This is a genomic window from Pseudomonas sp. LJDD11 (assembly GCF_024584215.1).
In the GTDB taxonomy this organism is placed as follows: domain Bacteria; phylum Pseudomonadota; class Gammaproteobacteria; order Pseudomonadales; family Pseudomonadaceae; genus Aquipseudomonas.
Genome location: NZ_JANJFL010000025.1, coordinates 1 through 56,178 on the forward strand (window position 1 = coordinate 1; position 56,178 = coordinate 56,178).

A 56,178-nucleotide genomic window follows, 5' to 3' on the forward strand; every position below is an offset into this window, starting at 1 on the left:
ACTCCCAACCAGGACGCCTGCGGCGTCCGCGCTCTCGACCTCGGGCTAAACCCCGAGGCTTCTCGCGCATATGGTGACGGGGCGACAGTCATTGCTTCGAACAGCTTCGTGGGCAAGCCGACTCCCACCGGATGAGAGTCGTGCTTGCTAATCGCGTTACACACAAACTCTGTGGGAGGCTCTGCTGGCGAACAGCATTCAACGCCGATACGTGCTTTACGGCCCCGCCTTGAGTATCACCGTACACGTCATCCCCGCCGCCAGCACAAAATCCTCCGGCCACGGATCAAGCCGGATGCGTACCGGCACCCGCTGGGCCAGGCGTACCCAGTTGAAGGTCGGGTTGACATCGGCCAGCAGCTCACGGCTTTGCGGGTTGTCGCGGTCGTAGATGCCGCGGGCGATGCTGTCGACCCGGCCGGTCAGGCGCTCGCCGCTCATCATCTCCAGTTCTGCCATATCGCCGACCTGCACATGGGGCAATTTGGTTTCTTCGAAATAGCCGTAAACCCAGAATGAATGCCGGTCGATCAGCGCCAGCTTGGCCTCGCCGGCATGGGCATAGTCGCCGCGATGCACGTTGAGGTTGGTGATGTAGCCGTCCACTGAAGCGCGCACCTGGGTGCGTTGCAGGTTCAGTTCGGCGATTTCCAGACGGGCCTGGGCCTGCCGGTAATCGGCTTCGGCGCTCAAGGCCAGATGCCCTGTATCATCGCGGTTTTCGGCAGAGATCACCCGTGTATCCATGTCGGCGCGGCGCTTGGCATTGCTGGCGCGCATCTGCCAGGCGGCCTTGCGCGCAGCCACTTCGGCGCGAGCCTGCTTGACCGCCAATTGGTAATGCTCGGGGTCGATCTGCAGCAGCAGGTCGCCCTTTTTCACCGTCTGGTTATCGCGCACCGCAACATCAACTACTCGCCCGGAGACCTCCGGTGCCACGTTGATGATGTCGGCCCGCACCCGGCCATCGCGGGTCCAGGGGGTTTGCATGTAATGCACCCATACCGCACGCCCCAGAGCGATCGCCACGGCCAGGATCAACAAGGTAGCGGCGACACTGAACAGCTTTTTCATCCCAGATTCTCTCACCAGGCATCAACGATAGAGGCCCAGCGCCAGGGCGCCGAACACACAGGCAAACAGGCTCAGGCGCAACAATGCCGGATGCCAGAACAGGCGGTACAAGTCCAGGCTTGCCAGCAACCGGTCCAACAGCCAGGCAAACAGCATGGCCAGCACAAACAGCAAGCCCATGCCGGGCATGTACAGGTCGAACACAGCGATCTCACGCGGCATCTGGCCCCCCCGCAACAGGCAGTGGCTGACCGAACCCCGCCAGCGGCGATTGCGGATCGAGCAGGCAGGTGCGAATAAAGTGCAGATAACTCTCGACCCGGCGCAGTGGCGAGGTTTCGAAATGCGAGGCAAACGGCTCTTCGGTGTGCCTGACCCTGGCAATCGCCCGGTCCACGGCTGCCAGGCTGCGTCCCAGGTTGCGTGCATCGGGCTGGATGAACAGGCGGATCAGCGCACGGCCCATGACCCGGATCGACAGCCGCCACGAGCGATGCTGCGCATAGCTGGGATGGACCGGCAGCAGCGCCTGTTCGCGGCGCAGCTCGATGATCGCGTGGCCGATCTCCAGCACCACGAACATCCAGCGCAACAACTCGCGCTGCACCTGCGGCTTACCAGCGGCCAAGGCGTCAGCCTGGTGCATCACGTCGCGGGTCTGGCTTTCGAAACTCGACCCCAGACGCTTGAGCGGCGCGCTGATGGCAAACACCACCTGGCGGCGCAGGTCGTCCTCCAGATGGCGCCACATCCAGCGGCTGTTGGGCGGCAGGATCACTGCGCCGGCCGCTGCGCAAACCAGCATGGCCACCAGCATGGCGAGGTAATCATTGATAAACGCCGACGGGTCGTAATGGGCCAGATTGCCCGGCAGTGAACCCATGCAGAAAAACAGCAACAGGCCCAGACCATAGCCGCTCCACTGCGCCCGTGAGGACAGAAAGGTCCCGACCACAAACACTGGCGCCAGCACCATGCATAGCAGCGCGAAACCGTCGATATGCGCAAATACCACAAAGGTCTCGACAAAGCCCAGCAGCGCCGCCAGTGCCGTACCGCAGCCGATCTGCAGCGACAGACGCCAGGGGTTGGCGTTCATCGAGGACAGCGCCACGGTCACCGCCGCGACCACGATCATGGTCGCGCCACTGGGCCAGGCGGTCAGCACCCACCCGGCACTGAGCAGGCCGACCACCAGGCTGGCGCGAACCCCGGCGCCCCATGCCGCCATGGCGTTGGTGCGATTGACGAAGGGTTCTTGCCACTGTTCACGCACGTGGTTGTGGTCGGCCAGCGAGGCGTGGGTCTGCGCATAGTTGTGCAGGTCGCAGACCAGCCGGTACAGCAGTTCGAACGCCGTGTGAAAGTCCAACCGCTCGGCTTCACTGGGGCTATCGGCCTCCAGTTCGCGGCGCATCTGCCGTACCCGTGGCGGCAGCTCTTGTTTCCAGTATTCCAGGCCAATCACCAGCCGCGCCGCCGCTTCCAGAGTCAGGGCATGGTCGGCGCAACTTTCCAGCAAACTCGCCAGGCTGAGCACGCCCGGTTCGATGCGTTTGAGCACCCTCGTCAGTTGCTGGCTGCGCAGGCGCTCCAGCAACTGATGCAGAGCATTGAAGCGCGTGGTGACGGCCATGAACTCGCTGTTAAGGCGGTTGATCCGGCCATTGCGCCGCCGCATGTACGGGTCTTCGAACAGGGTCACACTGCGCAGCCCTTCCAGGCCGATAGCCTCTGCAACGAAGCGCAGATTGCCGGCCTCGAAGGCGTCTGGCGGATGGCCCTCACGCAATCCGTCCACGGCAAAGCGGGCAAAGCGGCCAAAGCGCTGGAACAGGCTGTTGCGCAGCGCGGCGCCAGCGCTCTGCGGCAGGATCGCAGCGCTGACCAGAGTGGAGCAGATGATGCCGAGAAAAATCTCCAGCACGCGCCAGACTGCCGCCATGAACGCGGCCTCCGGATGCGCCAGGCTCGGCAGGCCGATCAACGCGGCGGTGTAGCCGGCCAGTACGAAGGCGTAGGCGCGAAAGTTGCGAAAGCGCGCAGCCCCCGCCGCACACAGCCCCACCCACAAGGCCAGGCAACCGAGAAACGGCACTGAGTCCTGCCCGAATAGCGCCATGAGCAGCACCATCATGCTCGACCCCACCAGGGTGCCGAGCAGCCGATAGAAGCTCTTGGCAAACACCTGACCACTTTGCGGCTGCATGACCAGAACCACCGTGATTACCGCGATGCGCGGCTGCGGCAACTCCAGACGCAAGGCCAGCCAGTAAGTCAGATACACCGCCAGCAAGACCTTGGCGATATACACCCAGGTAACGCCGTCGCTGCGCAACCACACATCAAATTCCCGGCGCCAGGGCAAGGCAGCTTCGGGCACGCTAACGCTCATCAGGTCTATGTCCAGAGGTGATTTCTAGTTGTGGTTTGTCGCCAGGCCGGCAGGTATCTGCGGGGCCTTTAACTGCGGTTCGGCAGGAGAATCCTGGCCGGCCTGCAGGCCCCCACCCAAAGCGATCGACAAGTCTGCATAAGCGCTTAACCGCGCGGCCTCGACCTGTTGCTCAATACCCTGCAGGCGCCACAGGCGGGTCTGGCTGTGCAGCACACTCAGGTAGTCGACCAGCCCGCGCTGCCAGGCCAGGCGCGCCAGGGCGCACAGCTCATTGGCCTTGGCCACTGACTCGGCAGCCAGACGTTGTTGCTGCTCAAGGGAGTGACGCCGCACCAGTTGGTCAGCGATGCCTTGCAGGGCGCTGACCAGGGTCTGCCGGTAATGCGCCACCGCCAGGTCGTAAGCGGCGCTGGCCTGACCCAACTCGCCGCGCAGACGCCCGCCGTCGAAGATCGGCAGGCTGATGGCAGGGCCTGCGTTGTACGCCAGCTTACTGGCGGTCAAGAACTCCAGCATGCCGCCACCGGTGGCCATATAGCCGAGGCTGGCAGTCAAATCGACATTGGGATAGAAGCCCGCTTGCGCCACGGCGATGCCCCGCGCCTGGGCGGCGACCTGCCAGCGGCTGGCAACCACATCGGGGCGCTGACCCAGAAGTTGCGCAGGCACAGCAGTGGGCAATGGCAACGGCTGGTGGAGTGTCAGTAACGGCCGCTTGAGGCTCGCCGCGTGCTCCGGCCCAAGCCCGGCCAGCGCGGCCAGTTGGTGGCGGCTCAGCTCAATGGCTTCATGCACGCCGTCGATCTGCCGATGAGTCTCCGGCAGCAATGCTTCGGCCTGGCTCACCTCCAGCTGGGTGCCGATACCGGCTTGCAGACGCTGCCGGGCCAGCTCGGCAATCTGCACCTGCTGGGCCAGCGTCGCCTCAAGAATTTCGAGCTGCGCATATTGCAAGGCCAACTGGATATAGGCGTGGATGACATTGCCCTGCAATTGCAGTTGCGCCTGACGCTGCTCGGCGGCGCGTTGCTGCGCGATATCCAGTGCCCGCTCGCTGGCGTTGCGCTCACGCCCCCAGAGATCAAGATCCAGGCTCAGGTTCAGGCCGGCATTGTTGTCCCAAGTGTGGGAGTCAGCCAGATTGCCAGGGCCATAAAAGCCATCCTCGGGCCAGCCTCTACGGGCTAGGCGGCCACCGCTAGTGAGCTGCGCAGCCTCACGGGACTGGGCAACACCGGCCATGGCCTGAGCCTCGCGAACCCGCGCAGTTGCCGCTTGCAGGCTCGGGCTGCCACGGCTGGCGCGTGCGATCCAGGTGTCTAACTGCGGGTCGCCATAGGCACGCCACCACTGCGTCACCGGCCAGTGGGCGTCACGGTTGGCCAGGTCAATGGCCAGTTCGGCGGTGGGTAGCAGGTCGGTGTGCGGCTGGATGCCTTGGGTGGAAATGCAGCCGTTGAGTAACACGGATACTGCCAGGACATTGAACGTTTCAAGCGCTCTGATGAGGCAACGCGGCAAGGCTGCAAATTCCCGGAGAAATAACGCGACTGTCTGAATGACGGCGATTCTAGGGCGGGCTCAGGAAAGCGATAAGCAGGGTAAAAAGGGAATCTTTGTTACCGAAACGGAAATAATCGCCAAAGGAGGATGGACAGAGGCTGGTTACTTCGTGTCACAATTTGCTACAACCGTGATTGACGTTGCTTCCGAGAAGTTCCATGGACACCCTGCAAAACATGCGCGCCTTCAGTTGTGTGGCGCAAGCGGGCAGCTTTACTGCGGCCGCTGCACAACTGGACACTACCACTGCGAATATTTCCCGTGCGGTCTCCAATCTCGAAGCGCACCTGCAGACCCGCCTGCTGAACCGCACCACGCGGCGCATCGCGTTGACCGAAGCCGGCAAGCGCTACCTGCAACGCTGCGAGCAGATTCTGGCGTATGTCGAACAAGCCGAAGCCGAGGCCAGTGATGCCCATGCGCGACCGGCCGGGTTGCTCAAGGTGCATTCGATGCCTGGTATTGGCCAGCACTACGTGATCGACGCCATCGCCCGCTACCGCAGTGACCATCAGGATGTGGCGTTTGACCTGACCCTGACCAATCGGGTGCCGGATCTGCTGGAAGATGGCTACGACGTGTCGATCGTGCTGGCCAGTGAATTGCCGGACTCGGGCTTTGTATCGCAGCGTCTGGGCATCACTTACAGCATCGTCTGTGCCTCACCTGCGTACATCAGGGCGCGGGGCATGGCGCATAAGCCCGCAGACTTGCTGGGGCATGACTGCCTGCGGCTGGTGAGCCCGGTGTTTCCGCTGGACAAGTGGCCGTTTACCGGCCCGGATGGCCAGGAGATGGTCACGCTGAAGAGTTCACCGTTTCTGGTCAATTCGGCCGAAGCGATGAAGACAGCGATTGCCAGCGGCATGGGGGTGGGGATTCTGCCAATCTACTCGGCCATCGACGGCCTGCGTGACGGCACGCTGGTAAGGGTGTTGCCGCGCTATCGCTTCCAGGAGCTGAACCTGTATGCGGTGTATCCATCGCGGCAGTATCTGGATGCCAAGATCAAGACCTGGGTGGAGTATCTGCGCAGCACCTTGCCGGAGATTCTGGCGGCCGATGAGGCGGATTTGCAGGTGCATACGCTGGATTGAGGTATCCATCGACGGGCTTCATGTTGTGGTAATGGCAATGTAGAATCGCGCGCCCTCCTTATCATCCTGGCGAAATGGACTTTACCTATGCGTATCGCGTCTAAATTGGCACTGATGCTGTTTATCGGTGCACTTCACGGTTGTGCCTTTACCACTGAGACCATTGATATCAATTACCTGCCCGAACCGGGTGTGAGCAAGGTTGCAGGCGCAGAGTCGGTCGCCGTTGCTGTAGAAGTGACAGATAGTCGCCAGGATCGAAGCCGGGTGAGCAGCAAAAAAAATGGTTATGGCATGGAAACAGCGCCGATCCTGGCCAATGAAGACGTTGCAGCCACAGTCCGTCGCGCCCTGACCGAAGAGATCAGGGCCAGGGGTTATCAATCCGCGACAGCGCAGGCCGATGTACAGGTCAACGCGTTGGTGACTCGATTTTACAACGATCACAAATTGGGCTTCTTCTCCGGCGACGCCGTTGCGGACTTCAACATGACGGTCAAGGTTGTTGGCGATGCGAATCGTGAATTGTTCTCCCGCACCATCGCCTCCGAAGGCAAAGAGGCCAACACCCAACTGGCCACAGGTGCCAATGCCAAGCGCGCGCTGGACAAGGCTCTGGCAAACGGTATGCGCACGCTCTTCGCCGATCCGGCATTCATTGCCGCCCTGTCGTCGCATGCCAAGGCAACGGTATCCACAGACAAGACGGGGCATCTGCTTGAAGAACTGGCTGCCGACAAGACCTTGAGCCCGGAAGAATACAAGCGCCGCTACGAAATCATTCGCAGAAACCAAAACTGATTACGGCTCAATCATTCCCAGCAGGAAGCTTTTTACATGCAATTGAAGTCCGCGAGACCATTTTTTCTCGCATTAACCCTCATCAGCCTCTGCGGATGCGCCAGCATTGTCAGCGAGTCAAGAACCCCCGTCTCGATCAACTCCTCTCCTGCGGGCGCCTCGTATCAGATCACCAATGAAGATGGAGCCTTGGTGCATTCAGGCGTGACACCTGAGCAGGTGACGCTCAAGGCTGGTGCCGGCTATTTCGATGGCGAGACTTACAAGGTCATTTTTCGCAAGGATGGCTATGCGGAAAATTCCGCGATCATCAATTCCAGAATGAACGGCTGGTACTGGGGAAACATCGTGTTCGGCGGCCTGATAGGCATGTTGATTGTCGATCCGCTCACCGGGGCGATGTACAAACTGCCAGAAAGCAGCTTTGCCCGTCTGGATAATCTCCCTGCAGCGGTTCAGCCAGATCAGATATCAAGCACTTCGTTTAGCCAGGGCAAGAGCAAGGAACAACTGTTGAATGAGCTGGCGGCCGACAAAAGCCTGACCTATGACGAGTACCTGCGCCGGCACAAAATCATCACGCAGGGCGACTGATAAAAAATCAGATATAAAGCTAATGCCGATCCGTTAAGGGCTGCACGGTCTGTGTGGGAACGAGCTCGCTCGTGAAGGCGGCTTTATATCCCACAGCAGATGGAGTGTTTTTACTGGCCTCTTCGTCGGAATGCAGCCCAGACCAAGGTTTCCCACCGAGGGCATACAGTACCTAAGTGAGCAGCATTGATTCTGAGCCTGCTGCCCAGATGAGCTGGTGAAACCTGCTCAACTTTCGGCCACTCATCGGTTGTACGACAAGAAAACGGCTGACCTGTGCGCGGGGGAATGTTAGCGTGCTACTCATTCATCCGCTCAAGAGTGAACGCACAATGAAAAAAACCGTACTCGCCTTCAGCCGTGTCAATCAGGAGATGGCCGAACGCCTGGCGCAGGACTTCAACGTGATTATTCCCGACCCGAAGAAGGGCGATATCAATGCGCAGTTCAACGAGGCATTGCCCGAGGTGCACGGGTTGATCGGTTCGGGGCGCAAGCTGGGGCGTGAGCAGCTGGCGACGGCTGAGCGTCTGGAAGTGGTGTCGAGCATTTCGGTGGGTTACGACAATTATGATGTCGAGTACCTCACTGAGCGCGGTATTGCGCTGACCAACACCCCGGACGTGTTGACCGAAAGCACCGCCGACCTTGGTTTTTCGCTGATCATGAGCAGCGCCCGCCGCGTTGCGGAGCTCGATGCCTACACCAAGGCCGGTAACTGGAAGCGCAGTATCGAGCCGCCGCATTTCGGCACTGATGTATACGGGAAAACCCTGGGTATCGTCGGCATGGGCAACATCGGCGCAGCCATCGCCCGACGCGGTCGGCTGGGTTTCAACATGCCCATCCTGTACAGCGGCAACAGCCGTAAAAGCGCACTGGAACAAGAGCTGGGCGCGCAGTTCCGTAGCCTGGATCAACTGCTGGCCGAGGCTGATTTCGTCTGCCTGGTGGTGCCGTTAAGCGACAAGACTCACCACTTGATCGGCAAGCGTGAGCTGGGGTTGATGAAGAAAAGCGCCATTCTGGTGAATATCGCCCGTGGACCGGTCGTAGACGAGCCGGCGCTGATCGAAGCCTTGCACAACGGCACTATTCGCGGCGCAGGTCTGGACGTCTACGAGAAGGAGCCGCTGTCGGAGTCGCCGCTGTTCAAGCTCAGCAATGCGGTGACCCTGCCGCACATTGGCTCGGCCACCACCGAGACCCGCCAGGCCATGGCTGACCTGGCCTACCAGAATCTGCGCAGCGCCCTGCTCGGTGAGCGGCCGCAGAATCTGGTCAATCCGCAGGTGTGGAAGGGCTGATCACGCCAGCTTGCCCGCCGCCGTGCCCGGCACGGCGCGCGGCTTGCTGAACACCAGCACGTTACCGGCCATCACCAACACCAGCCCGAACAGCGCCGGCAGGGTCCACTGGTAGCCTTCGACAAACACCGAGATATTCAGCGCCACCACCGGAAACAGCACGGTGCAGTAGGCCGCGCGCTCCGGGCCCATGCGGCCGACCAGGGTCAGGTAAGTGGTGAAGGCAACCACCGAGCCTGGGATGACCAGATACAGCAGTGAGCCGACATAGCGTACGTTCCATTCGAAGTGCAATGGCACACCGCTGACCAGGCAATACAGGCTCAGCAGCAACGCGCCATAGAGCATGCCCCAGGCATTGGTCGTCAGCGGCTTGAAACCAGCCTTCTGCTGCAGGCTGGAGAGCATGTTGCCGGCCGAAAAACACAAGGTGCCCAGCAAGGCCAGGCCCAGGCCGATCAGGGTCTCGCGGCTGGCCGTATGCCCGACCAGCTCAGGCCAGAACAGACACGCCAGACCACTGAGGCCCAGCAGCGCGCCCAGCAGCACATTACGGGCAATGCGCTGGCCGAAGAACAGCCGTGCATTGAGCGCGTTCCACAGCGTGGAGGTGGAGAACACCACGGCAATCAGGCCGCTGGGGATCCACTGGCTGGCCGTGTAGAAGCACAGGAAGTTCAGGCAGAACAGACAAAGACCTTGAGCCATGCAAATGCCTTGTCCGCGACGGTTCAGTGGTTGCAAGCGGCCGCTGAGCAGCAAAAAGGCGAACAGCACCAGCGCGGCCAGTGCAAAGCGATAGGCGATCGACAGGGCAATTGCCACTTCGCCCAGTTGCAGCTTCAAGGCGATCCAGGTGGTGCCCCAGATCAGTACGGTGGCCAGATAAAGCGAGAGGTTCATGACGCAGACTCCTGAATGAGCCTTGAGTCTGCGTAGCGGCGAGCTGACCCGCTTGCACAATCTTGCGCATTTGTACGAAGGCCCGATGGCAAGCACCCACGTGCGGCGTAGGATAGCGTCATAGAGGAGTCATCATGTCCGCGCTCGACACCATTCAGGTCTTCCAGTCATTGAACAGTTCACCCCACGCCCGCCTGGAGCGCAGTGCGTGGCTGGGCGACGGTTTGATTGCGGCGCAATGGAACAACCACCATGACCTGCGCGAATACCACTCGCCAAGCCACCACACCCTGTCGTGCTATATCGCCGATGGGACTGGCACCTTTCGCCGGGATCAGCCCGACCAGAAGGGTGCACCGGGCAAATTATGTGTGCTGCCGGCTGGCCACGAATCAGCGTGGGTCATCAACGGCCAGATCCGCCTGGCGCATCTGTATGTCAGCCCTGAGCAATTGGCGCTGGGCTGCGTCACCCTGCTGGACCGCGAACCTCGGGAACTGCAACTGCAGGAAAACACCTTTCTCGATGACGCCCGGCAGACCGCGCACTTTCAACAGTTGATCAGCCTCAACTGGCAAGAACCGGGCGAACGTCTGCTGACCAGCAGCCTGGCTCATGAAATGCTCAGCCATGCGGTACTGACCCAGGTCGGCCTGCGTGCAGGGCTGCAACTCAAAGGCGGTCTGGCTCCGCACCTGCGCCGACGTGTACGCGAGTTCATTGAAACGCAACTGGACCAGCCCCTGAGCCTGGGGCAACTGGCCGGGCTGTGCGCCCTGTCGGAGTATCACTTTGCGCGAATGTTTCGCGAGAGCTTCGGCACGCCACCGCATCGCTATGTATTGCAGCGTCGTTTGCAGCGAGCTTGCCGGTTATTGCGCGAGACCACCCAGCCGCTGGGTGAGGTGGCGCTGGCCTGCGGATTTGCCAGTGCCAGCCACTTCACCAACCGGTTTCGTCAAACGCTGGAGGCAACACCGGGTGAGTATCGCCAGGTCTTTCGCACGTCCTGCGAAAGGACCTTGCAGACGCACACAGACGGCGCTCCGCTCTAGCCGCGAAGAGGCCAGTAAAGTCACAACATCTGCTACCAATGCAGTGTTCTTACTGGCCTCTTCGTCGGAATGCCGCCCAGACCAAGGTCGCTCCCACCGACGACATGAAGCACTTAAGTGACCAGTATTGCGGCTAAAGCCGCTGCTACCAGCAATCCGGCGCTCGCCAGCGGCAGGATCCAGCGCGGTTTGTAGGGCATCAGAAACACCAACAGCACTGCGCTGCCCATCAACGCTGCCGTCCATTCGACCAGCCCCATCGCCCAGCCACGGGTAGCGACTGCCAGCCAGCCGGCCACGACCAGCAACAGCCAGCCGGTGATTTTCAGGCCACGGCGGCGCTGCATTGAAGGTTTGCCAGCCAGCAGGTCGCTGTAATGGCGCTCCATGGACAGGCACAGCGCCGTAAAGCCCGAGTAACACAGCAAGGCAGGCAGCAGCATCAGTTGGCCTCCTTGATCACGGCACCGGTCATGTCCGTCGGCTCCGGTAACGCAGCCGCCGGGCGTGGGGCCTTGCGCACCTTGGCCGCAGCTTCAGGGCGGTTCCTGAATTTCAGCGCCGCCCAGCCGAGCAGCAGGCCGGTGGCCAAGGCCGTCAGGTCGAAGCCGATCAGCACCCAGCTGCCGCCCTTGAGCGAGGTCAGCAGGTACTGGCTGCTGGTCACAATATCCAATAGCGGCAACGCGCCAAACAGCAACGCGCCCAGCCCCAACTGCTCACGCCAGGCGGTTTGCCCATTGCGTAATGCGGCGTGCAGCACTGACAGCGCCCAGATGATGAAAAATGCATTGACCTCCCAGTCTTCGCGCCATGGCATGCCCACCGGCAATAGCCGATTGGCCCAGAACACCGCGACCACGGCAAGCATCAGCCCGGCCATGCTGGAGATATTGAGGATCTGCACCAGCCGCAACTCGAACGGCAGCACACCGGTCTTGGCATGTTTAAGCACCCGCTTGCCGAGCCACATCACCAGCCCCGTGCCGATCATCGCGGTGCCGGCGATGCCGAATACGAAGTACAGCCAGCGCACCACGATATTGGCGAATTGCCCCATGTGCAGATCCCAGAAGCCTTCGGTAATCAGCGATGGTGCGGCTTTGGCCGGGAGGCTGTCAGACAACAGCGCACCGCTGGTGGCATCGAAGACCAGGGTATCGCCTTGCTGGCGGGTCACTCGGTCATGGCCGTTACGGTAGAGAGTCGCTCTGGCATTGGCATCACCCGGATTGTCGATGGTCACCCGGGAAATCATGTTCTCGCCCCAGCGCTCGTCGGCCATGCTCAGCAACGAATCCAGGCGAATCAGCGGTGCCGCCACACCTTGCGCCTTGGGGGCCGCCGAGGCCGGGTACAACTCGTCATAGAAGGCTCTGGTGTTGTCACCGTAGGTGGTAATGATGCTCGCCGGCATCACCAGCGAGGCGAAGAACAACAGGCTGCTGTAGGTGATCATCAGGTGGAACGGCAGCACCAGAACGCCTAACGCATTATGGCCGTCCAGCCAGGAGCGCTGGCCCTTGCCGGGCCTGAAGGTGAAGAACTCCTTGAAGACTTTCTTGTGCACGATGATGCCGGTGATCAAGGCGATGAACATCACCATGGCCGCGATCGTGGTCAGCCAGCGGCCCCATGGGTAAGGCATTTCCAGTTGGTAATGGAAACGGTAGAAGAAATCACCGCCACGGGTTTCGCGTGCCTGTATTTCAGTGCCGGTCAGCGGGTCGAGGGTCACCCGCTCGAACTTGCCACGCTCACCCGGCTTGGCGGGCTTGCCGACCGCGACCACATTCATCGTCGGATCGCGTTGTTCGGGCAGGTTGATGAACCAGCGCACGGCGCCCGGCGATTTCTCCTGCAGATAATCCTGGGCCACGCGGACACTTTGCGCGGAATCCAGCGCCCGCACCTCAAGCTCCGGGGTCATCCAGTGAGTGATCTCGGCACGAAAGTACGACAGCGTTCCGGTCAGGAAAATCGCAAACAGCAGCCAGCCAAAGATCAGCCCGAGCCAGGTGTGCAACCAGGCCATGGCCTGACGCAAGCCCTCTTTCATGACAACCACCGCGTCGCAGCCCAGGCCGCCCCCAGCAATGCGCAAGGCAGCAGCGTGCCGACCCAGGCATGCCAGGCGCTGCGGCACGAGAAGCACCAGATGAACGCGCCCAGATACGCGAGAAACGACAACATCATCCCGGCCAGTACCGCCTCGGCACGTGGCAACGGCAGCCAAAGGGTCAGGCAGATGCTCGACAGCGAGGCCAGCAGGTAGCCACCGAATGTAGCGACAATAAAGCGTGAAGCCACGGCCAGCCGGTAGGCGACCGAGACGCTGGCCTGTTTCGGCCGGGGCGCGCGGGCTGCGGCCTTGGGCGCAGGGTTGGTAACGGTGCCGTCCATCTAAGGGGCTCGCGACAGAGATGAATAAGGATCCAGAACAGCATTCACAAGTGCCTGTTACTGGCCGATCAAACACACCGCACCGATAAAGAATGCGGAAAAAACCCGGCAATAGTAATGATAAATATTCTCACAAGCAAAAGAGTCTGACAGAATCGCCACCCTTTCTCGCTCGTCGTGGATTGTCTACGCCATGCCCATCGCCCAGCCCAGCGTAAACCAGACTGTCGCAGGCCTGTATCAGGAGCATCACGGCTGGCTGACCGGCTGGCTGCGGCGCCGCCTGGGGTGCCCGGACAATGCCGCCGACCTGGCCCAGGACACCTTCGTCAAGGTGCTGCTGGCCCGCGACACAGCGCAGTTGGTAGAACCCCGGGCGTTCCTGACCACCATTGCCAAACGGGTGTTGAGCAATCACTACCGCCGTCAGGATCTGGAACAGGCCTGGTATCAGGCGCTGGCCGACTTACCCGAATGCTACGCGCCGTCTGAAGAAGAGCGGGCAGTCATCTTCGAGACCCTGGTTGAGCTTGATCGTCTGCTCGACGGTCTGGCCATGCCTGTCAGGCGCGCGTTCCTGCTGTCGCAGGTCGACGGCCTGAGCCATGGTGAAATTGCTGCCCAGCTGGGCATCTCTATTGCCACGGTCAAACGCCACCTGAACAAAGCGGCGCTACGCTGTTATTTCGCGCTCTGAACATGAACGGCGAATCGCTCAATCGCTCGGACATCTCCCCCGCCGTGGCGCACCAGGCGGTCGGCTGGCTGATTGAAATGCAGGACGGCGCGCTCAGCCCGGCGCGTCAGCTAGCCTGGCAACAATGGCTCAATGGCCATCCCGAGCATCAGCGTGCCTGGGCGCATATTCAGCGCGTCAATCAGCGCCTGGGCGGGCTGTCGTCGCCACTGGCCCATGCCACCCTCGGGGCGCCGAAGTCCGCCGGGCGGCGCCAGGCGCTGAAACTATTGATACTGCTGGGCGGCGGCAGTGCGCTGGGCTGGAGCCTGCGTGATGAGTTGCCCGTGCAGGCGTTGCTGGCTGACTATTCCAGCCGCGTGGGTGAGCAACGCAAAATCGCCCTGGACGACGGCAGCCAGTTGCAGTTGAACACCGCCAGTGCCGTGGATGTGCACTTTGATACGCAAGCGCGGCTGATTCGCCTGCGCCAGGGCGAACTGCTGATCAGCACCGTCGCCGATCATCGCCCGCTGAATCTATTGACTGCCGAAGGCCGCATCGAGGCTGGCAACAGCGCCAACCGCTTCAACCTGCGCCAGCTCAATGGCCGTACGCACCTGGCGTTGCTGGCCGGCAGCGTGCAGATCATCCCGCATGAGCATCCGGGGGCGCCGCTGCTGCTCAAGGCCCGTCAGCAAGTAAGTTTCGAAGCGAACGGCTGGGGCAAGGTGCAACCGGTGGATGCTGGCAACGGCGCCTGGGCCGACGGCATGCTGGTCGCTTCGCGCATGCGGCTGGCCGACTTTCTGCTGGAGCTGGGGCGTTACCGCCATGGCCGCCTCAAGTGCGACGAGCGTATCGCCGACCTGCTGATTTCCGGCAGTTACCCGCTGGCCGACAGTGAACGCATTCTCGACATGCTCGAAGTAGCACTACCGGTGAAGGTGCGGCGTTACACCCGTTATTGGGTGAGTGTGCAGGCCAACGTTTGAAGGCCGAAAAATAAATGAAAAAACCTGAGCCGTTTTGCCCGGCTCGCGTGACAGACAGGGAAAGCACCACTCAATCCTCATCAAAAGGACACCCCGAATGTCTGCCCGCCCTGCCCCTTTGCACCCATTGGTACGCACCCTGCGCCACGTCATCTTTGGTGCCAGTCTGGCGCTGACCGGTGTGTTGCCGGCCTACGCCGAAGCACCCGCCAAGACTTACCACATCGCCGCCAGCGAACTGGAAAGTGCGCTGAATCAGTTTGGCCGTGAGTCCGGCGTGCTGATTTCCTATGGCTCGCAATTGACCAATGGCCTGCGCAGTCAGGGCCTGCAAGGCCAGTACACACCGCAACAGGGGCTGGCCGCGTTGCTGCAAGGCACCGGCCTGCAAGCCCAGGCCGATGGCCAGGGCGGTTTCACCCTGCAAGCGGCCAGCCCGGCAGTCAGCGGCCCGATCGAACTGGGCGCGTCGAGCATCGTCGGCGACTGGTTGGGCGAAGCCAAACAAGACAACGTTTTCGAGCATGCCGGGGCCCGTGATGTGATCCGCCGTGAGGAGTTTGAGCGCAGCGGTGCCAGCAGTGCCCGCGAAGTGCTCAACCGCATTCCCGGCGTCAACGCCCCGGAGAACAATGGCACCGGCAGCCACGATATGGCGCTGAACTTCGGCATTCGTGGTCTCAACCCGCGCCTGGCGGCACGCTCCACGGTATTGATGGATGGCATCCCGGTGCCGTTCGCGCCCTATGGCCAGCCGCAGTTGTCGCTGGCACCGGTCAGCCTCGGCAACATGGACGCGGTGGACGTGGTGCGTGGCGGCGGCGCGGTGCGCTATGGCCCGCAGAACGTCGGCGGGATCGTCAACTTTGTGACCCGTGCGATCCCCGATGAGCCGACCGTCAAAGCCAGCGTGCAGACCCAGGTCAGCCCGTCGTCCAGCCAGGACGGCTTGAAAACCACCGGCAACCTGCTGGCCGGTGGCACCGCTGAAAACGGCCTGGGGGGCGCGATTCTGTACTCCGGCGTGCGCGGCAGCGACTGGCGCGAGCACAGCGATACGCAGATCGACGACCTGATCCTCAAGGGCAAGTACCAGATCGATGAGGCCAACAGCCTCAACGCCATGGCCCAGTACTACGAAGGTGAAGCCGACATGCCCGGTGGCCTGAGCACGGCGGCCTACAAGGAAGATCCGTACCAGTCGACACGCCTGAAAGACAAGTTCTGGGGCCGCCGTACGCTGGTGAACTTCGGTTACCGCTATGAGCAGGACGCCCGGGTATTCACTGCCAATACGTTCTTCACCAAGACCCTGCGCAGTGGCTATCTCGACCAGGCTTCGTTCGTCTCGCTGTCGCCGCGCGAGTATTGGGTGCGCGGCCTGGAAACCCGCTTCTCACAAGGTTTCGCACTGGGCGAAAGCTGGCATGAAGTCGGTGTGGGCTATCGCTATGTCAACGAAGCTGGCCATGAGTTGCGCTTTCGCGAACCGGTGACCGGCGCCCTGCCGACCACCGCCAGCCGCAACGACCGTGATACCCGCGGCGCCACCGAAGCCAATGCGTTCTACATCGACGACCGTATCGACATCGGCAAATGGACCATCACGCCGGGCATCCGCTACGAGATGATCGACACCGCGCAGACGAACAAGCTGACCAGCGTCAAATACCAGGGCGATTACAATACCGCGCTGCCGGCCCTGAACGTGGTGTATCACGTCACTGACGAGTGGAACCTGTATGCCAACACCGAAGGCTCGTTCGGCAGCGTGCAGTACAGCCAGATGCCCAACCGGGTCGCCGGTGGCGAAGTCAAACCCGAGAAAGCCCGCACCTGGGAGCTGGGCACGCGTTACGACAATGGCCCGCTGCGTGCCGAGATCGGCGTGTTCCTGATCAACTTCGACAACCAGTACGAGAGCAACCAGACCAACGACAGCGTGATCGCCCGCGGCGAAACCCGTCATCAAGGTATCGAGACCAGCGTCAACTACGCGCTCGACGCGCTCAACCCGGCGCTGGCCGGCTTCGACGTCTACGCCAGCTACGCCTATGTTGACGCGACCATCCGCGAAGACGGGCCGAACAAGGGCAATCGTGTGCCGTTCTCGTCGAAGCACAAAGGTACGCTGGGCCTGAGCTACACCGAAGGTCCATGGAAGCTCAATCTCGACAGCGCGTTCCAGAGCGACCAATTCGCTGACAACGCCAATACCTCAGCCGAAAGCGCCGACGGCAGCACCGGACGGATTCCGGGTTACATGCTGTTCAGCACCCGCGCCGCCTATGATTTTGGCCCGAAACTGTCTGACCTGAACGTGGCAGTGGGAGTGAAGAATATCTTCAACCGCGAGTACTACACCCGCTCGTTCGACGACAACAACAAGGGCAAATACGTGGGCGAACCACGCACGATTTACCTGCAGACTTCAGTGGCATTCTGACGCAGCTCGCCTCCAGGCGCAGGAGCGGCTTTAGCCGCGAATTTAGGGTTTTTTGCCGAATTTAGCGGCTGAATCCGCTCCTGTGGAGACAGATCTGAAGCCATATGAATTTTTTGCAGCGAAATATTTCTTCCACACAGGGGCTTGAAATATGAATCGATTAGCGCCAACACTGTGATTGAGCGCGGCCGAAATGTGACTGATTGCTCAGGAGCAAACGTGCCGCCTCGCTCAAGCACGAGTTAGCCCTAGTAAGGATCGACTATGCAAATCCAGGTCAATAGCGACAACCACATCGAAAGCAGTGTCCGACTGGAGAGTTGGGTTCGTTCTACCCTTGAAAGCACGCTCGAACGCTACGACGATTACCTCACTCGCGTTGAAGTTCATCTGCGCGATGAAAACGGCGACAAATCCGGCCCTGATGACATTCGCTGCCAGATCGAAGCTCGCCCCAAAGGCCATCAGCCTATTTCCGTGACCAGCAAAGCCGGCTCTGTCGATCAGGCCGTTGAAAGTGCTGCGACCAAACTCGACAGTGCCCTGGAGCATCTGATCGGCAAATTGCGTGACAAACACCGTAGCGCCGCGCAAAACGGATTCCCGCTGGCATCTGAAAACACCGATGCCCTGTTGCAGGAAGAATTCCTCGAAAAAGAACAGGAAAAAGAAGTCGAAAAACTGGTCTGATCAATTCACCGAGCAGCCAGAAGCGGGCCCGCAAGGCCCGCTTTTTTGTGCCTGCGATTTACCGGCACCGTTGGTCGCAACTGGCTTGATGCATGCATGCTGTTACGTCGTCTGCGGCATCAAACCGGTCGCTCATGTGCCACTGCATCATGAACATTACCGCTACCTTGCCATGACAGCCGATTGCTGACCGCTTATCCGTCGCTGAGAACCAAAGGATATGAGCCCGGTCAACTTATGCAGAATCCATGAGCAGGTACCGATGATGGACACCCCCGACAATCCCTTTCAGTTGATCACTGACACGTTTGCCCCGCAGTACCGGGTGAACCTCAGCATTCAAGGGCTGGATGGCAGCATCATGCTGACCCTGTCGAACGAGTCTGGCGTGGTCGCCAAGCGGCTGATCAGCCCGCAGCAGCGCAATGAACCCAAGCGCCTGCAGCGGCTGATAGAAAGCGTGCAATTCGGCATTGCCATCGAACAGGGCCACAGCGCCGTGACCCTCCTTGAAGCCATGACCGACCAGGACCGCCTCAAGCAACTTGCCGCCCCGGCTCCACAGCGCAACTGGCTGAGCAACCGCCCAAGCCTAGCGGTCGGCATCTGAAACCATGCGCCATAACAAAGCCCGCTGCTCCAACAGCGGGCTTTTTCTAACGGCGATCGTGCCTCACTTCTCCGTCACGTTATCGCCCACCTCTTCACCCGAGGCATCGATCGCCTTGCTCGACGGGAATTGATAGGACGCATAACGCACCGCCAGCACCGACAGCGCCAGGAAGAAAATACCGCCACACAGGTACAACAGACCGATGTCCGGCGCCTTGTGGTGGGACACGTCGCCAATCAGGTAGCGGGTCAGCGCGGTGATGGCGATGTACAGCAGAAAGCGGATTGGCAGGTGGTTGGTCTTGAAGTAAATCCCGACCATCGCCCCCAGCTCCAGGTAGATGAACAGCAGCAGGATGTCATCGACACTGGCGTGGCGTTTGTCGACCATGTCCATGAACGCCATGATCGAAGCCCATGCCGTCACGGCGCCAATGGCAAACAGACCGAGATAGTGAAACCCCTCCACCAGCAGGTTGCCGATGGAGTTGGCACCATCGTGCATACGTTTACGGCTGTTGTTCGCCCATTTCATGCTCTGTTTCCTTAAAAACCAATCACAGTGTTGGCGCGGGCTTTGTAAAGCAGGAACAAGGCCATATCCAGTCCTTTGGGCGCGGTCAGTTGTCGCAAGGCAAAGCTTTGCCTATAAAAAGTGGTGTCTGGAAAAGAATGCACGGGCCACTTTCCACAAACGCAAAGATGGCTTATTCTTACCACTGTATAAAAATACAGTTAACCCATATCTGTCTGGAAGGCTTGTGAGGTGGTGAATGGCCGTCGAAGTGGTATACCGCAGCAGCCGAGATCTGGAGCGCCTGTTCATGGATAAAGCCGAAGCTGATCGTCATGACAAGATGCTCGAACTCGCCGAGTTGCTGGCAACAGTGTTGAGCAAAGCCGTACCTTCGCTGAGCGAAGATCAGGTAGAAGAGGCCGGTATCTACATGGCCAAGAACCGTGATGTATTCGCCCGCGCCTTCAAGAGCCAGCCGGACGCCTTGAACGAGCTGTTCAATGATGCCGAAGCCGAGTGACGGTTTGGCGACACGGTTGATCCGTCAGCGTCACACTGGCTGACGAATCAACTGGCCATGGCCGTTACTCAGGCTGCTCCAGAGCCTGCACCAGCGCTTTGAAGAACCGCGCGGCCTCGCCGCCAGTCACTGCCCGGTGATCGAAAGACAGCGATAACGGCAGGATTGGATGAATCACCACAGCCCCGTCAACCGCCACCGGTTCATCGCGAATGCCACCGGCGCCGAGTATCGCCACCTGTGGCGGCACCACGACCGGGTTGGCGTAGCGGCCGAACAAGGTGCCGAAGTTCGACAGGGTGATGGTCGCGCCCATCATTTCCTGAGGCGGAATAGAGCGCGCCTTGACGTCTGCACGCAACCGGCTCAGCCCCTCCTTAAGGTCATCCGCCTGGCGATTGCCCACATCTCGCAACACCGGCACGAACAAACCATCCGGCGTGTCCACGGCAATGCCCAGGTCCAGATGCTCGTGCTGGCGAATCGACAATGACTTGCCATCGAACCAACTGTTGAGCACCGGCTCGACCTTGCACGCCTCAGCCATGGCCTTGCCCAGCCGCATCAACGGGTCACGGGCCTTGCCCCAGCGATGCAGGTCAGCATCGGCATACAGGGTCACTGGCACCACTTCAGCATGCGAGCGAGCCATATTGATCGCCATGCTGCGCCGTACGCCGCGCAGCTTCTGGCCACCAAAGCGGTCACGCTCGGCCTGGGCGGCGCGCTCGACATCGGCGCGGCTGATCAGCCCGTCGCCACCAGTACCTGTCAGGCTGGCCAGTTCTACCCCCAATTGCCGGGCCAGTTGGCGGACTGCCGGCGTGGCACGGGTGGCCAGGTGTTCACGGGTAGAGGGCGCCGCGCCGACAAAGAATTGATCCTCATGGCTGCCACCGGCTTCAAGCTTGCCCACCACCGTGCCGTTATCGCCCTCGCCTTCAAAGCCGATCAATGGCTCGCCCACATGCAGAATGTCGCCATCGCCACCAAACAGTTTGCCTACCACGCCGTCATAGGGCGCCGGAATGTCCACCAGCGCCTTGGCAGTTTCAACCGATACCAGCAACTGGTCAGCCTTGACGCTATCGCCCACCTTGACGTGCCACTGCACCACTTCGGCTTCTTGCAAGCCTTCGCCCAGATCGGGCAGTTTGAAAAATTTCATCGCAAACCTCCTCGGGTCTCAGGCGTATTCCAGCGCGGTGTCACAGGCGTGAAGAATGTCCTCGACACCAGGCATGTACAGCTGTTCCAGCCGGTACAGCGGCGGCGGGATGTCCGGGGCGGTAACGCGCTGGATCGGCGCATGCAGGTCGAGCAAGGCCCGTTCGTAAAGGCTGGCGGCGATCTCGGCGCCGACCCCGCAGGAACGCGGCGCCTCGTGAACAATCACACAGCGGCCAGTCTTGCGCACCGATGCTTCCAGAGTGTCGAGGTCCAGTGGCTTGATGCACGCCACATCAATGACTTCCGCCGACACCCCGCGCTCGGCCAGCGCCTGGGCGGCCTGCAGGGTCTCATGCACACTGGCGCCCCAACTCACCAGGGTGATATCGCTGCCCTCACGCAGGGTGAAGCAAGTGTCCAGAGGCAGGCGTTTGCCGTCATCGACCAGTGCTTGCGGGTTCATGCGATAGAGCCGGGTCGGCTCCAGAAAAATTACCGGGTCCGGGTCGTCGATAGCGGCCAGCAGCAGCCCGTAAGCGCGAGCCGGCGAAGAAGGAATCACCACGCGTAGACCGGGAATGTGCGCAAACAGCGCCTCGGTGCTTTCACTATGGTGTTCCGGGGCACGAATACCCGCGCCCATTGGCGCACGCAGCACCATCGGGCAGGTCAGCCGGCCACGGGTACGGTTGCGCAGCCGGCTGGCATGGGACACCAGATGTTCCATGGCCGCATAGATAAAGCCCAGAAACTGGATTTCCAGCACCGGCTTGAGGCCCTGCGCCGCCATGCCCACGGCCAGACCGCCAAGCATGGTTTCGGCCAGCGGCGAGTCGATCACGCGCTTGAAGCCAAAGCTCTCGCGCAGCCCTTGTGTGGCACGGAACACCCCGCCATTGACCCCGACATCTTCGCCCAGCACCACAATGTTTTCGTCTTCTGACATGGCCCGGTGCAAGGCCAGGTTGACCGCTTCGAGCAAGGTGATTTTTTCATTACTCATGGTGTTCGCCTCCGCCACGCCGTGCGACCCGCTCCAGGAACCACTCACGCTGCTCGGCCAAGGCTGCCGGCCAGCGGGCATAGACGTGGTCCATCGCCGAAATGGCAGGTTGCAGCTCATGCGCCTCATAAGCATTGACCGCCTCCTGGATCAGCGCCTGGCACTCGCTGACCAGCGCCTGCTCACGGCCTTCGTCCCAGATGCCCTGGACGGCCATGAAACTCTGCAGACGCTTGATCGGCTCTTCGTTCCAGGCCTGGCGCACTTCATCAGCCGAACGGTAACGGGTGGCATCGTCGGCCGTGGTGTGGTCACCCAACCGATAACTCAGGCATTCCAGCACCACCGGGCCCTTGCCCTTGCGCGCCCGGTCGAGCGCCACCTGCATACGGTCGTAGACCGCGAGGATGTCGTTGCCATCGACCTGTTCACCCTGAAAGCCGGCGCCTATGGCCTTTTGCGCCAGGGTCGGTGCGCCGCACTGAATGCGCCGCGGCACAGAGATCGCCCACTGGTTGTTATTGATCACGAACACCACCGGCAACTGCCAGGCGCCAGCCACATTAAGCGCTTCTAGAAAGTCGCCCTTGCTGGTCGCGCCGTCACCACAGGTGGTGACCGCCACTCGATGCTCGCCACGCACCTTGAAGGCGCTGGCCACGCCACAGGCATGCAGCGCCTGGGTCGCAATCGGCACGCACAGCGGAAAGTCCTGGGCGACGCTGGGCTCGGCGTAGGCGCTACCGCGCTCGTCACCGCCCCAATACAGCAAAATCTCATCCATGCGCACCCCGCGCATCAGTTGCACGGCGGTGTCGCGGTAGTAAGGCACCAGCACGTCTTCGCCGCGCATCAGGCTGCCAATGGCCACGCCGATGGCTTCCTGACCAAGACACGGGGCAAAGGTGCCGATCCGGCCAGTGCGTTGCAAAGCGATGGTTTTCTGATCGAACAGCCGGGTCAGGACCATCTGCCGATGGAGGCGGGTCAGCAGATTGAAGTCGTCAGCCCAGGCGGGTAAAGGGGCAGTCAGTTGGCCGTCGGGGGCCAGGTAGCGGGTGTACGCCAGCTCACTCTTGTTATTGGACATTGCCTACTCCAGACACGCAGGTCATGCGTGATAGTCGTGGTTCGCGGCTTGTGGCTGCATGGAACCGTCGACAGCACCGGGTAATGGCGCCAGCCGACACTCATAAGGTGTTATGCCAAGGCCTGAGTGCTGCGCGCTTGGGAATCGGCATAGACCTATGTCAATCGTAGTCCGGTTCGGAAAATATGCGCGCTGGTGCTTGCGTCGAGATCCGCACGAGGCCTGATTCAGCGCACAACTTTTGAAAGCATTTAAACGCCGTGCTGAATGCATCTGGCGCTGGACGAATATTGACCAGAGGACTAAAACAGAGGCGTGTCTGCAAACAATCACTGGGGGAACGGTCATGACGCCACGCCAACACTGCCTGAGGTGTTTGCAACGGACCCCGCCTGCGGTGTTCGAAGCCGCGCTATGGATCGGCGCCGAACACGACCCGGCGTTTCTCCCCGCCCATATCAATGACGATATGGATCATCTGCTGCACGACATCAGCGTTGCATTGCCGGCGTTGCCGGCGGCAGAACTTGCCCAGCCACTGCTGCGTGAAATGAGCCATCTGGGCTTTCAGCGTGACGAATGGAACCCGCCCAAAGCCGAGTCTGCCCTGCTGCACCGGATCATCCAGCGGCGTCGCGGTCAGCCCTTGGGTATCGCCCTGATCGCAATGGAAATCGCACGACGCTTGAACATCGAGCTCGAAGGGGTGAATTTTCCCGGACACTTCCTGCTGCGCGTGCCGGGTGCCGATCATGTACTCGACCCATGCAATGGCCGACGCCTGTATCCCAAAGATTGCCGTGAGCTGCTGGTCCGCCAGTTCGGCCCGGACATGCCGCTGCGCGCCGAACACATGATGCGCGCCAGCCCTTTGAGCCTGTTACAGCGCATGTCACGCAACCTGCGTCACCTGCATCAGATCAACGACGACTTTCTGGCCTCGCTGATGGATGCCAACCGGATCATGGAACTGGGCCAGGCGACCAGCAGCGACCACATGGCCCGCGCCAGCCTGTACCAGACCCTCGACTGCCCGCAGGCCGAACGCTTCGACCTGGAACACGCCCTGCTGCTCAGCGAAGACCCGTTGCAACGCCTGCGGCTGACCGAGCGTCTGAGCCAGCTGCCGGCCAGCCGCTTGCATTAAGGCGCCTTGGCATTGCGCGTCACCGGCCTCGTGCCGTTGCGCTCCTGTGCCTTGATCTTGACCATCTCCGGGCTATCGCCGGACTCGGCAAACACCCGCAGGTTCTGGACGATGTGAATGGTGCGGATGTAATCGGGCAACAGCGCCTCGGCATAGCGATCACCCCAGAGTGTTTTCTCCTTCATCTCGACGATGCGCTGGGCCAGAAACTCCAGAGCATTGATCGGCTGATCGGCATTGATCACCTTGCCATTCTTGTCGAACTCCGCCCCGGCGCGGCTCATCAGGTCGGCAGTCAGGTTGTCGATCAGCCCGAACTTGTACAACACCATGCCGGCTTTGCTGAGCTCTTTGGGAGTGATCTGTTCAGGATTGAAGTCCTTGAACAGCGGCTTCATTCGTTGCCGCTCCATGGCCGGGGTATTGAGTGCAATCGCGTTTTCACCGATTTCACGTAGTACCTGTTGGGCCTGTTCAGAAGAAACAACAGGGGCCGTTTCACGTGCCTTGGGCGTTCTGATCTCGACTTGCGGCATTTCACCCCATATGGAACTCACCATGAGAGCACTCCTGATCGCTAAAAGGATTCTCCTGTACTATCGACGCTTAGTACTTTTCGTGAACGCCACTTTTAAAATCAAGACCGTACGTACAGCCCCGCCAGAAACTTCCCACGCAAAAACCCAGCCCACAATAAAAACCACCTGAACACGAAGCATGCCAAGTCTTTTGATAAGCACTGCACAACATCTAAAATCGAAGAATATTCCTACTAAATCTTCAGAGAGCGGACTACAACATTTTTTCGGAGAATATGTTTAAAGATAAATTATCTCTCGACGCAAATAATTGCGTTGATCTATGCCCCGCCCACTGATGGGCCTACAGCGCGAATAAAAAACAAGGCATAAAAATGAAAAAAGCACTGTTCATCACATTGATTCTCGCATCGACTTACGGCCACGCCGCCCAAGACCGCATTGAAAAAGTCGCCAATCCCGGACAAATCAACATTGTAAAGGACGGTAGTAGCGTCTCTCTCTTTTACATTCGGGTTTCAGACTTCCCGAAAGGAGTCGGAAGCAAGCCCAAAAAACTGAGCAAGATCGAGTGGCACACAACTCATTACCCGGAAAACCTGAATGAAAAGGTCGAGATTTGCTATTACCCACACGGCAGTACAACGGTAGAACTCTGTGAAAATATTAGCCCCAATGCCTCTGACCATACCGAAATCTTCAACCAGCATGTCTTTGACTACTACTCTCGAGCAATGATCAGACACAAGATAAAGGGAGGAAAAAAACCTGGGCGACCTGCCGGACAAGACAAAATTGTTTTCCATTATACCTATTGACTCACCCCGAGGCCCGGTAGCTTTACCGGGCTTCATTCACAAGTAGTGCCACCAAAAATCTCACAAGGGTGCTCCCTTCATCAATGAGTAATCACAATGATAAGAATCAATGGCGATACCTCATCCGTCACCCGAACAACATCGCAGCCAGTGCCCACAAGCTCTGATACCGGAAATATAGAGAAATTCGAACGCTCGCCCCATGAATCAAATACTTTCTCAAGTCTCGCCCAACAACTGAGTGCAGCGGCCACGCACGCTTTAAACCGAGAGAGCCGCCTCACAAACGATGAGGTAAAAGCCGAATCTCATCGTTTAGTTTTACAACTAACTGACCGTAATGACCCAGGCCACCAAACCAGATCAGTGGACGGGATGACTGCCACACTATCGGAGCAAGCGCGTCGAGCAGTAAATTTTCTTGCCGGCAAAGGCAGTAATCCGTTTCAGGGTCTACCCAACAGCAGCCTGACACTGATTATCTGGGACGACAGCCAGACGTTCAGCCTGAGTGAGCGCAAGGCTGCCTGGCAAGAATACAAAGCGTTGCAAGGTGCGCAGCAGCAAACGTTCGTGCGCGCGGCACAAATGGAACTGAGCGTACACGGCCGGATTGGTGACACGACACGCCAGGCGCAGAATCACTTCAGACAACTGTCGGCCATGGCGCAAGCACAATACCCGGAAGATTATGCCCAGCGTCTGGAGTCGATTGGCAGTCAGAAGAACCTTTCAGATAAGCTTGAGCACGATAAGACGGACACTGGCCGCTTAATCGAGCAGATGTTCACATCAGACCGTTCTGAGCCAAAAACAACTGAAATCTCAGCGACCGTGGATACATCTGGAAAGTCAGCTAATGCGCAGCAAAAAACTGGCTATCAAACGTTGATATTGCGTCTGTATGGCAATTTTGAACATCCATTGATCGAGCCCGGCCAGCGCAGAAGCGAAGTCAATATGCGGCGTGGCACCTATGACTTTCTGACCAAAGAAGATCGTACCCTAGTAGCCGATATGTATGAGTACAGTCAGCGACAAGGCGTCGATCTAAAGTTTGTCGATGACTTGGCCTATGACCTCGCGGAGTATCGACAGTTGGACAATGGCCGGGTTTTGATCAACCAGAATCACATTAACAAATTTGATCGTGATGGGTATCGGATTTCATTCAGCCACAACAAAGAAAATGCTCTGACAATCAAAAACATCCTGAACAGCACTCATTTCAAAAGCACTCGTCTTGATAAGGGTTTTCTAAAATTCGCATTTGATCCCGGCTTCCAGCCTTACAGCAACGGCAGTGATCTGCAGTTCATGGCACAGATGATCAACCACTTTTCAGCGCAAGGCACTGAACATGACCAGCTCGATCGCCGTTTCGAGAAATATGATCGGGATCCGCGTATCAAAGACAAGATCGTACACAGGTCCAGCACCGTTCAGCGCCAACCGTTACCGGAGCCCGACTACGCCCATAACAACGGCGTCTGGACCATCACGCCCAAAGGCAAAGCCGCCGGCTACGTCATGGATCCGCTGACCGGCACTCCCATGCTGGCCAAGCCGAGTGCCAACGCTGAAAGCAAGCCCGGCCATGTTCTAGACGGCTTTTTCGACACTGCAAGCAACAAGCGCAGCCTGCTGACCCCCTTCAACCTGTGGTTCATGAAATACAAACTGCAGGGCCGGGTACGCAGGCCCTGAGTCTGGAGCAGGCCCGCCGTCAGGCGAGTTTGCCAATCAGCTCAGCCAGCCAAGGCTCGGCGTCGGTGTCCGGGGTGACGCTCTCACTGGCATCCAGGCGCAGCATAGGCTGCACCTCATTGACGCCCAACTCGCCAAACAACTCGCGCAGTTGTTCGCCACCGCCACAGAACGTGTCGTCGTAGGCGCTGTCACCCAGCGCGATCACTGCGCCCGGCAGGCCGCGCAGGCTGGCGGGCAGTTCATCGCGCAGCTGGTAGTACAGATCCTGGATATTGTCGGGCAGTTCACCCATGCCGGTGGTGGAGGTCACCGCTAACAACGCCTGAGGGGCAAAGCCCAGCAGTTCGGCCTGGGTCAGGCGCGAATTGAGCAGCACTTCGTGGCCGGCACTGCGCAGCAGGCCGCTGGCATGCCGGGCAACGTCTTCTGCTGCGCCGAAGACAGAACCGCAAAGGATGGCAATTTTCATAAGTAGTCCCATGACCCGGTAAAAATTCAGGCATTATGCACCATCACGTCGGCCTGTTTGTTCAGCCAGGATGCAAAGCATGACTTGCCGACTTTAATGATGAGCACCGGGCCTGCGTTCTGACGTACGGTCAGCCCCCTCAAAACCATGTGATCCGGGCCTGAGCCAGAATCGCCGGTGCTTTACGACCAACGGTATGAACATTACCGGGAATCAATGGTCTCCTTACACAATTGCGGACTCGTCCGAGCTTCGATATGAACCCTGACGCCTTACTGACGCAGGATGAACTGGATTTCATCCTGGACATGCAGCACAACCCGAAACTCAATGTGCGTGACAACACGCGCAATTTGATGATGAACGGTGGTGCCCAGATTCAGGAACTGTTGGCGCGCTTGGCGGCGAGCGAGCAGGTGACCATTCAGGCGCAGTTCAATAACCAGCAGATGACCTTCCCGCTTCATCTTGTGGAGGACGAGTTCCATGCCTTGCACCTTGAGCTGGGCACGCCGAGTATCTACGAAGAAGGCCCGCAGATTCGCCCATGGCGTCTGATATTGCCCAAACCACAGCCGCTGGAAACCGAGGATGGTGCGCTGACGGCCCTGTGGATACACGAAATATCCTTTAAAGGCGTACTACTGGAGCAGCGCCGCCCCGGTGATTTCCCCCAGCGTTTTTCAGCCTGGTTCGCCCCTGATGATTACGAGCCGATACCACTGCGCGGCCGTTTCGAACGCCTGACCGAAAATGGCATGGCAGCCTATCGGCTGAGCCAGAGCAATCCGTTGCATGCCGAGCGCCTGCGCCAGTACATGCTTCATGAGCATCGCAAGGCCAATCCCGACCTGCACGCCTGAACATACCTTGGGCGCGAACTCAGCCGACCCAAACTCCCTCTGGATTGTTTTGCAAATTCAGGAATAATCCTTGCTTGCTTTCAAGCGAAGCCGTCGCGGTTCCACCACCCCGGAGCCATGACTTGTGCGCGTCCCTACCCGGGAGGCTCATGCATCTATTGGAGATACACAATGTCTACTGCTCCCGTCACCTTGATGGTGGCCCGCCGTGTGACCCACGGTCGCTATCAGGAGTTAATCGCCTGGCTGCATGAAGGCGAACGCCTGGCCACTGATTTTCCCGGTTACCTCGGCTCTGGGGTGTTGGCACCGCCACCGGGCGATGATCAATTTCAGATGATATTCCGCTTCACCGACGCGCAGACCATGCACGCCTGGGAGCATTCGGCGTCACGACGCGCCTGGTTGGTGCGCGGCAGCGGCCTGTTCGACAGTCCATCGGAGCAGCGCGCCAACGGTATCGCCGGCTGGTTTGGCAGCGCCGGTACACGCCCGCCGCGCTGGAAACAGGCCGTGGCCATCTGGCTGGCATTTTTCCCAGTGTCGCTGCTGTTCAATTATGTTCTCGGACCGCTGCTGAGCCAGCTTGAACTGATGCCACGCATCATGCTCAGCACCCTGATCCTTACACCGTTAATGGTCTATCTGTTCATTCCACTGTCGACCCGCCTGCTGTCCAGCTGGCTCAATGACAGCCCGCAGCGCAGCAATCGCGCCGGATCGACGGCTCCGCACTGAGAGACCACCCACCACGCCTGGAGGCGGCACAGCCCTCCAGGACGTGCAAGCCTGCCCCGCAGGTTGTACAGCGCACGGCATTGGTATAACTTCGCTCGTTACACCAGTTTCCAACCTGTACGCAGATGTGATCCTTGTATCTCATCCTGCTGCGCAGATCTGACTCCGTGAGCTGTCCATGGCCTCCACTGCACCGATACTGATCACCGGCGCCAGCCAGCGCGTCGGCCTGCACTGTGCGCAGCGCCTGCTCGAAGAAGGTCAGGCGGTGATCATCAGTTACAGAACGCCACGACCTGCAGTCGAGCAGTTGCGTGCGGCAGGGGCTGTTACCCTGCACGCCGATTTTTCGTCGCAGACCGGCATCATGGCGTTTATCGACACCCTGAAGCAGCACACCGACTGCCTGCGGGCCATTGTGCATAACGCTTCAGAGTGGCTGGCCGAAACACCGGGGGACGAGGCCGAGGTCTTCACCCGGATGTTCAACATTCACATGCTCGCGCCCTACCTGATCAACCTGCATGGAGCCAGGCTTTTGCAACGCAGTGCGGTCGCCGACATCGTGCATATCAGCGATGACGTGACCCGCAAAGGCAGCAGCAAGCACACTGCTTACTGCGCCAGCAAGGCTGGCCTGGAAAGCCTGACCCTGTCGTTCGCCGCGCGCCTGGCGCCGCAGATCAAGGTCAACGGCATTGCCCCGGCGCTGCTGATGTTCCAACCCGATGACGACGCGGCATACCGCGCCCAGACCCTGGCCAAGTCGGCCCTGGGCATCGAGCCTGGCCCGGAGGTGATCTATCAGAGCCTGCGCTACCTGCTCGACACGCCCTACGTGACCGGCACCACCCTGACCGTAAACGGCGGACGGCATCTCAAGTAAGCCGCCCCGAGGACCCTGAAATGAGCGAACCCCTGTCACAGCAGTACCGAGACATTCTCGTGGGCCTGGGCGAAGATCCACAGCGTGAAGGCCTGCTCGATACCCCCAAGCGGGCCGCCAAGGCCATGCAGTACCTCTGCCACGGCTACAATCAGAGCCTGGACGAAATCATCAATGGCGCGCTGTTTGCCTCGGACAACGACGAGATGGTGATCGTCAAGGACATCGAGCTGTACTCGTTGTGTGAACACCACCTGCTGCCCTTCATCGGCAAAGCTCATGTGGCCTATATTCCCACCGGCAAGGTCCTGGGCCTGTCGAAGATCGCCCGGGTGGTGGATATGTTCGCCCGCCGCCTGCAGATCCAGGAAAACCTGACCCGACAAATCGCCGAAGCCATCCAGAGCGTCACCCAGGCCGCCGGTGTGGCGGTGGTGGTCGAAGCGCAGCACATGTGCATGATGATGCGCGGTGTCGAGAAACAGAATTCACTGATGAACACTTCAGTCATGCTCGGTGCATTCCGTGAGTCGAGCACCACGCGCATGGAGTTTCTGCAACTGATCGGACGGAGCAAGGGCTGATGGCGAAACTGGAACCAGGCACCGCGCGCATCCGGGTCAAGGACCTGCGCCTGCGCACATTCATCGGCATCAACGAAGACGAGATTCTCAACAAGCAGGACGTGCTGATCAACCTGACGATCTGCTACCCGGCCCAGCAGGCGGTGCGCGACAACGACATCGATCACGCGCTGAATTACCGCACCATCACCAAGGCAATCATCCAGCACGTCGAAGGCAATCGCTTCGCCCTGCTCGAACGCCTGACCCAGGAAGTCCTGGATCTGGTGATGAGTAATGAAGCGGTGACCTACGCCGAGGTTGAAGTCGACAAACCTCACGCCCTGCGTTTTGCCGAGTCGGTGTCGATCACCCTCTCTGGCCAGCGCTGATATCATCGCGCGCTTCAACGGAGCCCATCATGACCGAGCCACAATTGACCGAACAGCAACGCCTGGAACTCGAAGCGGCCGCCTTTCGCCGCCTGGTTGCCCATCTGGACAGCCGCAAGGACGTGCAGAACATCGACCTGATGAACCTCTCGGGTTTTTGCCGCAACTGCCTGTCGAAGTGGTACAAGGCCGCCGCTGACGAGCGCAGCATCGAGGTCAGCCTCGACGACGCCCGCGAGGTGGTCTACGGCATGCCGTACAACGAGTGGAAATCGCTTTACCAGAAACAAGCCAGTGCCGAGCAACTTGCGGCCTTCAAGGAACCCAAGCATGACTGATCTGAACACCCTGCGCGCCAGCCTGCGCAGCGGCCAACACGCATTCGCAGAGACCCTGGCATTCATTGCCGAAGGCTACGACTACCAGCCACAGGCCTTCCGCAACGGCGAGGTGGAAAACGCTGCCGGGCAGAACGAGGGTTCGTGCAAGACCCTGGGCCTGGCCCTGCTTGAAGGGCTGAGCGACGAAGAAGCCCTGCTGGCCTTCGGCGAACACTATCGCTCGGTACAGGCCACTCCTGAAGGCAGCGACCACGGCAATATTCGCGCCCTGATTGCCCATGGCCTGGCCGGCGTGAAGTTCGAAGCCCAACCGCTCAAGCGCAAAGCCTGATCTGCGCCGCTAAAGCGGCTCTTACGGGCGCGCAAGGCACAAAAAAACCGGCTATCGAAGCCGGTTTTTTTGTGGGTCAGACGCAATCAGAACGAGGCGTTGGCCAGGCCGTCCAGGTAGCGTTCGACGTCCAGGGCCGCCATGCAGCCGGCACCGGCCGAGGTGATCGCCTGACGGTACACGTGGTCAGCCACGTCGCCCGCCGCGAACACACCCTCGACACTGGTCGCCGTGGCATTGCCTTCACGGCCGCCATTGACCACCATGTAGCCGTCCTTGAGCGCCAGTTGGCCTTCGAACAGCGAGGTGTTCGGTGTGTGGCCGATGGCGATGAACACACCGTCAACCTTCACATCTTCCTGACTGCCGTCGTTGTTCTTCAAGCGCGCACCGGTCACGCCCATGTTGTCGCCCAGCACTTCGTCCAGGGTCGCGTTGAGCTTGAGTTCGATCTTGCCCTCGGCGACGCGGGCGTGCAGCTTGTCGATCAGAATCTTCTCGGCGCGGAAGGTGTCGCGGCGGTGTACCAGCGTGACCTTGCTGGCGATGTTGGCCAGGTACAGGGCTTCTTCCACAGCGGTATTGCCACCGCCGACCACCGCCACTGGCTTGTTGCGGTAGAAGAAACCATCACAGGTCGCACAGGCCGAAACGCCCTTGCCCATGAATGCTTCTTCGGACGGCAGGCCCAGGTAGCGGGCGCTGGCACCGGTGGCGATGATCAGCGCGTCGCAGGTATAGGTGCCGCTGTCGCCCTTGAGGCTGAACGGTTTGCCGGCCAGGTCCACAGAGTTGATGTGGTCGAAGACGATCTCGGTCTCGAAGCGCTCGGCGTGCTCACGCATACGCTCCATCAGCGCCGGGCCGGTCAGGCCGTGGGGGTCGCCCGGCCAGTTGTCGACTTCAGTGGTGGTGGTCAGCTGACCGCCTGCCTGCATGCCGGTGATCAGCAGCGGCTTGAGGTTGGCACGGGCGGCGTAGACCGCAGCACTGTAACCGGCAGGGCCGGAGCCGAGGATAATCACTCGGGAATGACGGACATCGGACATGACACACTCCTGTCGACCGGCCACTAACGCCGGAGTTGCAACGATTGAACGGGTGGGGCCCCGCAACGCATGCGCTGCCCCTGAATTCGGTTGGCCGCAACCGGGGTCACGGCCAGAGGGCCTTACAGGCCTTTGGCGTTCGAAGCCAGGTAATCAGCAACGCCCTGGGCGTCTGCTTTCATGCCTTTCTGGCCTGGGCGCCAGCCGGCCGGGCAAACTTCGCCGTGCTCTTCGGTGAACTGCAGGGCTTCGACCAGACGGACCATTTCGTCGACGTCACGGCCCAGTGGCAGGTTGTTGACCACCTGGTGCTGAACCACACCGGACTTGTCGATCAGGAACGAAGCGCGCAGGGCCACGCCAGCGTCGTGCTCGATGCCGTAGGCGCGAGTGATCTCGTGCTTGACGTCAGCGACCATCGTGAACTCGACTTCGCCAATGCCGCCCTTCTCGACCGGCGTGCTGCGCCAGGCGTGGTGAGTGAACTGCGAGTCGATGGAAACGCCGACCACTTCAACACCCAGCTCGCGAAAGCGCGCAATGCGGTTGTTGTGGGCAATGATTTCCGAAGGGCAAACGAAGGTGAAGTCCAGCGGCCAGAAGAACAGCACCACGTATTTGCCACGCAGCGAAGACAGCTTGAAGCTGTCGACGATCGAACCGTCGCCCAGCACTGCTGCGGCATCGAAATCAGGGGCTTGCTTGTTTACCAGTACGCTCATGGATGACTCCAGTCAGAAATGGAAAAGGATAGGTGAGGAAATTGGTCATCAGCCTATCGGGGTGGCGAAGATTAAGGAAATTTCGTTTCACAATCCACCTCATAGACTTCTCCTATTCAGAAAAGTACCGAGGCCATTACTTTAACCCCTGCTACGTCGTGGCGGCGAATCCGGGCCATGCCGGACACACAGGCTGGCCAGCCTCTTTAACCACTGCCACAAAGCCGGTAAGGTCGCCGCAGACCCTGATTCGGAGGCTGTCATGCCCGCACCCGCCCTCACCGGCCCGCAATACCTCGCCGAAGGCCTGAAACTGATACTCAGTCCTGGCCTGCGCCTGTTTGTCCTGCTGCCCTTGAGCATCAACCTGCTGCTGTTCGGGGGCCTGGTGTACCTGGCGGTGCATCAGTTCGGCATGTGGGTGGACACCTTCATGCCGACCCTGCCGGACTGGCTGAGCTTTCTGAGCTACATCCTGTGGCCGCTGTTCGTGTTGCTGGTGCTATTGATGGTGTTCTTCACCTTCACCATGCTGGCCAACATCATTGCCGCACCGTTCAACGGTTTTCTGTCGGAAAAGGTCGAGGCCGTGGTGCGCGGTGAAGACACCTCACCACCGTTCAGTTGGGGTGAACTGGCCGCCATGATTCCCCGCACTCTGGCTCGTGAAGCTCGCAAGCTGGGTTACATGTTGCCGCGGGTTATAGGGCTGTTCATCCTGTCGTTCATTCCGGTGGTCAACCTGATCGCGACCCCGCTGTGGCTGTTGTTCGGTGTATGGATGATGGCAATCCAATACATCGACTATCCCGCCGACAACAACAAAATGAGCTGGCAGGACATGCTCGCCTGGCTGCGCAGCAAACGCTGGGCCTGTTTGAGTTTTGGCGGCACGGTGTATGCCGCGTTGCTGATCCCGTTCGTCAATATTTTCATGATGCCGGCAGCGGTGGCCGGGGCGACGTTGTTCTGGGTCCGGGAGCGGGCCGAGGCAGGTTTGTCACAGGCTAATACTGGCCGTTAAAGGCAGATTGTTGCCGGGCAGCACAGGGGTGATCACCCGCTGCCCGGCAGCTTTACAGGGCCCCAGCCCTCTTACGCCACTATGGCATCGGTCTTGCTCAAGGGATCCGGCGCAGGGAACCAGATTGCCACGGCGGCGTTACGTGCTGTCATCGTCAGCCGCCTCCTGGTCACACCCGGCGCGCCCACAACCATTGAGGACAGAACATGCGCATTGATGCCACTTCACCCATTGCCGCGCTCACCGGCCAGCAAAACCCGACAAGAAAATCCGAGGCTGATACGCAACAATTCAATGTCCAGGCTGTGCAAGCACAAGCCGCCCTGCCGACAGACAAGCCAACTGACAGTGTCAAATCTGAAAACATGTACGTAAAAATGGCCAGGCAATCCCCGGACAAAGCCGAAGAAACCGCATATTCACTGGTCAACGACTCCATGAAAGATCCACTGCTGAACATTTCCAGCTGGCCGGTGATTCGCTATTCGGTCTCAGGGCAGTTGGTGACAGATGAGTCCAACGCCTACTTCCAGAAACTCTCGGCTGATTCATTGAAACTGCGTACCGACCTCTACAACTCGGAAAAGGCCAAAGGCACTTCCGCACTCGAAATTGTTGAAAAGCTGGTCGCATTAAATAGCAGTTTGCCCAAAAGTTTTCAGGACATGGCCAACTGGCAAGCATAACGCTGTAGGCAAGGCGGTTTTCGCTTCGGCAACCGCCTATCGCCCCACAAATCCAGGAACATTCTTACATTGCTTGGGGAACAATTCGATTTTCCGGCAACGCGTAATTAATAGCGGCAATCGATCTCCAGCACTGGCAAATAGTTGCCATCAGAAAAACACCAAAGACATGTAAGAATATTCCCAACCAGACCAACCAGCGCACTTCCCACTCTTTATTTATAGCCCCATCGCCGCGACAGCATAAACCTGGCATTCAGTTTGCTCTTCACTATCGTGTCCACAGAAGAGGAACTGACCATGACAACTGATTTATCCATTTCGAATTCATCCGGCTACACCCGAGCGCCCGCAGCGCTTGAGAGCGTTCCGTCATCACGCGCAGGCCGATTCAGCCAGATCCTGAAAAATGCCAGTAACGACGCCCCCAAGCCACCGCCAGAACCTGCCGCCGCTACGCTCATACCTCTTCAGCTAATGCGCCCGGCGACCTTCATGCAGAACAAGAATGTGCAACAACAAGGGTCGGTCGTGCAGGACGACAACTTTGTACCGGCGCCAGCGGCATTGGAGCGTATCCCTGGCAAAGGGCGAGTGCTCAAAAACTAGCGATGCACCACCCTGGTTTGTTTGACGCACATCGCAAGAGGATCTTTTCCATGTTCTTTTCCACAACCGCCGGTTCTGACCGCCTCATTCACGCCCACTCAATTCTGAAACACTATAAGTTGAAGGGCGCAACCTTGAGGGAATGACCGACGAGCAATCAAGGCAGCAGAATGAACTCATGAAAGGCACGCCTGCCATCAGAACTCTGGAAAAAACCTGAACTTCAACAATGTGCTGTCTCAACGATATCCGTGACATGGCCAATTGGTGAATAATGGGGCTCTGGGTGTTGCCAGAGCTCCACACTTTTTAATCAAGCCAATTATTCGATAATACAACGCTATTCAGAATAGCTTTCACGCCCCCAAAATCCCTAACTGAAACTCACAGAAACGTCCTACAACATCTTCAGCGCTTGAAAAGTTTTATGTAGTCCTGATGCCGTCTTCGAGGAACTTGACGGGCGCATACCTCTCACCCTGCCCGTCATAAAACCACCACAAAAACCTCACACAAACGCAACCGCTCAGGTCAACACTGAGGTAATGAGCACATTCCTGCATGTCACCCTGATCACCGAAACCTATGCTCCCGAAATCAATGGCGTGGCCAATACCCTCGGGCGGCTGTGTGACGGTTTGCGTCTGCGCGGTCACAAGGTCGAACTGATCCGGCCCCGTCAGGGTCACGAACCGGCGCCTGCCGAGCCTGATGAGCTGATGCTCTGCCGTGGCTGGCCGATTCCGGGTTATCCGGGGCTGCAATGGGGCCAGGCCTCGATGCACAAGTTGTTACGCCGTTGGCAGCGCAAGCGGCCAGACGTGCTGTACATCGCCACCGAGGGTCCTTTGGGGCTGTCTGCATTGCGCGCGGCAAGGCGGCTGGGTATCGCGGTGGTCAGCGGTTTCCACACCAACTTTGCGCAATACACCCAACAGTACGGCATGAGCTTCATTACCCGGGCGCTGACGCATTACCTGCGCTGGTTCCACAACCGTTCGCACTTCACCCTGGCCCCCAGCGTCAGCCAGCGCCTGGAGTTGCAACGCCGTGGCTTCGAGCGGGTCGAGCTATTGTCGCGTGGCGTGGACAGCCAATTGTTCAACCCGTCGCGGCGTTCGGCCGCCTTGCGCGCCGAATGGGGCCTTGAAGAAGATGCAATCGCCGTGCTGCACGTCGGTCGGCTGGCAGCGGAAAAAAACCTCGGTTTGCTCAAGACCTGCTTTGAGGCGCTGAGCCAGAATTATCCGCAGTACACGCTGCGTCTGGTGATCGTCGGTGATGGCCCGCAGCGTCAGTGGCTGCAACGCGAACTGCCTGAGGCCATTTTCTGTGGGGCGCAACGCGGAGAAGCGCTGGCCGAGCATTTCGCTTGCGGCGACATGTTTCTGTTTCCCAGCCTGACCGAGACGTTTGGCAATGTGGTGCTTGAGGCGCTGGCGTCAGGACTGGCGGTGGTGGCTTATGACGAAGCGGCAGCCGGTCAGCACATTCGTCATGGACATAACGGTGCGCTGGCCATGCCGGGCGACGAGGATGCTTTCGTCGATGCCGCCTGCTGGCTGCTCGAAGACAGTGAAACCCTGCGCCGGGTGCGGCTTAACGCCAGGCAGCACGCCAGCCGCCAGGGCTGGAACAGCATCATTGATCAGTTCGAAGGGCAGTTGTTGAATGCCTGCGCGCAAGACAGTGCAGTGCCGGTAAAGCCCGTGCCTTGAGGGCGCGGGCCATTGAGCGCGGACTCAGGCCAGGGCCTTCTCGATCGCCTGAATGACAGCCTGATCATCCGGCGCAGTGCGCGGCGAAAACCGCGCGACCACCGCGCCTTTGCCATTGACCAGAAATTTCTCGAAATTCCAGGTGATGTCACCGGGAAACTCCGCTCCTTCGCCGGCCAGCAGACGGTACAGCGAATGACGATGCGCGCCGTTGACCTCAAGCTTCTCACCCAGCGGGAAGGTCACGCCGTAATTGAGCTGGCAGAACGACTGGATCTCGGCGTGGGTGCCTGGCTCCTGCCCGGCGAACTGGTTGCACGGCAGGCCCAACACGCTGAAGCCTTGGTCTTTATAGTGCTGATAGAGCGTTTCAAGCGCTGCGTACTGAGGTGTTAGGCCACATTTGGAGGCCACGTTGACCACCAGTACCACCTTGTCCTTGAACGGCGCCAGAGGCAGAGCCTGCCCGTCGAGCCCGGTCAGGGTGATGTCGTGAAAAGCACTCATGGATGGAACCCCCCTTCAAGCCATACCCGCAAAAAAGGGCGGCCCGCAGGCTGCACAACGCGCAGAACTGCCGGGACGCCCTTGCGGTTATCTGAGCTTAGCAGCCCAAATCAGTGGTGATGGCCACCTTCGCCATGAATATGGCCGTGGGCCAGTTCTTCCTGACTGGCATCACGAATATTGATGACCTTGACCTTGAAGTTAAGGCGCTGACCGGCCAGCGGGTGGTTGCCGTCGACGGTCACGTCGTCGCCGTCCAGATCACGGATGGTGACGATCTGCATGCTGCCGTCCGGGCCGGAAGCGTGGAACTGCATGCCAACTTCCAGTTGGTCGACACCTTCGAACATGCTGCGGCTCAGGGTGCTGATCAGCTCGGCAGAGAACTCGCCGTAAGCGTCTTCAGGCTCGATGGAGACGCTCAGCTCGTCGCCTACATCTTTGCCTTCCAGCGCTTTTTCCAGGCCTGGAATGATGTTGCCGGCACCGTGCAGGTAGACCAGCGGCGCGCCGCCGGACGAGCTGTCGATGACCTCACCAGCGTCGTTGGTCAGGGTATAGTCGATGGAGACAGCCTTTTGGGCAGCGATAGGCATGAGTGCAAGACCTTTGCTTGATATGGATGAACGCCCAAGTCTAACCAAGCCATGCCCTGAAAGCTAACGCAACACCGACAGGAGGGTTTATGAACACGACACCGGTACTGACAATCCTGACCGGCTGGCGCCAGGATGAAGAAGGTAACTGGGTCGCGATCCTGGCTTGTGGCCATACCCAACACATGCGCCATCAGCCGCCATGGCAATCGCGTGCCTGGGTGCTGGACCCGCAGTTGCGCGCTGAAAAAATCGGCGAGCCGTTTGCTTGCGGATGGTGCGCACGCCCCCCCGATGACGATAGTCTTGGCTCCAGTTAGAGCGCTGCGACAGACAGCGTCGGTATTTTCGGGATCATCCGGCACCCATAAGTGCCGGGGACCCTTGCACTGCTCAATTCGGAAGCCCCCATGCAGACTTTTTTCATTGCGCCCACGGACTTCGGCGTGGGACTGACCTCCATCAGCCTGGGTCTGGTCCGGACCCTGGAACACGCCGGGCTCAAAGTCGGGTTCTTCAAGCCCATCGCCCAGCCACACCCTGGCGATACCGGCCCGGAACGCTCCACCGAACTGGTCGCCCGTACTCACGGCCTCAAGCCGCCCACTCCACTGGCGCTGTCGTATGTCGAGCGCATGCTGGGCGACGGCCAGCTCGATGAGCTGCTCGAAGAAATCATCCGCCTGTATCAACAGGCCGCAGTCGGCAAGGATGTACTGATCGTCGAGGGCATGGTCCCGACCCGGCACGCCAGCTACGCCGCGCGCGTCAATCTGCATCTGGCCAAAAGCCTGGATGCCGAGGTGATCCTGGTATCGGCACCGGAAAACGAAGTGCTGACCGAACTGTCCGGCCGGGTTGAATTGCAGGCCCAGATGTTTGGCGGCCCGAAAGACCCGAAGGTTTTAGGCGTGATTCTCAACAAGGTGCGCACCGAAGAAAGCATGGAGGCTTTCGCTGCCCGCTTGAAAGAGCACTCGCCCTTGCTGCGCAGCGGCGACTTTCGCTTGCTTGGCTGCATTCCGTATCAAGCCGACCTGAATGCGCCGCGCACCCGCGATGTGGCTGAACTGCTCGGCGCAGAGGTGCTCAATGCCGGCGATTATGAGCAGCGGCGCATGGCCAAGATCATCATTTGCGCACGCACCGTGGTCAACACGGTGCACTTGCTCAAACCCGGTGTGCTGGTGGTCACCCCTGGCGACCGCGACGACATCATTCTGGCCGTCAGCCTGGCCACCATGAACGGCGTACCACTGGCCGGCATGCTGCTGACCAGCGATATCGTGCCCGACCCACGCATCATGGAACTGTGCCGTGGCGCGCTGCAGGCTGGCCTGCCAGTGCTGTCGGTGAGCACCGGCACCTACGACACGGCCAACCGGCTGAACCAGCTCAACAAGGAAATTCCTGTCGATGACCGGGAGCGGGCCGAGATCATCACCGATTTCGTGGCCGGCCATCTGGACGCCGAATGGCTGCATCAGCGCTGCGGCACGCCACGGGAACTGCGTCTGTCGCCGGCGGTATTCCGTTATCAGTTGATCCAGCGCGCTCAGGCCAGCAACAAGCGTATCGTATTGCCTGAAGGCAGCGAGCCGCTGATCATCCAGGCGGCGGCCATCTGCCAGGCTCGCGGCATTGCGCGCTGCGTCTTGCTGGCAAGGCCCGCTGAAGTCCAGGCCGTGGCCAAGGCGCAAGGTATCGAGCTGCCAGCGGGGCTGGAAATCATTGATCCGGAGCTGATTCGCCAGCGTTATGTCGAACCGATGGTCGAACTGCGCAAGAGCAAGAGCCTCAATGCACCGATGGCCGAGCAGCAACTGGAAGATCCGGTGGTGATCGGCACCATGATGCTGGCCCTCGATGAAGTCGACGGCCTGGTCTCGGGTCTGGTGCACTCTACCGCCAACACCATTCGCCCGGCCCTGCAACTGGTCAAGACCGCACCGGGCTGCAGCTTGGTGTCTTCGGTATTTTTCATGCTGTTCCCGGATCAGGTGCTGGTCTATGGCGACTGCATCATGAACCCGCACCCCAGTGCCCAGGCGCTGGCTGAAATCGCCCTGCAAAGCGCCGACTCGGCGCAAACCTTTGGCATTGCGCCACGGGTGGCGATGATCAGCTACTCCAGCGGCCACGCGGATAACGATGAAGAAGTGGCAAAGGTCCGCGAAGCCACGCAATTGGCCCGTGAGGCGCGCCGTGGCCTGCTGATCGACGGCCCGTTGCAGTACGACGCAGCGGCCAACGAAAACGACGCCCGGCAACTGGCGCCCAATAGCCAGGTGGCAGGGCGCGCCACGGTGTTTGTGTTTCCCGATCTCAACACCGGTAACACCACCTACAAGGCCTTACAACGCAGTGCTGACTGCGTGACGCTGGGGCCGATGCTGCAAGGCCTGCGCAAGCCGGTCAATGACCTGCCGCGTGGTGCACAGGTCGATGATATTGTGCACACCATCGCCCTGACCGCCATTCAGGCCGACACATTGTCCTGATACACCGAGTGATGCCGGAACGGTCCGGCATCATCTTCAATACCCGGAGTTGTTCACTACCATGGCTTTCCTGCCTGCCCCTTTGCGTGGCGTTGTTGCCGCGCTGCTGTTGGCGCTCAACACGCTGGCCTGCTGTATTCCGCTGTTTGTGGTGACCGTGTTCAAGCTCTGCCTGCCGTTCGCCGCTGCCCAGCGCCTGAGTAACAGGCTCATGAATCTGATCCAGGAAAGCTGGATCGCCAACAACAACGCCTGGATTCGCCTGCTGACCGGCACCCGCTGGCACCTGAGCGGCCTGGAAGGTCTGGATTACCAGCACTCCTATCTGGTGACCAGCAATCACCAGAGCTGGGTCGACATTATGGTGCTGCAATTCTTGCTTAATAAACGCATTCGGCCGTTGAAGTTCTTTCTCAAGCAAGAGCTGATCTGGGTGCCGGTGATCGGTCTTGCCTGGTGGGCACTGGGCTTTCCGTTCATGAAGCGCTATTCCAAGGCTTACCTGGCCAAACACCCTGAAAAGCGCGGCAAAGACCTGGAAACCACGCGACGCACCTGCGCAAAGTTTCGCGACAACCCGGTGAGCATTTTCAACTTCGCCGAAGGCACCCGCTTTACCCCGGCCAAACACGCCGAACAGCAGTCACCGTTTCGTCACCTGCTAAAACCCAAGGCTGGCGGTATCGCCTTTGTGCTCGATGCGATGGGCGAACAGCTGGAGTCGATCGTCAACGTGACCCTCTATTACCCCAATGGCCAGCCTGGTTACTGGGACCTGCTGTGCGGGCGGGTCGGTCAGGTGGTCGCGCATTTCGATGAGGTGCCTATCCCGGCCGGGTTCATCGGCAAAAGCTACGATCAGGATCAAGCCTACCGCCAGGCCTTCCAGCAGTGGATCAATGCCTTGTGGGAAGAGAAAGACCGGCTGCTGGATCAATTGGCAATCGAGCACCCCGCCACAGGCCGTCAGCGCCGATAAGTCACTCGGCGCTGGGCAGGCTGCAGCAATTACTGCTGATACTGATCGTACTGCTGGCCCGGAATCGGCTTGAGATTGACCTCGACCCGGCGGTTCTGGGCACGGCCATTGGCATCGGCATTGCTGGCAATCGGTGAGTCAGGGCCGGCACCGCGCACCGACAAGTGCGTCGGATCGACCCCTTGGGAAGTCAGGTAAGTCGCCACGCTCTGCGCGCGCTGCTGGGACAGGTCCATGTTGTGCTGGCGGCTGCCGGTGCTGTCGGTGTAACCGATGATCTCGATATTGTTCTGGTTGAACTGCTTGAGTGAGCCCGCCAGGTTATTGAGCGGCGAATAGAAGCTGCTGGCGATGGCGGCCGAATCGGTGGCGAAGGTAATGTTGCCAGGCATGATCAGCTTGATCTGGTCACCCTGACGCTGCACTTCAACCCCGGTATTGGCCATCCGTGCGCGCAGCGCAGCTTCCTGACGGTCTGCGTAGTAGCCGTAGCCGGCCGAAGCGGCACCGACCACCGCCGCACCGATCAGCGCCCCCTTGCCACGGTTGTTATGGTCAATGGCAGCACCTGCCACAGCGCCTGCGAGGGCGCCGAGCCCGCCATACTTGGCGGTACGGCTCATACCCTGTTGCTCCTGGTTGCCGTAACCGCCTTGATTGCCGCCATAACCTCCCTGGTTATCGTAGGGGTTGGGCGAGGCGCAGCCGGCCAGCAGGGCAACGGCAGTGGCGGCAATAATCAGTCGGGGCGTGATCAACATTCAATGTGCTCCTGATTTTTTACATTTCTTTGTACATTGCAACGAACGCTTATTGCCGATTTAGAACGCAAAAGGTGCGGAAAATTCCTGGCCGAACGGCATCATTCGAGGTTGGCCAGGCGGCACTGACGGCACATTGATTGAAGCAAAAACGGCCACCCAAAAGACCTTGTAAAAAAAATTTAAGCCAGCCACTGACGCCATTAAACCAGCACGTTACAACAAGCTGATTTATCTAAGAAAATCAAATACAGCAAGGCGTTGACGCCTGAACATTGTCATACAAACTCATTAATTGCTCCGTATAATGGCATAACGCGACCATCGGATTTTATGGTCTTGAGAACAGGGCAGATGTGAGGTTGCCAACCGCACGCGCCTCTCTTGCTTTACACCATTTTCTGAACGACCCGGCACGGACCGCTGCATCCACCTCCTAGAAAGGGTGACCAGCCATGCTAAGAAAAATACTGGTATCCGACCTCGCCCTGGGCATGCATATCCACGAATTCTGCCGGCCCAGAACCAACGATCCGTTCTGGATCGGACAGGTCGAGGCTGTGCTGCGTGATATCGAAGTTCTCGAACGCATCAAGCGTTCTGACACGCTGGAAGTGTGGATTGACACCTGCCGCGGCAAAGCCCCTGACACTTGCTCGCCTGCGCAGAATGCGGATGTCGCACCGGTCAGCCTCGATAAAGAACTGCTGCGCGCCAGATTGATTTGCGGACGTGCGAAAAACGCCGTCATGTCCATGTTTGCCGAAGCCAAGATGGGCCACGCACTCAATACCGACGATATCGAACTGCTGATCGAGGAGATTTCCGGCTCGGTCATGCGCAACCCGCATGCGCTGATCAGCCTGTCGCGCCTGAAAAACTCCGATGAATATACCTACATGCATTCGGTGGCGGTCTGCGCCCTGATGGTCGCACTGGCCAGACGCATGGACCTGCCCGAAGACCAGGTGCGTGACGCCGGAGTTGCCGGTCTGATGCATGACGTGGGCAAGATGATGATGAACCCGGACATTCTCAACAAGCCCGGACAACTGACCCGCGAAGAGTTCGAGGCGATGAAATCGCACCCGGAAGCCGGGCTGAAAATCCTTGAAGGCAGTTGCCAGGTTACCCGTGCAGTGATGGACGTCTGCCTGCATCATCACGAGAAATTCGACGGCAGCGGCTATCCCCATGGCCTGGTGGGTGAAGAGATCAGCTTGTTCGCCAGAATGGGCGCGGTGTGTGATGTCTACGACGCCATAACCTCTGACCGGCCCTACAAGAAAGCCTGGGGAGCCGCCCGGGCGATCCGTGAAATGGCCACCTGGAAAGGCCATTTCGACGACAAGATCTTCCAGCACTTCGTCAAGACCGTGGGCATCTACCCGGTGGGCGCGCTGGTGCGCCTGGAAAGCGGGCGGCTGGCAGTGGTCATGGAGCAATCCGAACAGTCGCTGCTGACCCCCAAGGTCAAGGTGATCATGTCGGCGCGCACCGGCAAGCCGCTGGAGCACCGCATCGTGCACCTGGGCAAGAGCCAGGAAGCCGACAGCATCATCAAGTTCGAATGCCCCCATGAATGGGGGATCGAGAAATTCAACGAATTGTGGGCCGGGGCGCCGCTCAACTAAGCAACCCCAACGCCTTGGCCCGGGCCACCGCCTGAGTACGTCGTTCGACACCGAGCTTGCCGTTGATATGGCTGGCGTGGCTCTTGACCGTGTGCAACGAGATGAACAACCGCTCGCTGATCTGCTGATTGGAAAAACCCTGGGCGATCAACTGTAGAACACCCAGCTCACGTGCACTGAGGCTCTCGCCCGACAGCGTTGCGCATTGCGGGTTATCCCCGCCAGGCAGGTGCTCCAGCAGCGTGTCACGGACCTCGCTGACCGCCACCTTGTGCAATTGCTGACGTAACCACGCCGCGTGCCGCTCGATCAAGGGCTCGAACGCCAGTAGCCCGCCACGTTCACTGATTGCCAGACTGCGAGCCAGCAACGGCGTGGCACATTCCTGTCGACCCTGATCAAGCAGCACCGCCATGCGTCTGGTCAGGGTATTGAGCACCAGCCACTGGGCGTCGATGTCCGCCGCACGTTGTTCGAGTGCCTGCAAGGCGCTCAGGGCAGTCTCCCCATTGGCCAGTTCGGCACGCTGCAACTCGACCTGTAGCGGCAATTGCGGCTGACATTCAGGCGCGGCCAGCGACAGCCCGGCACTGTAGGTCTGGCTCAGGCGTAACAGCCACGGGCCGGCCAGGCCAATGCGTCCTTGGCCCTGCCACAGCTCGCATTTGACCAGGGTTATCATCGCCAGATAGTGCACCGGCGGCACGCCCCAGCCATGCATCAGGCGCTCGACCTCGGCCAGTTCGGCGAACGCTTCGGCGTCGCGCCTGGCGCGTCCGAGCAGCGAAGCCAGGGTGCAATAACCGGTCAATACACTGATGTCCCGACAATCACGGGCTTCGGCCAACCCGCTGCGCAAGGTCTCGAAGGCCTCATCGGTCCGCAGGCACAGACTCAGCAGATAGCCATGGTAAAGAGTCAAGCGGGCACGAATGGGATAACGTCGCGCAGGATCCAGTTTGGTGAGCAATTGCAATCCCGTGCGCACCTGTTCCAGGGCGCGGAAAATCTCGCCACGGGCCTGTAGAACCTGCGCACGGTCGTGGCAGGCCAAGGCTTCGAACAACGGGTTGGCGAGCCGCTGCGCCAGCTCCAGCGCATCGCGACTCAAGGCCCGGGCACGCAGCAGGTCACCGTCGGTGATCGCCAGGTTGACCAGCGTCGACAGACACACCAGACGTTGCCCATAGCGTCTCTCTGGCAAGCTGAGCAAGGCTTCGCTGCAATAACGCCGCGCCGTATCGGCATCTCCCCTGCCCCGGGCAATGATGCCGCTCAGCGCCAGCCATTGGGCGAGCATTGATTGTTGCGCCGTGGCCGAAGGCGCCGGCAGAAAACGCGCCAGATGGCTGGCCAGTTCTTCGGCAGCATCAGGCTGGCAAGCCAGCCCCAATGCCCAGGCATACAGCACGATCAGGCGCGGCGTGCTGGCCAGCAGGCTGTCGGGCAAGTCCATTTTCCAGCGCAACAACATGACCACGTTCTGTTCGGCCAGCAGCTTTTCTTCGGCCAGGTGCTGCGCCAGGCTGGCTGCAGTATCGGCATCGCCGGCCAGCAGTGCCTGTTCAACCGCCTCGTCGAGCATGCCGTGTTCATGGAACCAGCGGCAGGCATTGAGATGCAGGCGCGTGGCGGCCTCCGGGCGGCGGCTGCGCAAAAAATCAGCAAACAGATGGTGGTAACGCAACCACTGCCCCTGCTCATCCAGCGGTATCAGGAAAACCTGGTGAAGTTGCAGGTAATCGAGCATCGCGGCGCTGTCATCACGATCACGCAGGGCGTCACACAGCCCGCTGCAGAAACGCTCCAGACAGGCCGTGTCATACAGAAATGCCTGCACCTGCTCTGGCAGGTAGTCGATGACTTCCTCAAGCAGGTATTCGCTGACCAGCGCCTCACTGTCTTGTGCGGCATGCCCCTGAGTGGCCAGCAACCAGAAACGCAGCCCCGCTACCCAGCCTTCGTTGCGTTCGATCAATCGCTGCCGGGCCGGGCCATCGGCAACCAGGGCATGGCGCGCCAGCAAGGCCTGCGCTTCACCGCAGGTCAGGCGCAGATCCTGTTCGTTGAGTTCCAGAATATGCCGCGCCAGGCGCAGCCGAGACAGCTGCCAGTCCGGACGCTGGCGGCTGGTGACCAGCAACACCAGCCCGCCTGGCAGATGATCAAGGAGCATTTGCAAACAGCGATCCAGCACCGGCCCCTGAACCAGGTGATAGTCGTCCAGCACCAGCAGCAGCGGCCGGCTCAGCACCAGGTGCATGGCCAGTTCGTCGAGCAAGGCATCGAGCCAGGCTTCCAGCGCCTGTGGCTCCTGGGCGTTGCGCAACCTCAGCGAGGCCAGCGGCTGGCCACCGAGCTGCGGAAAAAAGCCCTGCAGCGCACACAGCAGCCGCTCCATGAAGCGTCCGGGCTCTGCATCTCGTCTACCCAGTCCCAGCCAGGCACTTTGCCATGGTGCCGGCAATGATTCGCAGAACTCCACTGCCAGCGAACTCTTGCCGAACCCGGCGGGCGCGCCGACCAGGATCAGCCGCCCGGACAACCCTTGGCGCAGCCGCTCGCACAGACGCGGGCGCGGCACATGGTCTTCGGATAACGGGGGACGAAAGAAACGCCGCTCCAGCGTATGGGTGGCGTGATCGACGAATCCTTGCATGCGGGACAGATCAGTCATGGCCGGCTCTTGTAATTGTCTTGGCAAGACATTTATTCGGCATCGCAGATGTCCGCAGCCTAACGGCTGCTTGAGCGCTTTTGAAGGACATACCCTAAAGATTCGTAACAAAATTCCTACAAGGATTAAAAAACGTCTGCGCCGCCAATGAAAAAGCCCCCTGACGGGGGCTTGATCACAGCGAACGTTCAGATGCTCAGCGCACACCGTCCTGACGCAGGGCGCCAGAGCTGAATTCGCTGGCGCTGGCCTCGAAGCCGAACTCGTAGGCGCGACGCTCTTCGTTCTTCATGCCCAGCGCCATATAACGGCCGGACTGCAGATCGTACAGGGTTTCGATCACGTACCACGGCACTTGCTTGTCGTAGTAGTTGACGGCATGAGCCTCGGCCACCCGCCACAACTGACCACGACCGTCGTAGTGGTCGATGACCGCAGCCTGCCAGGTGTCTTCATCGATGAAGAAGTCACGTTTGGCATAGATATGCCGCTGGCCGGATTTCAGGGTTGCCGTGACATGCCAGACCCGACGCAGCTCATAGCGGGCCAGGTCCTGATTGATGTGCCCGGCCTTGATGACGTCGTCGTACTTGAGCGAGGTGTCATCGAGCTTGTGACTGTTGGCGGCGATGTACATCTCCTGCTTGCCTACCAGCTTCCAGTCGTAGCGGTCCGGCGCACCGTTATACATGTCCAGGTTGTCCGAGGTCCGGGTGCCATCGGCCGCAGTACCCGGACCATCGTAGGAAACCTCCGGCGCCCGGCGTACACGCCGCTGACCGGCGTTGTACACCCACGCCATGCGTGGTTCCTTGACCTGGTCGATGGTCTCGTGGACCAGCAGCACACCACCGGCCAGCCGCGCAGGCGCGGTGACCTGTTGCTTGAAGTAGAACAGGATGTTCTCGGAAATACCGGTGCCCTTCATCTGGTCACGGAACACGAACTGGTCACTGAACTTGACGATCGAGTAAGAGCCGTTGGGCTGCGGAGTGGCCTGAGTGACCTGACGTTTGACGGCACCACCGCGATAACGGGTGATGTGGTTCCAGATCACCTCGACGCCACTGGCCGGGATCGGAAACGGAATGGCGGTCTGGAAGTTCTCCAGACCGTTGCCGCCAGCGGTCAACTTCGCGTTGGTGGCATTGCGCTTGGCCGCAGCGGCGACTGAATCGGGCACCGTCGCGCCACGGTGGCCGGGGTAGACCACAATCTTGTAGCTCTGCGGATAGCGCTTGAACAGCGCGTACTGCCCCGGCGCGAGTTTTTCCTTGTACTGCTCGACATTGCTCGCGGTGATGGTGAACAGCGGCTTTTCACTGGCATAAGGGTTGGCCAGGAAACCCTTGCCATCGATGGCCCCGGCATTGGTCGGCATCGGGCTCCAAGCCGGGATGCTGTTGTCGGCATTACCGGCCTTTTCCCCGCCCAAGGGGGTCAGGCTGGTCCCCAGCTTGGCGGCTTCGGATTCCGATACCGCCGCCATTACCCCGGTCGCCAGCATCGACAGCCCCAGCACACTGGCTTGCAACAGACCTTTGGTCATTTTCATGTTCGTCGTCCTGAAATACCGATTCTTAGAAGTTCACACCAAAGCTCAGTGCCACAAAGTCGCGGTCGTCGACCGTGGTGTACTTGCCATCGAAGAAATTGGTGTAGGAAAGGCTCGCGGTGTAGGTGTTCTGGTATTCGGCATCCAGACCAAGGCTGACCGCCTTGCGACCTTCCTCGAAGTTGCCGCCAGGACCTGGCGAGTAGCCTTTGACGTCATGCGACCAGGCAACGCTGGGCCTGAGGTTGACCCCGGCGAAGACGTTGTTGTAGTCCCAGATCGCCCGGGCGCGGTAGCCCCACGAGTTGCTGGTCGTGAAGCCGTCGTTCTCGCAGTAACGGCTCAGGTTGTTTTGCGCAGCACCAGTCAGAGTACCCGAGTTGAGAATGCCGCACTGACCGCGTGGCAGCGGACCAGGCCCGTACACCGGGTCGCGGCCATAACGGATTTTCGAGGTGCTCTCCAGCCCGCCGACGTGGGTCCAGCCCACCTCGCCCACCACGGTCAGACGCTCGGCGCCCATTACCTGGTCGAAGAAGTGCGTGAAGGTGGTCTGCAGCTGGGTGATTTCCTTGCGCCGGTAACCCGGTTGGTCGGTGTTGGGCCGACCGGTCAGCACTGACACATCAGGGTTGAGCGGCGACAGCCCGGAATACAGGATGTCAGTGGTGTTGATCTGCACCGGCGCGTTGGGCCGGTAGCTGATTTCACCGCTCCACGCCGTGCCGGTAGGCAACGAAGTCGAGAAGCTCAAGCCATACAGGCGGATGTCTTCGGGGTACTCGACGTAGTAGCTGGAGTTGCCCGCCACCACCACCGGCAGCAGGGTCGGAGCCAGCGCCGTGGCGGTGGCCAGCGGAATACCGTTGCCCACCAGCGAGCCGACCAGGCCGGAGGCGCTGAAGGATGACGGCGCACCACCGCGACCGCTGAAGATCGGCGCACGGCTGTGGTAGTTCATCATGTAGGCACCGAACTCGGTGTTCAGTGGCTCGAAGTTGTAACGCACGGCAAAGCCGAACTGGCCGCTGTCGCGGGCATCGCGATCCGGACCGCGCCGCACGATGGCGCCTTCGTCGGGCGATCCGAACAGCACGCCCTGCTGGGCCAACGAGTTGAATATCGCGCCGCGGGCTGCTGCTGGCAGGCCCGATGCGGCCAGCCCGGCGTTCAGGCCATTACGGCTACGCAGCACTGCCAGGTTATTGTTACAGCCGTCGGCGATCACATCCGGCTGAGAGAAGAAGGTACCGCAGTTATCCACTACGGTCTGGTCCCACTCCAGCTGATAGAAGCCCTCGACGGACAGATTCTGGGTAATGCCCTGCGACAGGTAGAACATGTTGACCGGAATCAGGCCTTCCTTGACCTCGGAACCGGGCCGGCGGAACGCCGAAACGTCGATCGGGTTCACGCTGTTGATGCCGCCACCAATGAAGGTACTTTCACCCCAGCTGACCACCTGCTTACCGAACCGCACCGTGCCAGGCTCATCGCCAATCGAGTAACGGTGGTAGATAAAGGCATCGAGCAACTGTGCGCCGGACGACTTGGCGCCTTCCTTGCGGTTGGAGTCGCTGATGTCCTTGAACTCGCGGCCTTCGTCCTTGAGCTCAAAGTCATACCAGTACTTGCCACGCACGAAGACCCCGGTGTCCCCGTATTTCAGCTCCAGGTCGTGGATACCTTTGAAGACCTTGGAAAAGGTCTCGCCGCGCTTGAAGTTCAGGTGGCCGTCGTCGGAAGTCTGGGACAGGCCACGCCCGCCGTTATTGGCACCGATCAGGTTCTTGTTGGGGCTGGCGGTCGACCAGCTTGCCCCCACCGAAAGCGAGGAGTCGAAGCTGCCTTCGATTTCGCCAATATTGAAACTGACACCGAACGCGGGGCCAGCGAGCGTAGAGGCGAGGCTGACCGCCAAAGGCAGTCTGGCCCTGCGCCAGAACGGGGTTGCTGTAGTCATCAACGCTACTCCATGTGCTTTTATTTTTATGGCAAGAGGGACTTCGAAAACGACTCGGTGCTCCAGACATATCCGAGTGGCAGCGCGTAGGTCTGGCGTGGGCTCCACCACGCCGTTGCGCTTTGATGCCAGATCCCCTGTGCCGACTATAGCCAGCCGTCTGTAATGCTTGATCACTCTAAAGTGTGATTTAGGGCATCAGACTCTCTGGCCCGCCCATTCCCGCCCGACAGCGTGACAGGCTTCGGGGAGAATGGCTGGTTTTGGCAATTTGGCAAGCCACGCGTGTGGCTGGCCAGACAGAATGCCTGCCGCCCTTGATACAGACGACAGGCATTCGACCTCAGAGTGTAGACAGCAAAACGCTATTACTGCTTTGCCATTCGACGATATCCAGACGCATACGTTTTTTGTCGAGTTTGCCAACGCTGGTCTTGGGGATTTCCGGCACCACGGCAATCTGCTGCGGAATCGCCCATTTGTTGATATGCCCCTGCTCAACGAACGGCGTAAGGTGCGCCTTGAGCAGCGCGGCATCGATAGGCTGCCCTTCATGGGCAACGATCAGGGCAAACGGACGCTCGCCCCATTGCGGGTCAGGAATGCCGACCACCGCCACTTCACGCACGGCGGCATGGCGACTGCAAAGGTCTTCAAGGGCCAGGGATGACAACCATTCGCCGCCGGTCTTGATCACATCCTTGATCCGGTCACGAATATCGATGAAGCCAAAGCCGTCGAGGGTGGCGACATCGCCGGTGTGCAACCACCCGCCGGCCCACAGCTCACGGCCCTTTTCCGGCTCACGGAAGTAATTCTCAGTCAGCCAAGGTGCGCGTAGCACCAGTTCACCTTGGGTCTGGCCATCAGCCGGCAGGAAATTGCCCTGTTCGTCGACGATCGCGGCCTCCACCAGCATGCCCGGCACACCGGCCTTGATCCGGAAGCGGATCTGCTCGTCATCACTGCTGGCCAGCAGCTCTTCGTTCAAATGCGCCACGGAAATCAGCGGCCCGGTTTCCGACATGCCATAGGCGGCGGTCAGTTGTATGCCCTTGGCCTTGGCTGCCTGATACAGGCTACGGTTCAGCGAGCTGCCGCCGATGATGATCTTCCAGCCGCCAAAGTCCTTGTCCTTGGCCGACTTGGCATTGAGCAACATCTGCAGGATGGTCGGCACACAGTGTGAGAAGGTGACTTTCTCGGTTTCCCACAGCCGGACCAGAAACTCAGGGTCGTAACGTCCGGGATAGACCTGTTTGACCCCGAGCATGGTCGCGGCATAGGGCACGCCCCAGGCGTGCACATGGAACATCGGGGTGATGGGCATGTACACATCATTGGTGCCCAGCAGCCGCACACTGTCGATACTGCCCATGATCGCTGCCACGCCCATGGTGTGCAGCACCAGTTGCCGGTGGGTGAAATACACGCCCTTGGGGTTACCGGTGGTGCCGGTGGTGTAGAAGGTGGTGGCCACCGAATGCTCGTCGAAATCCGGGAAGTCGTACTCCGGGCTGGCCGCTGCCAGCAACGCTTCGTACTCGCCGACCAGGCCTGGCAGCTCGACGGGCTGATCCGGCGTGTCGGTCAGCAACAGGGTCTTCTCCACCGTGGTCAGATGCCCGGCAATCCCTTGATACAAGGCGGCGAATTCGCTGTTGACCAGCACGAGCCGGTCATCGGCGTGATTCATGGTGTAGACAATTTGCTCCGCGGACAGACGCACATTGATGGTATGCACCACCGCGCCGATCATCGGGATGGCGAACATGCACTCAAGATAACGATGGCTGTCCCAATCCATGACTGCCACGGTGTCGCCGGCCTTGACGCCGGCCTCGGTCAAGACATTGGCCAGGCGGCGCACGCGCTCGTTGAGGGTCGGATAGGTGTAGCGGACCAGGTCGCGGTATACGATCTCGCGGGTTCTTTCATAGCGAGTGCCGGAAAGCAGCAGGCTTTTGATCAACAGAGGATATCGATAGGCGCCTTCAGCGGGCGCCAGAACGCGAGTCTGCAACATAAGAGTCCCTTTCCAGAGTTCACAGGCGAAGATCCAATATGGACGCTAGAGCGCTTGCTCGCCAGTGTGCATCAGTCAAAGGGACGATTTATCGACCAATACCCGTCATTGGCTCTGGGTGAACGCCAGCTTGACCCCAAGGGCCACGAGTACGCCCCCCATCGCACGATCAAACCAGTGCCCCATGCGCGCAAAGCCAGCGCGCACCCGCGCCTGGCTGAACAGTCGCGCGACCATGACGAACCAGGCCGCGGTAGCAATCGCCAGATACACGCCGTAACCGCCCTGCACCGGCAGCGGCGTGTGCGGATCGATGACCACGGTGAACAGCGACAGGAAAAACAGCGTGGCCTTGGGGTTAAGGCCGTTGGTGACAAAGCCGCTGACGAAGGCGCCGCGTGCCGAACGTTGCACGGCACCGGCCGCCAATGGCTCGGCCGAGGCACTGGCCGGTCTGGCGCGCAAGGCCCTGATGCCGATGTACAGCAGGTAGGCCGCCGCCGCCCATTTCAGGGCATTGAACAGCACGATCGACTGAGACACGATGATGCCGATGCCCAGCAACGAATAGCCCACGTGGAGGAAAATCGCCGAACCGACGCCCAACGCGGCCCAGGTTCCAGCCTTGCGTCCATGGGCCACGCTCTCGCGCACCACGACGGCGAAATCCGGACCGGGACTGGCAACCGCCAGCAGATGAATCAGGGCAACGGTGAGAAACTCGGTCCAGTACATGCAGCGCTCCAACGAACAAAACCGCCAGCGCCAGGCGCAGCGTGTGATAGAAAAGATTGGTAACACTACAACCCTCAACCCCGACACGGAAGGTACAGCTGATGAGTAATAACGGCAGAGCAGTTTTTCTCGACCACACTTCACTGGATCTGGGCGATCTGGACCTTGGTATCCTGCGCGACAGCTTTGCCGATCTGATCCTGCACGCCAGCACCACCCCTGACCAGGTGATCGAACGCCTGCAAGATGCACAGGTGGCGATTACCAATAAAGTGTTGATCGACGCAAAAACCTTTGCCGCCTGCCCACAGCTCAAACTGGTCCTGGTCGCCGCCACCGGCACCAACAACGTCGACCTGGCAGCGGCCCGTGAACACGGGGTGAGCGTATGCAACTGCCAAGGCTACGGCACGCCATCGGTGGCGCAGCACACCCTGCTGTTGCTGCTCGCTCTGGCGACACGTCTGCCGGATTACCAGAACGCTGTACAGCAAGGGGCGTGGCAGCAATCTTCGCAGTTCTGCCTGCTGGATTTCCCTATCATCGAACTGCAAGGCAAGACCCTCGGCCTGCTGGGCCACGGCGAACTGGGCGGTGCGGTGGCGCGCCTGGCCGAAGCCTTCGGCATGCGGGTACTGAGCGGCCAGTTGCCCGGCAGGCCGGCCCGTGCCGACCGCCTGCCATTGCATGAGCTGCTGCCGCAGGTCGATGCCCTGACCCTGCACTGCCCGCTCAACGAGCACACCCGGCATATGCTCGGCGCCCACGAACTGGGCCTGCTCAAGCCTCATGCACTGGTGGTCAACACGGCACGTGGCGGGCTGATTGATGAACAGGCGCTGGCCGATGCCTTGCGTAATGGCCACCTGGGCGGTGCAGCCACTGACGTGCTCAGCGTCGAGCCGCCGGTCAATGGCAACCCGTTGCTGGCAGGCGACATTCCGCGCCTGATCATCACCCCGCACAGCGCCTGGGGCGCCCGCGAAGCGCGGCAACGGATCGTTGAACAGATCGCCGAAAATGCCCGCGGGTTCTTTACTGGTGCACCGCTGCGGGTTGTCGCGTAGGACGTTGGCTTATCGGCGATGCTCTTTCGAGCGATGGAAAATCCCTGATCGAGTTGTCTGAACTGCAGGTTTCGCCCTGCTGGGCGACCCGATTTTGTCTTGGCAAACCCGGGGAAAACCGCTTGCTCCTGGTTTGGGTCTGCCCTGCGGGCAGACGTCCCTCCGTCCGGCGCCGATTCGGGGGCCGGCGCGATGGGGGTCCTGCCCAGCGCACCTGAAACCAGCTTCCCTGCTGGTTTCTCCCCCAAATCGACGCCTACCCTCGGCCAGCACCCAAGTCGCGATTTGCGTCGTCTGTGCCATCTCGGCTCGAAGATCAACGGCAACGGCAACGACAACGGCACTTGCAGCTTATGGCTTGAAGCTTGTGGCTAGCGCCTGCGGCGCTGTTAAACTGCGCCCTTTTTTCAGGAGTCAGGACATGGACCCGCGCAGTGAGGTGATTCTTCGCCAGGCCGAGTTGTTTCAGGGCAATCTGCTGCTGGCCGGGCTGCCGGCCGACGACTTGCTCGGCAAACTGCCGAATGCGCAGGGCTGGTGCTGGCATGCCGGTGACATGGCCGCGCTGGAGGGCCGCTTTGCCGGGCGCCTGCATTTCGGAGTCGAGCCGCCGGCAGCGGACTTCGATGCCGTCGTGGTGTTTCTGCCCAAGGCCCGGGACCTCAGCGACTACCTGCTCAACGCCCTGGCAGCGCGTCTGGGCGGCAAGGATCTATTCCTGATCGGCGAAAAACGCGGCGGGATCGAAGCCGCTGCCAAACAACTGCACCCACTGGGCAAACCGCGCAAGCTTGACAGTGCACGTCATTGCCAGCTCTGGCAGGTGACCGTTGAACATCCACCACAAGCCAAACCGCTGAACAGCCTGGCGAAGACCTTTGAAGTCGCTCTGGAGGACGGTGTGCTGAACGTTGTCAGCCTGCCGGGCGTATTCAGCCATGGCCGGCTCGACCGCGGCACCGCACTGCTGCTCAAGCATCTGGCTAACCTGCCAGAGGGCTCATTGCTGGACTTCGGCTGTGGCGCAGGCGTGCTCGGCGCTGCGGTCAAACGTCGCAACCCGGCCCTTGAAGTGGTCATGCTGGATGTCGACGCGTTTGCCACTGCCAGCTCCGCGCTGACCCTTGCCGCCAATGGCCTGCAGGCACAAATCATCACTGGCGACGGTATCGATGCCGCCCCGGACGGGCTCGATACTATCCTCAGTAACCCGCCGTTCCATACCGGCGTGCATACCGACTATAAAGCCTCGGAAAACTTGCTGAAAAAAGCCCGGTTACATCTGCGAAAAGGCGGTGAACTTCGGTTGGTCGCCAATAGTTTCCTGCGCTACCAACCTCTGATCGAGGAGCATGTCGGCGCCTGTGAAACCCTGGCCGAGGGCGATGGTTTTCGGATTTATCGCGCCAGACGCAACTGAAAATAAGCGCTTGCCCAAACCGTGCGAGCTAGGCAGAATCCGCTCCGTCCTAGGGGAGTAGTCTCCCGCGAGCCACCGGCTCGTCCGGCATGCATCAACATACTTGGCCCGCAGGCCATGGTGCGTGCGACCCGCAATCCGCGTCAGACGGAGCAGGGTTTGACAAGACCTATGACACGCACAACCTTACCCAGGGCGGGGAGGCTGTACGTGTCATTAGCCGTGTCGACCCGCCCTT

54 protein-coding genes, 1 pseudogene and 1 riboswitch are annotated in these 56,178 nt (G+C 60.0%); of the genes and pseudogenes, 31 read left to right on the forward strand and 24 right to left on the reverse strand.

Features of this window, described 5'->3' with window-relative positions:
- Positions 1-216: 216 nt before the first annotated feature.
- From NRB16_RS22890 to NRB16_RS22905, 4 genes are read right to left on the reverse strand one after another with little or no spacing between them, the layout of a single operon-like run.
- Positions 217-1,074 carry an HlyD family secretion protein gene (locus NRB16_RS22890; protein ID WP_257107011.1) on the reverse strand — a complete coding sequence of 286 codons (858 nt, stop codon included), beginning with the start codon at positions 1,072-1,074 and terminating at the stop codon, positions 217-219.
- Between the two features lie 21 nt (positions 1,075-1,095).
- Positions 1,096-1,296 (reverse strand): DUF1656 domain-containing protein, encoded by a 201-nt coding sequence (locus tag NRB16_RS22895; protein ID WP_257107012.1) that lies wholly within the window; start codon positions 1,294-1,296, stop codon positions 1,096-1,098.
- Entirely contained in the window at positions 1,286-3,469 is a 2,184-nt protein-coding gene (locus tag NRB16_RS22900; RefSeq protein WP_257107013.1) for an FUSC family protein, read from the reverse strand. The genes NRB16_RS22895 and NRB16_RS22900 overlap by 11 nt, the downstream gene beginning before the upstream one ends.
- A gap of 24 nt (positions 3,470-3,493) precedes the next feature.
- Positions 3,494-4,993: an efflux transporter outer membrane subunit gene (locus NRB16_RS22905; protein WP_257107014.1), complete on the reverse strand. Its 1,500-nt coding sequence runs from the start codon at positions 4,991-4,993 to the stop codon at positions 3,494-3,496.
- Positions 4,994-5,193: 200 nt separating this feature from the next.
- Here NRB16_RS22905 and NRB16_RS22910 point away from each other — a divergent pair, with 200 nt between their 5' ends.
- The 4 genes from NRB16_RS22910 (at position 5,194) to NRB16_RS22925 (ending at position 8,834) form a co-directional block, all read left to right on the forward strand.
- On the forward strand, positions 5,194-6,132 hold the full coding sequence (locus NRB16_RS22910) for a LysR family transcriptional regulator (RefSeq protein WP_253111776.1): 939 nt from the start codon (positions 5,194-5,196) through the stop codon (positions 6,130-6,132).
- Between the two features lie 87 nt (positions 6,133-6,219).
- Positions 6,220-6,933 carry a YajG family lipoprotein gene (locus NRB16_RS22915; protein ID WP_257107015.1) on the forward strand — a complete coding sequence of 238 codons (714 nt, stop codon included), beginning with the start codon at positions 6,220-6,222 and terminating at the stop codon, positions 6,931-6,933.
- A gap of 36 nt (positions 6,934-6,969) precedes the next feature.
- Positions 6,970-7,527: a hypothetical protein gene (locus NRB16_RS22920; protein WP_257107016.1), complete on the forward strand. Its 558-nt coding sequence runs from the start codon at positions 6,970-6,972 to the stop codon at positions 7,525-7,527.
- A 332-nt stretch (positions 7,528-7,859) separates the two neighbouring features.
- Positions 7,860-8,834, forward strand: coding sequence for a D-glycerate dehydrogenase (locus NRB16_RS22925; protein WP_045483002.1), 975 nt, complete (start codon positions 7,860-7,862; stop codon positions 8,832-8,834).
- Here the strand turns inward: NRB16_RS22925 and NRB16_RS22930 are convergent, their stop codons facing one another.
- The gene (locus NRB16_RS22930; RefSeq protein ID WP_253111772.1) at positions 8,835-9,737 is read right to left on the reverse strand and encodes a DMT family transporter; all 903 of its coding nucleotides are present in this window, start codon (positions 9,735-9,737) and stop codon (positions 8,835-8,837) included. It abuts the gene before it with no gap.
- A gap of 134 nt (positions 9,738-9,871) precedes the next feature.
- Here NRB16_RS22930 and NRB16_RS22935 point away from each other — a divergent pair, with 134 nt between their 5' ends.
- On the forward strand, positions 9,872-10,792 hold the full coding sequence (locus NRB16_RS22935) for an AraC family transcriptional regulator (protein WP_045483008.1): 921 nt from the start codon (positions 9,872-9,874) through the stop codon (positions 10,790-10,792).
- Between the two features lie 113 nt (positions 10,793-10,905).
- On the opposite strand, the gene NRB16_RS22940 is transcribed toward NRB16_RS22935, so the two are convergent.
- From NRB16_RS22940 to NRB16_RS22950, 3 genes are read right to left on the reverse strand one after another with little or no spacing between them, the layout of a single operon-like run.
- The gene (locus tag NRB16_RS22940; RefSeq protein ID WP_045483011.1) at positions 10,906-11,235 is read right to left on the reverse strand and encodes a DUF3325 domain-containing protein; all 330 of its coding nucleotides are present in this window, start codon (positions 11,233-11,235) and stop codon (positions 10,906-10,908) included.
- Positions 11,235-12,851 carry a PepSY domain-containing protein gene (locus NRB16_RS22945; RefSeq protein ID WP_257107017.1) on the reverse strand — a complete coding sequence of 539 codons (1,617 nt, stop codon included), beginning with the start codon at positions 12,849-12,851 and terminating at the stop codon, positions 11,235-11,237. The genes NRB16_RS22940 and NRB16_RS22945 overlap by 1 nt, the downstream gene beginning before the upstream one ends.
- Positions 12,848-13,195 (reverse strand): DUF3649 domain-containing protein, encoded by a 348-nt coding sequence (locus tag NRB16_RS22950; protein WP_257107018.1) that lies wholly within the window; start codon positions 13,193-13,195, stop codon positions 12,848-12,850. The genes NRB16_RS22945 and NRB16_RS22950 overlap by 4 nt, the downstream gene beginning before the upstream one ends.
- 193 nt (positions 13,196-13,388) lie before the next feature.
- Here NRB16_RS22950 and NRB16_RS22955 point away from each other — a divergent pair, with 193 nt between their 5' ends.
- The 5 genes from NRB16_RS22955 (at position 13,389) to NRB16_RS22975 (ending at position 18,612) form a co-directional block, all read left to right on the forward strand.
- On the forward strand, positions 13,389-13,892 hold the full coding sequence (locus tag NRB16_RS22955; RefSeq protein ID WP_257107019.1) for a sigma-70 family RNA polymerase sigma factor: 504 nt from the start codon (positions 13,389-13,391) through the stop codon (positions 13,890-13,892).
- A gap of 2 nt (positions 13,893-13,894) precedes the next feature.
- On the forward strand, positions 13,895-14,866 hold the full coding sequence (locus NRB16_RS22960; RefSeq protein ID WP_373568498.1) for a FecR domain-containing protein: 972 nt from the start codon (positions 13,895-13,897) through the stop codon (positions 14,864-14,866).
- Positions 14,867-14,963: 97 nt separating this feature from the next.
- On the forward strand, positions 14,964-17,312 hold the full coding sequence (gene fecA / locus NRB16_RS22965) for a TonB-dependent Fe(3+) dicitrate receptor FecA (protein WP_045483022.1): 2,349 nt from the start codon (positions 14,964-14,966) through the stop codon (positions 17,310-17,312).
- Positions 17,313-17,576: 264 nt separating this feature from the next.
- A complete protein-coding gene (locus NRB16_RS22970; protein WP_257107020.1) occupies positions 17,577-18,002 on the forward strand; it encodes an HPF/RaiA family ribosome-associated protein in 426 nt (141 codons plus the stop codon).
- A gap of 262 nt (positions 18,003-18,264) precedes the next feature.
- Positions 18,265-18,612 carry a DUF3509 domain-containing protein gene (locus tag NRB16_RS22975; protein ID WP_257107021.1) on the forward strand — a complete coding sequence of 116 codons (348 nt, stop codon included), beginning with the start codon at positions 18,265-18,267 and terminating at the stop codon, positions 18,610-18,612.
- Between the two features lie 63 nt (positions 18,613-18,675).
- Here NRB16_RS22975 and NRB16_RS22980 read toward each other — a convergent pair whose 3' ends face one another.
- The gene (locus NRB16_RS22980; RefSeq protein WP_045483028.1) at positions 18,676-19,149 is read right to left on the reverse strand and encodes a phosphate-starvation-inducible protein PsiE; all 474 of its coding nucleotides are present in this window, start codon (positions 19,147-19,149) and stop codon (positions 18,676-18,678) included.
- Positions 19,150-19,387: 238 nt separating this feature from the next.
- Between NRB16_RS22980 and NRB16_RS22985 the strand changes: the two genes are divergently transcribed.
- Positions 19,388-19,651, forward strand: coding sequence for a YebG family protein (locus NRB16_RS22985; protein ID WP_253111768.1), 264 nt, complete (start codon positions 19,388-19,390; stop codon positions 19,649-19,651).
- Positions 19,652-19,715: 64 nt separating this feature from the next.
- Here NRB16_RS22985 and NRB16_RS22990 read toward each other — a convergent pair whose 3' ends face one another.
- Genes NRB16_RS22990 through pdhA form a run of 3 tightly spaced genes read right to left on the reverse strand, consistent with a single transcriptional unit; the run spans position 19,716 to position 22,914 of the window.
- The gene (locus NRB16_RS22990; RefSeq protein ID WP_257107022.1) at positions 19,716-20,819 is read right to left on the reverse strand and encodes a dihydrolipoamide acetyltransferase family protein; all 1,104 of its coding nucleotides are present in this window, start codon (positions 20,817-20,819) and stop codon (positions 19,716-19,718) included.
- Positions 20,820-20,837: 18 nt separating this feature from the next.
- Positions 20,838-21,824, reverse strand: coding sequence for an alpha-ketoacid dehydrogenase subunit beta (locus NRB16_RS22995; protein ID WP_045483037.1), 987 nt, complete (start codon positions 21,822-21,824; stop codon positions 20,838-20,840).
- On the reverse strand, positions 21,817-22,914 hold the full coding sequence (gene pdhA / locus NRB16_RS23000) for a pyruvate dehydrogenase (acetyl-transferring) E1 component subunit alpha (protein ID WP_257107023.1): 1,098 nt from the start codon (positions 22,912-22,914) through the stop codon (positions 21,817-21,819). Before pdhA ends, NRB16_RS22995 begins: the two co-directional genes overlap by 8 nt.
- A 346-nt stretch (positions 22,915-23,260) precedes the next feature.
- On the opposite strand from pdhA, the gene NRB16_RS23005 reads away from it, so the two are divergent.
- Entirely contained in the window at positions 23,261-24,061 is an 801-nt protein-coding gene (locus NRB16_RS23005; protein ID WP_257107024.1) for a SirB1 family protein, read from the forward strand.
- Here the strand turns inward: NRB16_RS23005 and NRB16_RS23010 are convergent.
- Positions 24,058-24,621 carry a hypothetical protein gene (locus NRB16_RS23010; protein WP_253111763.1) on the reverse strand — a complete coding sequence of 188 codons (564 nt, stop codon included), beginning with the start codon at positions 24,619-24,621 and terminating at the stop codon, positions 24,058-24,060. The genes NRB16_RS23005 and NRB16_RS23010 overlap by 4 nt on opposite strands.
- A gap of 353 nt (positions 24,622-24,974) precedes the next feature.
- Here NRB16_RS23010 and NRB16_RS23015 point away from each other — a divergent pair, with 353 nt between their 5' ends.
- Both NRB16_RS23015 and NRB16_RS23020 read left to right on the forward strand, forming a co-directional pair.
- On the forward strand, positions 24,975-25,418 hold the full coding sequence (locus NRB16_RS23015) for a hypothetical protein (protein WP_257107025.1): 444 nt from the start codon (positions 24,975-24,977) through the stop codon (positions 25,416-25,418).
- Between the two features lie 96 nt (positions 25,419-25,514).
- Positions 25,515-27,125 carry a hypothetical protein gene (locus NRB16_RS23020; protein WP_257107026.1) on the forward strand — a complete coding sequence of 537 codons (1,611 nt, stop codon included), beginning with the start codon at positions 25,515-25,517 and terminating at the stop codon, positions 27,123-27,125.
- 19 nt (positions 27,126-27,144) lie between these two features.
- Here NRB16_RS23020 and NRB16_RS23025 read toward each other — a convergent pair whose 3' ends face one another.
- Positions 27,145-27,597 (reverse strand): flavodoxin, encoded by a 453-nt coding sequence (locus NRB16_RS23025; protein ID WP_045483048.1) that lies wholly within the window; start codon positions 27,595-27,597, stop codon positions 27,145-27,147.
- A gap of 257 nt (positions 27,598-27,854) precedes the next feature.
- Between NRB16_RS23025 and NRB16_RS23030 the strand changes: the two genes are divergently transcribed.
- The 7 genes from NRB16_RS23030 to NRB16_RS23060 all read left to right on the forward strand — a co-directional run bounded on the left by NRB16_RS23030 (position 27,855) and on the right by NRB16_RS23060 (position 31,711).
- Positions 27,855-28,460 carry a hypothetical protein gene (locus tag NRB16_RS23030; protein WP_045483051.1) on the forward strand — a complete coding sequence of 202 codons (606 nt, stop codon included), beginning with the start codon at positions 27,855-27,857 and terminating at the stop codon, positions 28,458-28,460.
- Positions 28,461-28,631: 171 nt separating this feature from the next.
- The gene (locus tag NRB16_RS23035; protein WP_253111759.1) at positions 28,632-29,198 is read left to right on the forward strand and encodes an antibiotic biosynthesis monooxygenase; all 567 of its coding nucleotides are present in this window, start codon (positions 28,632-28,634) and stop codon (positions 29,196-29,198) included.
- 178 nt (positions 29,199-29,376) lie between these two features.
- Positions 29,377-30,084, forward strand: a complete 708-nt coding sequence (folM, locus tag NRB16_RS23040) for a dihydromonapterin reductase (protein ID WP_045483056.1) — start codon at positions 29,377-29,379, stop codon at positions 30,082-30,084.
- Positions 30,085-30,104: 20 nt separating this feature from the next.
- Positions 30,105-30,668, forward strand: coding sequence for a GTP cyclohydrolase I FolE (folE, locus tag NRB16_RS23045; protein WP_045483060.1), 564 nt, complete (start codon positions 30,105-30,107; stop codon positions 30,666-30,668).
- The gene (gene folX, locus NRB16_RS23050) at positions 30,668-31,039 is read left to right on the forward strand and encodes a dihydroneopterin triphosphate 2'-epimerase (protein WP_045483063.1); all 372 of its coding nucleotides are present in this window, start codon (positions 30,668-30,670) and stop codon (positions 31,037-31,039) included. The genes folE and folX overlap by 1 nt, the downstream gene beginning before the upstream one ends.
- A gap of 29 nt (positions 31,040-31,068) precedes the next feature.
- The gene (locus NRB16_RS23055; protein WP_373568499.1) at positions 31,069-31,377 is read left to right on the forward strand and encodes a DUF1244 domain-containing protein; all 309 of its coding nucleotides are present in this window, start codon (positions 31,069-31,071) and stop codon (positions 31,375-31,377) included.
- On the forward strand, positions 31,370-31,711 hold the full coding sequence (locus tag NRB16_RS23060) for a HopJ type III effector protein (protein WP_253111757.1): 342 nt from the start codon (positions 31,370-31,372) through the stop codon (positions 31,709-31,711). The genes NRB16_RS23055 and NRB16_RS23060 overlap by 8 nt, the downstream gene beginning before the upstream one ends.
- 86 nt (positions 31,712-31,797) lie before the next feature.
- On the opposite strand, the gene trxB is transcribed toward NRB16_RS23060, so the two are convergent.
- Both trxB and NRB16_RS23070 read right to left on the reverse strand, forming a co-directional pair.
- Entirely contained in the window at positions 31,798-32,760 is a 963-nt protein-coding gene (gene trxB, locus NRB16_RS23065) for a thioredoxin-disulfide reductase (RefSeq protein ID WP_045483069.1), read from the reverse strand.
- Positions 32,761-32,882: 122 nt separating this feature from the next.
- On the reverse strand, positions 32,883-33,482 hold the full coding sequence (locus tag NRB16_RS23070) for a peroxiredoxin (protein ID WP_045483072.1): 600 nt from the start codon (positions 33,480-33,482) through the stop codon (positions 32,883-32,885).
- 262 nt (positions 33,483-33,744) lie between these two features.
- On the opposite strand from NRB16_RS23070, the gene cysZ reads away from it, so the two are divergent.
- The 4 genes from cysZ (at position 33,745) to NRB16_RS23090 (ending at position 37,519) form a co-directional block, all read left to right on the forward strand.
- A complete protein-coding gene (cysZ, locus tag NRB16_RS23075; protein ID WP_045483075.1) occupies positions 33,745-34,506 on the forward strand; it encodes a sulfate transporter CysZ in 762 nt (253 codons plus the stop codon).
- Positions 34,507-34,712: 206 nt separating this feature from the next.
- On the forward strand, positions 34,713-35,192 hold the full coding sequence (locus NRB16_RS23080; RefSeq protein WP_052483347.1) for a hypothetical protein: 480 nt from the start codon (positions 34,713-34,715) through the stop codon (positions 35,190-35,192).
- Positions 35,193-35,453: 261 nt separating this feature from the next.
- Complete coding sequence (locus tag NRB16_RS23085; protein ID WP_144403190.1) at positions 35,454-35,801, forward strand: hypothetical protein; 348 nt, start codon at positions 35,454-35,456, stop codon at positions 35,799-35,801.
- Between the two features lie 545 nt (positions 35,802-36,346).
- Positions 36,347-37,519, forward strand: a complete 1,173-nt coding sequence (locus NRB16_RS23090; RefSeq protein WP_257107027.1) for a glycosyltransferase family 1 protein — start codon at positions 36,347-36,349, stop codon at positions 37,517-37,519.
- A 24-nt stretch (positions 37,520-37,543) separates the two neighbouring features.
- Here NRB16_RS23090 and NRB16_RS23095 read toward each other — a convergent pair whose 3' ends face one another.
- Complete coding sequence (locus NRB16_RS23095) at positions 37,544-38,026, reverse strand: glutathione peroxidase (RefSeq protein WP_045483081.1); 483 nt, start codon at positions 38,024-38,026, stop codon at positions 37,544-37,546.
- A gap of 110 nt (positions 38,027-38,136) precedes the next feature.
- Entirely contained in the window at positions 38,137-38,622 is a 486-nt protein-coding gene (locus NRB16_RS23100; protein WP_045483084.1) for a peptidylprolyl isomerase, read from the reverse strand.
- Here NRB16_RS23100 and NRB16_RS23105 point away from each other — a divergent pair.
- The 3 genes and pseudogenes from NRB16_RS23105 to NRB16_RS23115 all read left to right on the forward strand — a co-directional run bounded on the left by NRB16_RS23105 (position 38,591) and on the right by NRB16_RS23115 (position 42,102).
- A pseudogene (locus tag NRB16_RS23105) lies at positions 38,591-38,942 on the forward strand (DUF3565 domain-containing protein). The gene NRB16_RS23100 and the pseudogene NRB16_RS23105 sit on opposite strands and share 32 nt — an antisense overlap.
- 90 nt (positions 38,943-39,032) lie before the next feature.
- Positions 39,033-41,123, forward strand: coding sequence for a phosphate acetyltransferase (gene pta / locus NRB16_RS23110; RefSeq protein WP_253111753.1), 2,091 nt, complete (start codon positions 39,033-39,035; stop codon positions 41,121-41,123).
- 61 nt (positions 41,124-41,184) lie between these two features.
- Positions 41,185-42,102, forward strand: a complete 918-nt coding sequence (locus NRB16_RS23115; protein ID WP_253111752.1) for an acyltransferase — start codon at positions 41,185-41,187, stop codon at positions 42,100-42,102.
- Positions 42,103-42,131: 29 nt separating this feature from the next.
- Here the strand turns inward: NRB16_RS23115 and NRB16_RS23120 are convergent, their stop codons facing one another.
- Positions 42,132-42,863: an OmpA family protein gene (locus NRB16_RS23120; RefSeq protein WP_045483092.1), complete on the reverse strand. Its 732-nt coding sequence runs from the start codon at positions 42,861-42,863 to the stop codon at positions 42,132-42,134.
- A gap of 455 nt (positions 42,864-43,318) precedes the next feature.
- Here NRB16_RS23120 and NRB16_RS23125 point away from each other — a divergent pair, with 455 nt between their 5' ends.
- Complete coding sequence (locus NRB16_RS23125) at positions 43,319-44,497, forward strand: HD-GYP domain-containing protein (protein ID WP_253111751.1); 1,179 nt, start codon at positions 43,319-43,321, stop codon at positions 44,495-44,497.
- Here NRB16_RS23125 and NRB16_RS23130 read toward each other — a convergent pair.
- The 5 genes from NRB16_RS23130 to NRB16_RS23150 form a co-directional block, all read right to left on the reverse strand.
- Positions 44,490-47,174, reverse strand: coding sequence for a LuxR C-terminal-related transcriptional regulator (locus tag NRB16_RS23130; protein ID WP_257107028.1), 2,685 nt, complete (start codon positions 47,172-47,174; stop codon positions 44,490-44,492). The two genes, NRB16_RS23125 and NRB16_RS23130, sit on opposite strands and share 8 nt — an antisense overlap.
- Before the next feature lie 196 nt (positions 47,175-47,370).
- On the reverse strand, positions 47,371-48,729 hold the full coding sequence (locus NRB16_RS23135; RefSeq protein ID WP_045483101.1) for a DUF1329 domain-containing protein: 1,359 nt from the start codon (positions 48,727-48,729) through the stop codon (positions 47,371-47,373).
- Positions 48,730-48,754: 25 nt separating this feature from the next.
- A complete protein-coding gene (locus tag NRB16_RS23140) occupies positions 48,755-50,692 on the reverse strand; it encodes a DUF1302 domain-containing protein (RefSeq protein WP_045483104.1) in 1,938 nt (645 codons plus the stop codon).
- A 343-nt stretch (positions 50,693-51,035) separates the two neighbouring features.
- A complete protein-coding gene (locus NRB16_RS23145; protein WP_257107029.1) occupies positions 51,036-52,718 on the reverse strand; it encodes a fatty acid--CoA ligase in 1,683 nt (560 codons plus the stop codon).
- 105 nt (positions 52,719-52,823) lie between these two features.
- Positions 52,824-53,453 carry a LysE family transporter gene (locus NRB16_RS23150; protein WP_045483107.1) on the reverse strand — a complete coding sequence of 210 codons (630 nt, stop codon included), beginning with the start codon at positions 53,451-53,453 and terminating at the stop codon, positions 52,824-52,826.
- 101 nt (positions 53,454-53,554) lie between these two features.
- Here NRB16_RS23150 and NRB16_RS23155 point away from each other — a divergent pair, with 101 nt between their 5' ends.
- Together NRB16_RS23155 and NRB16_RS23160 are read left to right on the forward strand one after the other, a co-directional pair.
- A complete protein-coding gene (locus NRB16_RS23155; RefSeq protein WP_253140566.1) occupies positions 53,555-54,520 on the forward strand; it encodes a 2-hydroxyacid dehydrogenase in 966 nt (321 codons plus the stop codon).
- A 421-nt stretch (positions 54,521-54,941) separates the two neighbouring features.
- A complete protein-coding gene (locus NRB16_RS23160) occupies positions 54,942-55,940 on the forward strand; it encodes a class I SAM-dependent methyltransferase (RefSeq protein WP_257107030.1) in 999 nt (332 codons plus the stop codon).
- A 40-nt stretch (positions 55,941-55,980) separates the two neighbouring features.
- Positions 55,981-56,100: riboswitch (yybP-ykoY riboswitch) on the forward strand.
- The last annotated feature ends 78 nt before the right edge of the window (positions 56,101-56,178 follow it).

Coding starts and splice junctions, on each gene's coding strand:
- NRB16_RS22925 (WP_045483002.1), top strand. CDS start 7,860: ATGAAAAAAACCGTACTCGCCTTCAGCCGTGTCAATCAGGAGATGGCC.
- NRB16_RS22975 (WP_257107021.1), top strand. CDS start 18,265: ATGATGGACACCCCCGACAATCCCTTTCAGTTGATCACTGACACGTTT.
- NRB16_RS23005 (WP_257107024.1), top strand. CDS start 23,261: ATGACGCCACGCCAACACTGCCTGAGGTGTTTGCAACGGACCCCGCCT.
- NRB16_RS23020 (WP_257107026.1), top strand. CDS start 25,515: ATGATAAGAATCAATGGCGATACCTCATCCGTCACCCGAACAACATCG.
- NRB16_RS22930 (WP_253111772.1), bottom strand. CDS start 9,737: ATGAACCTCTCGCTTTATCTGGCCACCGTACTGATCTGGGGCACCACC.
- NRB16_RS23145 (WP_257107029.1), bottom strand. CDS start 52,718: ATGTTGCAGACTCGCGTTCTGGCGCCCGCTGAAGGCGCCTATCGATAT.
- NRB16_RS22995 (WP_045483037.1), bottom strand. CDS start 21,824: ATGAGTAATGAAAAAATCACCTTGCTCGAAGCGGTCAACCTGGCCTTG.
- NRB16_RS23030 (WP_045483051.1), top strand. CDS start 27,855: ATGAACCCTGACGCCTTACTGACGCAGGATGAACTGGATTTCATCCTG.
- NRB16_RS23055 (WP_373568499.1), top strand. CDS start 31,069: ATGACCGAGCCACAATTGACCGAACAGCAACGCCTGGAACTCGAAGCG.
- NRB16_RS23070 (WP_045483072.1), bottom strand. CDS start 33,482: ATGAGCGTACTGGTAAACAAGCAAGCCCCTGATTTCGATGCCGCAGCA.
- pdhA (WP_257107023.1), bottom strand. CDS start 22,914: ATGTCCAATAACAAGAGTGAGCTGGCGTACACCCGCTACCTGGCCCCC.
- NRB16_RS22985 (WP_253111768.1), top strand. CDS start 19,388: ATGGCCGTCGAAGTGGTATACCGCAGCAGCCGAGATCTGGAGCGCCTG.
- NRB16_RS22980 (WP_045483028.1), bottom strand. CDS start 19,149: ATGAAATGGGCGAACAACAGCCGTAAACGTATGCACGATGGTGCCAAC.
- folM (WP_045483056.1), top strand. CDS start 29,377: ATGGCCTCCACTGCACCGATACTGATCACCGGCGCCAGCCAGCGCGTC.
- NRB16_RS22960 (WP_373568498.1), top strand. CDS start 13,895: ATGAACGGCGAATCGCTCAATCGCTCGGACATCTCCCCCGCCGTGGCG.
- trxB (WP_045483069.1), bottom strand. CDS start 32,760: ATGTCCGATGTCCGTCATTCCCGAGTGATTATCCTCGGCTCCGGCCCT.
- NRB16_RS22900 (WP_257107013.1), bottom strand. CDS start 3,469: ATGAGCGTTAGCGTGCCCGAAGCTGCCTTGCCCTGGCGCCGGGAATTT.
- NRB16_RS23010 (WP_253111763.1), bottom strand. CDS start 24,621: ATGGTGAGTTCCATATGGGGTGAAATGCCGCAAGTCGAGATCAGAACG.
- NRB16_RS22955 (WP_257107019.1), top strand. CDS start 13,389: ATGCCCATCGCCCAGCCCAGCGTAAACCAGACTGTCGCAGGCCTGTAT.
- NRB16_RS23090 (WP_257107027.1), top strand. CDS start 36,347: ATGAGCACATTCCTGCATGTCACCCTGATCACCGAAACCTATGCTCCC.
- NRB16_RS23135 (WP_045483101.1), bottom strand. CDS start 48,729: ATGAAAATGACCAAAGGTCTGTTGCAAGCCAGTGTGCTGGGGCTGTCG.
- NRB16_RS23015 (WP_257107025.1), top strand. CDS start 24,975: ATGAAAAAAGCACTGTTCATCACATTGATTCTCGCATCGACTTACGGC.
- cysZ (WP_045483075.1), top strand. CDS start 33,745: ATGCCCGCACCCGCCCTCACCGGCCCGCAATACCTCGCCGAAGGCCTG.
- NRB16_RS23100 (WP_045483084.1), bottom strand. CDS start 38,622: ATGCCTATCGCTGCCCAAAAGGCTGTCTCCATCGACTATACCCTGACC.
- fecA (WP_045483022.1), top strand. CDS start 14,964: ATGTCTGCCCGCCCTGCCCCTTTGCACCCATTGGTACGCACCCTGCGC.
- NRB16_RS23080 (WP_052483347.1), top strand. CDS start 34,713: ATGCGCATTGATGCCACTTCACCCATTGCCGCGCTCACCGGCCAGCAA.
- NRB16_RS23060 (WP_253111757.1), top strand. CDS start 31,370: ATGACTGATCTGAACACCCTGCGCGCCAGCCTGCGCAGCGGCCAACAC.
- NRB16_RS23025 (WP_045483048.1), bottom strand. CDS start 27,597: ATGAAAATTGCCATCCTTTGCGGTTCTGTCTTCGGCGCAGCAGAAGAC.
- NRB16_RS22945 (WP_257107017.1), bottom strand. CDS start 12,851: ATGAAAGAGGGCTTGCGTCAGGCCATGGCCTGGTTGCACACCTGGCTC.
- folX (WP_045483063.1), top strand. CDS start 30,668: ATGGCGAAACTGGAACCAGGCACCGCGCGCATCCGGGTCAAGGACCTG.
- NRB16_RS22890 (WP_257107011.1), bottom strand. CDS start 1,074: ATGAAAAAGCTGTTCAGTGTCGCCGCTACCTTGTTGATCCTGGCCGTG.
- NRB16_RS23115 (WP_253111752.1), top strand. CDS start 41,185: ATGGCTTTCCTGCCTGCCCCTTTGCGTGGCGTTGTTGCCGCGCTGCTG.
- NRB16_RS23150 (WP_045483107.1), bottom strand. CDS start 53,453: ATGTACTGGACCGAGTTTCTCACCGTTGCCCTGATTCATCTGCTGGCG.
- folE (WP_045483060.1), top strand. CDS start 30,105: ATGAGCGAACCCCTGTCACAGCAGTACCGAGACATTCTCGTGGGCCTG.
- NRB16_RS22895 (WP_257107012.1), bottom strand. CDS start 1,296: ATGCCGCGTGAGATCGCTGTGTTCGACCTGTACATGCCCGGCATGGGC.
- NRB16_RS23160 (WP_257107030.1), top strand. CDS start 54,942: ATGGACCCGCGCAGTGAGGTGATTCTTCGCCAGGCCGAGTTGTTTCAG.
- pta (WP_253111753.1), top strand. CDS start 39,033: ATGCAGACTTTTTTCATTGCGCCCACGGACTTCGGCGTGGGACTGACC.
- NRB16_RS23095 (WP_045483081.1), bottom strand. CDS start 38,026: ATGAGTGCTTTTCACGACATCACCCTGACCGGGCTCGACGGGCAGGCT.
- NRB16_RS22970 (WP_257107020.1), top strand. CDS start 17,577: ATGCAAATCCAGGTCAATAGCGACAACCACATCGAAAGCAGTGTCCGA.
- NRB16_RS22920 (WP_257107016.1), top strand. CDS start 6,970: ATGCAATTGAAGTCCGCGAGACCATTTTTTCTCGCATTAACCCTCATC.
- NRB16_RS22940 (WP_045483011.1), bottom strand. CDS start 11,235: ATGCTGCTGCCTGCCTTGCTGTGTTACTCGGGCTTTACGGCGCTGTGC.
- NRB16_RS22990 (WP_257107022.1), bottom strand. CDS start 20,819: ATGAAATTTTTCAAACTGCCCGATCTGGGCGAAGGCTTGCAAGAAGCC.
- NRB16_RS22915 (WP_257107015.1), top strand. CDS start 6,220: ATGCGTATCGCGTCTAAATTGGCACTGATGCTGTTTATCGGTGCACTT.
- NRB16_RS23035 (WP_253111759.1), top strand. CDS start 28,632: ATGTCTACTGCTCCCGTCACCTTGATGGTGGCCCGCCGTGTGACCCAC.
- NRB16_RS23140 (WP_045483104.1), bottom strand. CDS start 50,692: ATGACTACAGCAACCCCGTTCTGGCGCAGGGCCAGACTGCCTTTGGCG.
- NRB16_RS23125 (WP_253111751.1), top strand. CDS start 43,319: ATGCTAAGAAAAATACTGGTATCCGACCTCGCCCTGGGCATGCATATC.
- NRB16_RS23130 (WP_257107028.1), bottom strand. CDS start 47,174: ATGACTGATCTGTCCCGCATGCAAGGATTCGTCGATCACGCCACCCAT.
- NRB16_RS22910 (WP_253111776.1), top strand. CDS start 5,194: ATGGACACCCTGCAAAACATGCGCGCCTTCAGTTGTGTGGCGCAAGCG.
- NRB16_RS23155 (WP_253140566.1), top strand. CDS start 53,555: ATGAGTAATAACGGCAGAGCAGTTTTTCTCGACCACACTTCACTGGAT.
- NRB16_RS22950 (WP_257107018.1), bottom strand. CDS start 13,195: ATGGACGGCACCGTTACCAACCCTGCGCCCAAGGCCGCAGCCCGCGCG.
- NRB16_RS22935 (WP_045483008.1), top strand. CDS start 9,872: ATGTCCGCGCTCGACACCATTCAGGTCTTCCAGTCATTGAACAGTTCA.
- NRB16_RS23120 (WP_045483092.1), bottom strand. CDS start 42,863: ATGTTGATCACGCCCCGACTGATTATTGCCGCCACTGCCGTTGCCCTG.